At 74.7% G+C, this 49085-nt stretch carries 47 protein-coding genes and 1 pseudogene; 26 read left to right on the top strand and 22 right to left on the bottom strand.

The window, feature by feature from the left end:
• Positions 1-32: 32 nt before the first annotated feature.
• The 3 genes from ACFU74_RS10925 to ACFU74_RS10935 all read right to left on the bottom strand — a co-directional run bounded on the left by ACFU74_RS10925 (position 33) and on the right by ACFU74_RS10935 (position 4434).
• Positions 33-2084, bottom strand: a complete 2052-nt coding sequence (locus tag ACFU74_RS10925; RefSeq protein WP_380755004.1) for a HelD family protein — start codon at positions 2082-2084, stop codon at positions 33-35.
• A gap of 192 nt (positions 2085-2276) precedes the next feature.
• Positions 2277-3914: a DNA repair helicase XPB gene (locus tag ACFU74_RS10930; protein ID WP_380755007.1), complete on the bottom strand. Its 1638-nt coding sequence runs from the start codon at positions 3912-3914 to the stop codon at positions 2277-2279.
• 115 nt (positions 3915-4029) lie between these two features.
• A complete protein-coding gene (locus tag ACFU74_RS10935; RefSeq protein ID WP_380755010.1) occupies positions 4030-4434 on the bottom strand; it encodes a hypothetical protein in 405 nt (134 codons plus the stop codon).
• Between the two features lie 129 nt (positions 4435-4563).
• Here ACFU74_RS10935 and ACFU74_RS10940 point away from each other — a divergent pair, with 129 nt between their 5' ends.
• Entirely contained in the window at positions 4564-4830 is a 267-nt protein-coding gene (locus ACFU74_RS10940) for a hypothetical protein (protein WP_380755013.1), read from the top strand.
• A gap of 6 nt (positions 4831-4836) precedes the next feature.
• Here ACFU74_RS10940 and ACFU74_RS10945 read toward each other — a convergent pair whose 3' ends face one another.
• On the bottom strand, positions 4837-7344 hold the full coding sequence (locus ACFU74_RS10945; protein WP_380755016.1) for a helicase-associated domain-containing protein: 2508 nt from the start codon (positions 7342-7344) through the stop codon (positions 4837-4839).
• A gap of 137 nt (positions 7345-7481) precedes the next feature.
• Between ACFU74_RS10945 and ACFU74_RS10950 the strand changes: the two genes are divergently transcribed.
• From ACFU74_RS10950 to ACFU74_RS10960, 3 genes are all read left to right on the top strand, one after another.
• Positions 7482-8576 carry a hypothetical protein gene (locus ACFU74_RS10950; RefSeq protein WP_380755019.1) on the top strand — a complete coding sequence of 365 codons (1095 nt, stop codon included), beginning with the start codon at positions 7482-7484 and terminating at the stop codon, positions 8574-8576.
• A 120-nt stretch (positions 8577-8696) separates the two neighbouring features.
• A complete protein-coding gene (locus ACFU74_RS10955; protein WP_380755022.1) occupies positions 8697-10343 on the top strand; it encodes an alkaline phosphatase D family protein in 1647 nt (548 codons plus the stop codon).
• 77 nt (positions 10344-10420) lie between these two features.
• Positions 10421-10795, top strand: a complete 375-nt coding sequence (locus tag ACFU74_RS10960) for a VOC family protein (RefSeq protein WP_380755024.1) — start codon at positions 10421-10423, stop codon at positions 10793-10795.
• Between the two features lie 29 nt (positions 10796-10824).
• On the opposite strand, the gene ACFU74_RS10965 is transcribed toward ACFU74_RS10960, so the two are convergent.
• From ACFU74_RS10965 to ACFU74_RS10975, 3 genes are all read right to left on the bottom strand, one after another.
• Complete coding sequence (locus tag ACFU74_RS10965) at positions 10825-11427, bottom strand: potassium channel family protein (protein ID WP_380755027.1); 603 nt, start codon at positions 11425-11427, stop codon at positions 10825-10827.
• A 125-nt stretch (positions 11428-11552) separates the two neighbouring features.
• Positions 11553-11861, bottom strand: coding sequence for a Sec-independent protein translocase subunit TatA (tatA, locus tag ACFU74_RS10970; RefSeq protein WP_380755030.1), 309 nt, complete (start codon positions 11859-11861; stop codon positions 11553-11555).
• A gap of 340 nt (positions 11862-12201) precedes the next feature.
• Positions 12202-12840: a class I SAM-dependent methyltransferase gene (locus tag ACFU74_RS10975; protein WP_380755033.1), complete on the bottom strand. Its 639-nt coding sequence runs from the start codon at positions 12838-12840 to the stop codon at positions 12202-12204.
• 229 nt (positions 12841-13069) lie between these two features.
• Here ACFU74_RS10975 and ACFU74_RS10980 point away from each other — a divergent pair, with 229 nt between their 5' ends.
• Positions 13070-13324 (top strand): type II toxin-antitoxin system Phd/YefM family antitoxin, encoded by a 255-nt coding sequence (locus ACFU74_RS10980; protein ID WP_380755036.1) that lies wholly within the window; start codon positions 13070-13072, stop codon positions 13322-13324.
• A gap of 189 nt (positions 13325-13513) precedes the next feature.
• On the opposite strand, the gene ACFU74_RS10985 is transcribed toward ACFU74_RS10980, so the two are convergent.
• The gene (locus tag ACFU74_RS10985; protein ID WP_380755039.1) at positions 13514-15058 is read right to left on the bottom strand and encodes an MFS transporter; all 1545 of its coding nucleotides are present in this window, start codon (positions 15056-15058) and stop codon (positions 13514-13516) included.
• A gap of 96 nt (positions 15059-15154) precedes the next feature.
• Between ACFU74_RS10985 and ACFU74_RS10990 the strand changes: the two genes are divergently transcribed.
• Positions 15155-15805: a TetR/AcrR family transcriptional regulator gene (locus tag ACFU74_RS10990; protein WP_380755042.1), complete on the top strand. Its 651-nt coding sequence runs from the start codon at positions 15155-15157 to the stop codon at positions 15803-15805.
• A gap of 31 nt (positions 15806-15836) precedes the next feature.
• Here ACFU74_RS10990 and ACFU74_RS10995 read toward each other — a convergent pair whose 3' ends face one another.
• Positions 15837-16154: a cupin gene (locus ACFU74_RS10995; protein WP_380755045.1), complete on the bottom strand. Its 318-nt coding sequence runs from the start codon at positions 16152-16154 to the stop codon at positions 15837-15839.
• A 196-nt stretch (positions 16155-16350) separates the two neighbouring features.
• Here ACFU74_RS10995 and ACFU74_RS11000 point away from each other — a divergent pair, with 196 nt between their 5' ends.
• Positions 16351-16617, top strand: a complete 267-nt coding sequence (locus tag ACFU74_RS11000) for a hypothetical protein (RefSeq protein WP_380755048.1) — start codon at positions 16351-16353, stop codon at positions 16615-16617.
• A gap of 75 nt (positions 16618-16692) precedes the next feature.
• Here the strand turns inward: ACFU74_RS11000 and ACFU74_RS11005 are convergent, their stop codons facing one another.
• Entirely contained in the window at positions 16693-17850 is a 1158-nt protein-coding gene (locus ACFU74_RS11005) for an acyl-CoA dehydrogenase family protein (RefSeq protein WP_380755051.1), read from the bottom strand.
• Positions 17851-18513: 663 nt separating this feature from the next.
• Here ACFU74_RS11005 and ACFU74_RS11010 point away from each other — a divergent pair.
• A pseudogene (locus ACFU74_RS11010) lies at positions 18514-18819 on the top strand (TetR/AcrR family transcriptional regulator); the annotation flags it as partial.
• A gap of 50 nt (positions 18820-18869) precedes the next feature.
• On the opposite strand, the gene ACFU74_RS11015 reads toward ACFU74_RS11010, so the two are convergent.
• Together ACFU74_RS11015 and ACFU74_RS11020 are read right to left on the bottom strand one after the other, a co-directional pair.
• Positions 18870-19061, bottom strand: a complete 192-nt coding sequence (locus ACFU74_RS11015) for a hypothetical protein (protein ID WP_380755054.1) — start codon at positions 19059-19061, stop codon at positions 18870-18872.
• Between the two features lie 218 nt (positions 19062-19279).
• Complete coding sequence (locus ACFU74_RS11020; protein WP_380755056.1) at positions 19280-19594, bottom strand: hypothetical protein; 315 nt, start codon at positions 19592-19594, stop codon at positions 19280-19282.
• A gap of 263 nt (positions 19595-19857) precedes the next feature.
• Here ACFU74_RS11020 and ACFU74_RS11025 point away from each other — a divergent pair, with 263 nt between their 5' ends.
• The 4 genes from ACFU74_RS11025 to ACFU74_RS11040 all read left to right on the top strand — a co-directional run bounded on the left by ACFU74_RS11025 (position 19858) and on the right by ACFU74_RS11040 (position 25442).
• A complete protein-coding gene (locus ACFU74_RS11025; RefSeq protein WP_380755059.1) occupies positions 19858-20568 on the top strand; it encodes a DedA family protein in 711 nt (236 codons plus the stop codon).
• A gap of 67 nt (positions 20569-20635) precedes the next feature.
• Positions 20636-22546, top strand: coding sequence for a threonine/serine exporter ThrE family protein (locus tag ACFU74_RS11030; RefSeq protein WP_380755062.1), 1911 nt, complete (start codon positions 20636-20638; stop codon positions 22544-22546).
• Positions 22547-22615: 69 nt separating this feature from the next.
• Entirely contained in the window at positions 22616-23731 is a 1116-nt protein-coding gene (locus tag ACFU74_RS11035) for a hypothetical protein (RefSeq protein ID WP_380755064.1), read from the top strand.
• A 259-nt stretch (positions 23732-23990) separates the two neighbouring features.
• Complete coding sequence (locus ACFU74_RS11040; protein ID WP_380755067.1) at positions 23991-25442, top strand: C40 family peptidase; 1452 nt, start codon at positions 23991-23993, stop codon at positions 25440-25442.
• A 1247-nt stretch (positions 25443-26689) separates the two neighbouring features.
• Here the strand turns inward: ACFU74_RS11040 and ACFU74_RS11045 are convergent.
• Positions 26690-27415, bottom strand: a complete 726-nt coding sequence (locus tag ACFU74_RS11045) for a dienelactone hydrolase family protein (protein ID WP_380755070.1) — start codon at positions 27413-27415, stop codon at positions 26690-26692.
• A gap of 134 nt (positions 27416-27549) precedes the next feature.
• On the opposite strand from ACFU74_RS11045, the gene ACFU74_RS11050 reads away from it, so the two are divergent.
• Entirely contained in the window at positions 27550-28863 is a 1314-nt protein-coding gene (locus ACFU74_RS11050) for a GNAT family N-acetyltransferase (RefSeq protein WP_380755073.1), read from the top strand.
• Between the two features lie 51 nt (positions 28864-28914).
• Here the strand turns inward: ACFU74_RS11050 and ACFU74_RS11055 are convergent, their stop codons facing one another.
• Positions 28915-29721, bottom strand: a complete 807-nt coding sequence (locus tag ACFU74_RS11055) for a TetR family transcriptional regulator (protein ID WP_380755076.1) — start codon at positions 29719-29721, stop codon at positions 28915-28917.
• A 180-nt stretch (positions 29722-29901) separates the two neighbouring features.
• On the opposite strand from ACFU74_RS11055, the gene ACFU74_RS11060 reads away from it, so the two are divergent.
• Positions 29902-30441 (top strand): GNAT family N-acetyltransferase, encoded by a 540-nt coding sequence (locus tag ACFU74_RS11060; RefSeq protein WP_380755079.1) that lies wholly within the window; start codon positions 29902-29904, stop codon positions 30439-30441.
• Here the strand turns inward: ACFU74_RS11060 and ACFU74_RS11065 are convergent.
• Positions 30429-30914: a macro domain-containing protein gene (locus ACFU74_RS11065; protein ID WP_380755082.1), complete on the bottom strand. Its 486-nt coding sequence runs from the start codon at positions 30912-30914 to the stop codon at positions 30429-30431. The two genes, ACFU74_RS11060 and ACFU74_RS11065, sit on opposite strands and share 13 nt — an antisense overlap.
• A gap of 10 nt (positions 30915-30924) precedes the next feature.
• Positions 30925-32157: an MFS transporter gene (locus tag ACFU74_RS11070; RefSeq protein WP_380755085.1), complete on the bottom strand. Its 1233-nt coding sequence runs from the start codon at positions 32155-32157 to the stop codon at positions 30925-30927.
• A 158-nt stretch (positions 32158-32315) separates the two neighbouring features.
• Here ACFU74_RS11070 and ACFU74_RS11075 point away from each other — a divergent pair, with 158 nt between their 5' ends.
• Positions 32316-33305, top strand: coding sequence for a LysR family transcriptional regulator (locus ACFU74_RS11075; RefSeq protein ID WP_380755088.1), 990 nt, complete (start codon positions 32316-32318; stop codon positions 33303-33305).
• A gap of 198 nt (positions 33306-33503) precedes the next feature.
• On the opposite strand, the gene ACFU74_RS11080 is transcribed toward ACFU74_RS11075, so the two are convergent.
• Positions 33504-34118: a YceI family protein gene (locus tag ACFU74_RS11080; RefSeq protein ID WP_380755091.1), complete on the bottom strand. Its 615-nt coding sequence runs from the start codon at positions 34116-34118 to the stop codon at positions 33504-33506.
• A 172-nt stretch (positions 34119-34290) separates the two neighbouring features.
• Between ACFU74_RS11080 and ACFU74_RS11085 the strand changes: the two genes are divergently transcribed.
• From ACFU74_RS11085 to ACFU74_RS11100, 4 genes are all read left to right on the top strand, one after another.
• Positions 34291-35418 carry a MerR family transcriptional regulator gene (locus tag ACFU74_RS11085; protein ID WP_380755093.1) on the top strand — a complete coding sequence of 376 codons (1128 nt, stop codon included), beginning with the start codon at positions 34291-34293 and terminating at the stop codon, positions 35416-35418.
• Between the two features lie 76 nt (positions 35419-35494).
• Positions 35495-35908: a helix-turn-helix domain-containing protein gene (locus ACFU74_RS11090; protein ID WP_380755096.1), complete on the top strand. Its 414-nt coding sequence runs from the start codon at positions 35495-35497 to the stop codon at positions 35906-35908.
• Positions 35909-35928: 20 nt separating this feature from the next.
• Entirely contained in the window at positions 35929-36447 is a 519-nt protein-coding gene (locus ACFU74_RS11095) for a hypothetical protein (RefSeq protein WP_380755099.1), read from the top strand.
• Between the two features lie 113 nt (positions 36448-36560).
• Positions 36561-36914, top strand: coding sequence for a DUF2516 family protein (locus ACFU74_RS11100; RefSeq protein ID WP_380755128.1), 354 nt, complete (start codon positions 36561-36563; stop codon positions 36912-36914).
• A gap of 75 nt (positions 36915-36989) precedes the next feature.
• Here the strand turns inward: ACFU74_RS11100 and ACFU74_RS11105 are convergent, their stop codons facing one another.
• Positions 36990-38441, bottom strand: a complete 1452-nt coding sequence (locus ACFU74_RS11105; RefSeq protein WP_380755102.1) for a PP2C family protein-serine/threonine phosphatase — start codon at positions 38439-38441, stop codon at positions 36990-36992.
• Positions 38442-38679: 238 nt separating this feature from the next.
• Between ACFU74_RS11105 and ACFU74_RS11110 the strand changes: the two genes are divergently transcribed.
• On the top strand, positions 38680-39231 hold the full coding sequence (locus ACFU74_RS11110; protein WP_380755131.1) for an O-acetyl-ADP-ribose deacetylase: 552 nt from the start codon (positions 38680-38682) through the stop codon (positions 39229-39231).
• 120 nt (positions 39232-39351) lie between these two features.
• Here the strand turns inward: ACFU74_RS11110 and ACFU74_RS11115 are convergent, their stop codons facing one another.
• The gene (locus tag ACFU74_RS11115) at positions 39352-40185 is read right to left on the bottom strand and encodes a class I SAM-dependent methyltransferase (RefSeq protein ID WP_380755105.1); all 834 of its coding nucleotides are present in this window, start codon (positions 40183-40185) and stop codon (positions 39352-39354) included.
• A 269-nt stretch (positions 40186-40454) separates the two neighbouring features.
• Here ACFU74_RS11115 and mshA point away from each other — a divergent pair, with 269 nt between their 5' ends.
• Both mshA and ACFU74_RS11125 read left to right on the top strand, forming a co-directional pair.
• Entirely contained in the window at positions 40455-41837 is a 1383-nt protein-coding gene (gene mshA, locus ACFU74_RS11120) for a D-inositol-3-phosphate glycosyltransferase (RefSeq protein WP_380755134.1), read from the top strand.
• A gap of 66 nt (positions 41838-41903) precedes the next feature.
• Entirely contained in the window at positions 41904-42446 is a 543-nt protein-coding gene (locus ACFU74_RS11125) for a YbjN domain-containing protein (RefSeq protein ID WP_380755107.1), read from the top strand.
• A gap of 12 nt (positions 42447-42458) precedes the next feature.
• Here ACFU74_RS11125 and ACFU74_RS11130 read toward each other — a convergent pair whose 3' ends face one another.
• On the bottom strand, positions 42459-43769 hold the full coding sequence (locus ACFU74_RS11130; RefSeq protein WP_380755110.1) for an MDR family MFS transporter: 1311 nt from the start codon (positions 43767-43769) through the stop codon (positions 42459-42461).
• A 150-nt stretch (positions 43770-43919) separates the two neighbouring features.
• On the opposite strand from ACFU74_RS11130, the gene ACFU74_RS11135 reads away from it, so the two are divergent.
• Both ACFU74_RS11135 and ACFU74_RS11140 read left to right on the top strand, forming a co-directional pair.
• Complete coding sequence (locus ACFU74_RS11135; protein WP_380755113.1) at positions 43920-44678, top strand: phosphoglyceromutase; 759 nt, start codon at positions 43920-43922, stop codon at positions 44676-44678.
• A 233-nt stretch (positions 44679-44911) separates the two neighbouring features.
• Entirely contained in the window at positions 44912-45499 is a 588-nt protein-coding gene (locus tag ACFU74_RS11140; RefSeq protein WP_380755116.1) for a lytic polysaccharide monooxygenase, read from the top strand.
• Between the two features lie 162 nt (positions 45500-45661).
• Here the strand turns inward: ACFU74_RS11140 and ACFU74_RS11145 are convergent, their stop codons facing one another.
• Positions 45662-45838: a hypothetical protein gene (locus ACFU74_RS11145; protein WP_380755119.1), complete on the bottom strand. Its 177-nt coding sequence runs from the start codon at positions 45836-45838 to the stop codon at positions 45662-45664.
• Positions 45839-46029: 191 nt separating this feature from the next.
• Entirely contained in the window at positions 46030-46713 is a 684-nt protein-coding gene (phoU, locus tag ACFU74_RS11150; RefSeq protein WP_380755122.1) for a phosphate signaling complex protein PhoU, read from the bottom strand.
• A 307-nt stretch (positions 46714-47020) separates the two neighbouring features.
• On the opposite strand from phoU, the gene ACFU74_RS11155 reads away from it, so the two are divergent.
• Positions 47021-48304 carry a sensor histidine kinase gene (locus ACFU74_RS11155; protein WP_380755125.1) on the top strand — a complete coding sequence of 428 codons (1284 nt, stop codon included), beginning with the start codon at positions 47021-47023 and terminating at the stop codon, positions 48302-48304.
• 2 nt (positions 48305-48306) lie between these two features.
• Positions 48307-48999: a response regulator transcription factor gene (locus ACFU74_RS11160; protein ID WP_030305055.1), complete on the top strand. Its 693-nt coding sequence runs from the start codon at positions 48307-48309 to the stop codon at positions 48997-48999.
• Positions 49000-49085: the final 86 nt, after the last annotated feature.

The following is a 49085-nucleotide window of genomic DNA, read 5'->3' on the forward strand; positions in this document are numbered from 1 at the left end:
GGCCGGCCCCGTCGTCCTCGGGCCCGGCGGGTTCAGCGCAACTGCTCCGGCAGCGGCTCGGCGTGCAGCACCTCCAGGCCGGAGACCGCACGGGTCAGCGCCACGTACAGCCGCCGCAGGCCGGTCCGTTCGTCCGGCTCGCCGGCGACCACCGCGGCCGGCTCGTCCAGCACCACGTAGTCGTACTCCAGACCCTTGGCCAGCGACGCCGGGACGAGCGTCAGCCGGGCCTCGGCGCTGGTCTCGGTGCCGGGCGCGAGATGCGCGAGACCGGCCTGCGCCAGCGCCTCGGCCAGCAGCGGGACGCGCGCGTCGGCCGCGATCAGACCGGTCGACCCCTCCCGCTCCAGCGCCCGCCGGCAGGCCTCGACCACGGCCTCCGTCCGCTCCTCCCCGTCGACCTGACGGATCGTCAGCGAGCCCGGGGCCGCGCGCACCGAGCTCGCCGGGTTCAGGCCGGGGGCGATCGACGGCAGCAGCCGGGAGGCGTACGCGATGACCTCCTCCGGTACCCGGAAGCCCTTGGTCAGCTCCTCGATGTGGGCGGCCGGCTTGCCCAGGTGGTGCAGGGCCTCCGGCCAACTCGCCGTCGCCCAGGGGGTGGTGCCCTGGGCGAGGTCGCCCAGCACGGTCGCCGAGCCGGTGGTGCAGCGGCGGCCGACCGCGCGGTACTGCATCGGCGAGAGGTCCTGCGCCTCGTCCAGCACCACGTGCCCCAGCGAGGCGGTGCGCCGCACCAGGTCCGTCGCCTCGTCGACGAGGACGGCGTCGGCGGCGGTCCAGCGGGCGGTCTTCACCGAGCGGCCCCGCTTGGGCCAGAGCACCGCCGACTGCTCCTCGGCGCTCAGCACGCCCTCCGCGCAGTCCGCCAGGAACTCCGGCTCGGAGAGCAGCCGCAGCACCAGCTTGGCCGGGTCGACGGCCGGCCAGCACTGCCTGACCACCGCCTTCACCGCGGCGTTGCGGGCCACCGCGTCCTGCACCCGGTCGTCCGGGGCCTCGCCGGCCTGCTCCATCTTCAGCAGCACGGCGTGCGCGATCCGCTGCGGCAGCGCCTCCGCCGCCGCGCCGTAGCGGATCTCGCGGTCCTTCAACTCCTCGATGATCCCGACCAGTTCGTGGACCGGAACGCGCCAGCGGCGGGAGCCGCGGACCACCACGCACGGCTCCGTGGGCAGCGCGATGCCGGAGCGGACCGCCCGGCGCAGCACCTCCGCCATCCGGGCGTCGCCCTTCAGCCGGGCCGCCTCGGGGGAGTCCTCGCCGCGCACCTCGACGTGCCCGACCAGCTGCTGCACGGTGGCCTGCGCGACGTCCAGCTCGCCCAGTGCGGGCAGCACCTGCTCGATGTAGGAGAGGAAGGCGTTGTTCGGGCCGATCACCAGGGTGCCGGTGCGGGCCAGCCGCTCGCGGTGCGCGTACAGCAGGTACGCCACGCGGTGCAGGCCGACGGCGGTCTTCCCGGTGCCGGGGGCGCCCTGCACGCACAGGGTGCCGGAGATGTCGGCGCGGACGATCTCGTCCTGCTCCGGCTGGATGGTCGCCACGATGTCGCGCATCGGGCCGACGCGGGGCTTCTCGATCTCGGCGGCCAGCAGCGCCGAGGAGGTCTCGTCCTCGGCCGGGTCGGAGAGGTGCTCGTCCTCGTACGCGGTGAGCTCGCCGCCGGTGTAGCCGAAGCGGCGGCGGCGCTCGACGTCCAGCGGCTCGGTGCGGCTGGCCCGGTAGAACGGCTGGGAGACCGGCGCGCGCCAGTCGATCACCATCGGGTCGCCGTCCGCGTCGTGGACGTGGCGGCGGCCGATGTAGAAGCTCTCCCCGCCGGAGCCCTCGCTCAGTTCCCCGCTGACCGCGTGCAGGTAGTCGAGCCGGCCGAAGAACAGCGGGGTGTGCGAGAGGTCGGCCAGGGCGGCGATCCTGGCCTCGATCTGGTTCTGCAGCACGAGGGCGGTGACCCAGGTGCCGGTCACGTCGCGGATGTCCAGGGACTCGACGTCCTCGCGCATCGCGCGCAGCGCGGCCCTGGACGCGGCCAGGTGGTCGCGTTCGCGCTGCAGGGGGTCGGTGGTGGGGGTGGCGGGCACAGCGAACCTTTCCGGCTGCCCCGGACGCGGGCGCAGCGGATCGTAGGAGCTCACGGTGGATACCGGCCGGTTGCCGAACGGCCGGCACCTCCCCCGGCTGCCTGCGCGACTTCAGCAGGTACCACGGTTCGGGAGGGGCAGACGGACGATCCTAGCCGCGTCGGCCCCTCCGATCCACCCCCACCTCTCCCGTTACAGCACGTCGTCCGCGTCGATGATGCGGTAGGCGTAGCCCTGCTCGGCGAGGAAGCGCTGGCGGTGGGCGGCGAAGTCCTGGTCGACGGTGTCCCGGGCGACCACCGAGTAGAAGTGGGCGGCGTGGCCGTCCGCCTTGGGACGCAGCACCCGGCCGAGGCGCTGGGCCTCCTCCTGGCGGGAGCCGAAGGTGCCGGAGACCTGGATGGCGACGGTCGCCTCCGGCAGGTCGATGGAGAAGTTGGCGACCTTGGAGACCACCAGGACGCCGATCTCCTTGTTGCGGAATGCGTCGAACAGCTTCTCGCGCTGGGCGTTGCTGGTCTCGCCCTTGATCACCGGGGCGTCCAGGGCCTCGCCGAGCTCGTCCAGCTGGTCGATGTACTGGCCGATGATCAGCGTCTGGTCCTTCTCGTGCTTCCTGACCAGGGCCTCCACCACCCGGCGCTTGGTCGCGGTGGTCGCGCAGAAGCGGTAGCGCTCCTCGGGCTCCGCGGTCGCGTAGGCGAGCCGCTCGGAGTCGGTGAGGGTGACCCGGACCTCGCAGCAGTCGGCGGGCGCGATGTAGCCCTGCGCCTCGATCTCCTTCCACGGCGCGTCGAAGCGCTTGGGGCCGATCAGGCTGAACACGTCGCCCTCGCGGCCGTCCTCGCGCACCAGGGTGGCGGTCAGGCCGAGCCGGCGGCGGGCCTGGAGGTCCGCGGTGAACTTGAAGACCGGGGCGGGCAGCAGGTGGACCTCGTCGTAGACGACCAGGCCCCAGTTGCGGGCGTCGAACAGCTCCAGGTGGGCGTAGACGCCCTTCCGCTTGGTGGTCATCACCTGGTAGGTGGCGATGGTGACCGGGCGGATCTCCTTCCTGGTGCCGCTGTACTCGCCGATCTCGTCCTCGGTGAGCGAGGTCCGCTTGACCAGCTCGTGCTTCCACTGGCGGGCCGAGACGGTGTTGGTGACCAGGATCAGCGTGGTCGACTTGGCGTGCGCCATCGCCGCCGCGCCGACCAGCGTCTTTCCGGCGCCGCAGGGCAGCACCACGACGCCGGAGCCGCCGTGCCAGAAGCCCTCCACCGCCTGCGCCTGGTAGGGGCGCAGGCTCCAGCCGTCCTCCTCCAGGTCGATCGGGTGCGCCTCGCCGTCCACGTAGCCGGCGAAGTCCTCGGCGGGCCAGCCGAGTTTCAGCAGCACCTGCTTGATCTGGCCGCGCTCGGACGGGTGCACCACCACGGTGTCCGGGTCGATCCTGGCGCCGACCAGCGGGACGATCTTCCTGGACCGCAGCACCTCCTCCAGCACCGGCCGGTCGGTGCTGGTGAGCACCAGCCCGTGGGTCGGGTGCTTGAGCAGCTTCAGCCGCCCGTACCGGGCCATCGTGTCGGCCACGTCGACCAGCAGTGCGTGCGGCACCGGGTAGCGCGAGTACGTCACCAGGGCGTCCACGACCTGCTCGGCGTCGTGGCCCGCCGCCCGCGCGTTCCACAGCCCGAGCGGCGTCACCCGGTACGTGTGCACGTGCTCGGGCGCCCGCTCCAGCTCCGCGAACGGCGCGATGGCCCGGCGGCAGTCGGCGGCCTTGGGGTGGTCGATCTCCAGGAGAAGAGTTTTGTCGCTCTGGACGATGAGCGGTCCGTCGTTCACGCGGGGGTGCCCTCCACTGGCTGACAGGTCTGTCGGGTCTGCGGGTCCCTCGGGACGCCGACCCTCCAGTGTCGCGCATCCGGCCGGGTGGGCGGGACCGCCCGGGGCGGGACGGCTACTTCCACTCGTGGAAGGTGCCGGTGGACTTGCCGTCGGGGGTGACCTCGTACTCGAAGAGGCCGACGACGTGGTTGAGGCGGTCGAGCCGGGGTGAGGTGGTGGTGAAGAAGAGCGAGCCGCGCCAGCTGGTGCCGCCGCCCTCGGTGAAGCGGCCGATGCCGATGCCGCGCCAGACGACGCTCTGGCCGTCGGCCGTCATGTCGACGCCCTGGCCCTCGCCGTGCAGGGTGCCGTCGGCGCGCAGTTCGGACTCGTAGGTGCCGAAGCCGGTGACGGCGGTGCCGTAGTAACTGCCGCTGCCCTCGAACGAGACCTCGACGACGACGTGGCCGTCCCCGGCGTCGAGGACGCGGCGGCCGGTGTCCTGGCCCTGGGTCTCGCCGATGAGATCGCCGAGCATGATGACTCCTTTCGTCACCCCCCGCACTCCGGACTACGCCGGTGGGGGCGGTCCGTCAACTGCCGGTACGGGCCGTACGGAAGGGGTGGCGGGGGGTGACCGGCGGCGGGGTGGCTCGTTGGGCAGGGCATGAACAAGTCGAAGCGTGTCCTCACCGCCATCGCCCTCGCCGGGACGGCCTTCGCCGCCACCGCGTCCTCGGCCGGTTCCGCGCACGCCGTCGCGGGCATCGGGGAGGGTCCGGGCGGCCTGCTGGCGGCGCCCGGGTTCCTGGTCATGGACCTGGCCGGGGCGAGTTCGGCGATGCCGGTCGGGCAGGGGGACCTCGCCGCGATGGCGGAGAAGGCGATGAAGGAGAAGCAGGAGCAGCAGGCGGCCCAGCAGCAGGCGCACTGAGGTCCGTCACTCGTCCAGTTCGGCGACGCCGGTGATCCGGTGCAGCGCGAAGGTGCGCAGCTCGCCGTCGTGGTGGTCGAAGGCGGTGACGTAGCCGCCTTCGACCTTGACCGGGTCGATGATCCGCTGGCTGGCGAGGCCCTCCGCGTTGAGGTAGCCGATCCACATCCGCTCGCCGAGCAGGACCGCCGTCTGCAGCGCGGCGAGGGTCTCGGCCGCGGCCGTGCGCGGGAGTTGACGCCCGGTCGCGACGGTGGGCTCGCGGCGGGCGGCGGTGGCGGCCCGGTCGCCGGCCCGGATCGCCTTGACGGCGGCGGCGAGCAGGGTGTCGTCGGGCGTGGGCGGGCCGTCCGGGACGGGCACCGGGGCCGCCCGGGGCGGGGTGCGGTGGCTGTCCGGGCGGGTGATCAGCACGTCGCCCTCGGCGGACTCGGCGGCAGGCGCGTAGCCCATGGCGCGCAGGCTCGCGAGCAGCACGTCGGGCGCGGCCTGGGCGGCCAGCACGGTGGGCGCGAGCAGCCGCAGCCGCAGGTCGGCGGAGCGGCGGTCGGCCAGGATCTCGTTCAGCAGGGACGGATCGTCGCAGCGCAGGTACGAGGAGGCGGCGCCGACCCGCAGCAGGCCGTGCCGGCGGGCGACGTCGTCGATCAGGTAGGCGAGCGGCTGCGGGACGGGCGTGCGGGAGTGCTGCGCCAGGAAGGCCCGCAGGTCGGCGGCGGTGCGTCCGGCGTCCAGGGCGCGGCGCACCGAGCCGGGGGTGAAGCGGTAGACGGTCGCGCCGCCCTTGGACTCGATGTCGGCGCAGAGCGCGATGGCCTGGGCGAGCGGGGTGAGCAGCGGGCCCGGGGCGATCGCCGTGAGGTCCGGCTGCAGGATGACGTGGTCGAGCGGCTGCGGCAGCAGCGGGGCCAGCACGGCGGCCGGGTCGTGCTCGGCGGTCAGCAGGGCGCGGGCCGGGGCGGCGAGCGCGCCGCGGCCGGTGACGCCGAGGAGTTCGGCCTCGGCGAGGGTCCAGCCGACCAGCTGGTCGCGCAGGTCGCCGCCGCCGTCCGGGGCGGCCGGGCCGCCGCGCAGCGGGCGCTGCCAGCGCAGGGTGGGCAGCAGCTCCCCGGCGGTGGCCGGGGTGCCGGGCGGGAGCTCGGCGAGCAGGGCGAGCGCGGCGCGGCGAACGGACGGGGCGAGGGTGCGGTCCAGCTCGGGTCCGAGCGCGGCGCGCGGCTTGCCCTTGCCGTCGGCGGTGCCGGCCAGCGCCGGGACCCGGGTGGCGGCGAGCCAGGCGCCGGCGAGCACGGTCCAGCGCTCGGCGGTGTCCAGCCGCAGCCACTCGTCGTACCCCGGGGTCGGCGCCCAGTGCTCGTCGACCTCCCCGTCCGGGGCCAGCAGGCCCGCGGTGTAGGCGAGTTCGAGCCAGAAGGCGGCGATCGGCTCGGTGCTCTCCAGCGCCTGGGCGGTGCGCTTGAGGTCGCGCACGCCGAGGCCGCCGGCGCGCAGGGTGGGCGGCGGGGTGAGGCCCCAGAGGTCGAGGAGCTCCTCGACGGTCCGCACGGCGGTGTGCGCCTGTCCGGCGGCCGCGCCGTCCACGGCCTCGGGTTCGCGCGGCGCGGCGGCGGGCACCGGCTCGGGCGGGAGCGGCTCGACGGTGCGGTGCGAGCGGCCGCCGCGCAGGTGCAGGGCGAGCTCGCGGGGCAGCACCACGCTGCCCGGGCTGCTGGGCAGCAGCAGGCCGCGGGCCAGCAGCCACTCGACCGGGCTCTGCGCGTCCTCGGCGGTGACCGGGCGGGTGGCGTCCGGGACGGTGCCGGTGGGCGGCCCCCAGACCAGCCGGTCGAGCAGCCGCAGTGCGGGCTCGGGGGCGGTGGCGAGCAGTTCCTCGCAGCGGGCGCGGTCGGCGAGCAGCGCGGTGAACGCGGCGACCGCGGTGACCGGGTCGGGCGTCGCGGGCTGTCCGGCCGAGGCGAGCAGCTGCTGGAGGCGGGCCGGGGACATGCCGGTGCTGGCCTCGGCGAAGGTCGGGCCCAGGCCGGTGCGGCCGGGGTTGCCGGCGGTCGGGGCGAGCGCCTCGCGGGCGGCGATGACCAGCCGCAGGCCGTTGTCCGGGCCCCAGAGCAGCGCGCGGTCGCGCAGGACGGCCAGCGCGCGGGGGAGCGCGTCGGCGACGGCGGACCGGTCGGCGGCGCTCAGCGGGGTGGCGCCCGGGTGCGGCCTGACCTTGGCCGGCCCCGCCAGCAGGGTGCGGACGGCGGCGGGCGGGGTGCCGTCGGGGAGGGCGGCGAGGGCCTCGGCGACCTGCAGGGTGAACCGGTCCAGCCGCTCCAGCGCGCGCAGTGCCGAGGCGCGGGAGGAGAGCCGGGCGGTGAGCTGGGTGAGGTCGCCGGGCACGGGGTTGAGCAGGTCGGGGCGGGACCGGAGCAGGGCGGCGAGGTCGTCGTCGGGCCGGGCGCGGAGCTCCTCGGCGAGGGTGCGGGGGCCGGCGGCGGACTTGGCCTGGCGTTGGGGGCCCTGCTGTGTGGTCATTCGACCTAGGTTAGTCGGGTGGCGGCGGGGCGGGAGGGTGCCGACGTCGGCGGGACGCGGGTGCGGTGCGGCTCGCCCGGGGGGCGCTCGGGCTCGCGTGGTGGGGCGGCGGGTGGGTACCGTCACGATCGGCGGGGATGACGCCGCGTCCGGACGCGTGGCGGGTCCGGTTCGGTACGGGCAAGGCGGGGTGTGCGATGTCGGACGGCGAGTGGTGGCGCAAGCAGGGGCCGTGGAGCGAGCCGCCGGGTGCCGCCCCCGGGGGCGGTGGTGGTGAAGGGGACAGCGTGTATGCGGCGGAGCCGGCGCCCGCCGCGCCGCCGCGCCCCCCGGTGCCGCCGCGTCCTGCGGGTCCGCCGGCCGCGCCCGAGTCGCCCGCCGCGCCCGGCGCGTTCCTGCCGCCGCCCGCCCGGCCGCCGAAGTCCGCGCCGTCCGGGTCGTCCGCGCCGTCCGGGTCGTTCGGGCGGGACGGGGACTCGCCGTGGGTCGCGAAGCCGGTGGCGGACGCCCCCGTCGACCCCGAGGCCCTGCCGCCCGCGTACCGCGCCGTGAACACCGGCGACTGGGACTACGTGAGCATCGACTTCGGGGACGGCCCGGTCGCGTCCAACCGGCCGATCCCCGGGCAGCGGACCGCCCCCGAGGACGGGGACGGACCGGCCGCGGCGGGCGAGGACGCCGCCGCGCAGGGCGAAGCGGCCGCTGCCGAGCCGCCCGCCGCCCCGAAGGAGCAGAGCCGGGCGAAGAAGAAGGCCAAGGGACGCAAGGGCAGGGCCGCCGAGGCCGGGGCCGCCCCCGCCGACGGCGCGCCCGCCGCCCCCGACGCCGCCGGCAAGCCCGAACCCGCCAAGGCCGGGTCCGCCGCCCGCCGCCCCTCGCCGCTGCTGCTGCTCGCCGCCGCCGTGCTGATCGGCGGCGCGGTCACCGGCCAGCTGATCGCCATGCTGATCGGCTGGGCGCTCGGCTACCTCTCCCGCCACCTGTCCGACCTCACCCGCAAGGTGGCCGTGTTCGGCATCCCGCTGATGACGATCAGCGGCAGCTCGCTCTGGGTCTGGGGCCGCGCCCAGGGCCGTTGGGGCACCGCCCTGAACCCGGGTGAGCAGGTCAACCAGGTGGCGTGGGAGTCCGCGCCGGGCGTGCTGCGGGTGGCGGCCGTGCTGTCGGCCGTCTTCCTGCTCCTGATGTCGCTGCGCCGGCGCGGTGGCGCAGCACCTGACGCGGGCCGGTAACTCCCGTTCGGTGAAAGGGAGGAGGGAAAGGCGTCGCCTCCCGTTCATGCTCCGCCACGCGCGGATCTGATGGAATGTCGGTCCTGGTGTCCGACGTTCCGCAGCCGCAGGAGGTCTCCCGTGCCGCAGTCCCCGACGTCCTCGCCGACCGGTCGGCCGAGGCCCCGGTCCGGCGCGCTCAGCCGCCGCGGACTACTGGTCGGCGCGGCCGTCGCGGTGGGCGCCCGGGCGCTCGACATCCGTACGGCGCACGCGGAACCGGTCCGCCGCGACCCGTTCCTCCTCGGCGTGGCCAGCGGCGACCCGCTGCCCGAGGCCGTGGTCCTGTGGACCAGGCTGGTCGCCGACCCCTTCGACGCGGCCTCCATGGGCACCCGCACCGTGCCCGTCTCCTGGGAGGTCGCCGAGGACCCGGGCTTCCGCCGGGTCGTCCGGCGCGGTACCGCCGCCTCCGAGGCCGAGCGCGCGCACAGCGTCCACGTCGACGTGCGCGGGCTCCGGCCCGGCCGCGACTACTGGTACCGCTTCCGGGCCGGCCGCCACCTCAGCACGGCCGCCCGCACCCGCACCGCCCCGGCGGCCGGCGCCCACCCCGGACGCCTCCGCCTCGGCGTGGTCAACTGCCAGGACTGGCAGCACGGTTACTGGCCCGCGTACACCGCCCTGGCGGCCGAGGACCTCGACGCCGTCGTGCACCTCGGCGACTACATCTACGAGACCGACCCCGACAGCGCCCTCCCGGACCGCCTGCACACCACCCCGCGGACCCCGGGCCTCAACCAGCTGGTCACCCTCGCCGACTACCGGGCCCGGCACGCCCAGTACAAGACCGACCCGGCCCTCCAGGCCGCGCACGCCGCCTTCCCCTGGATCGTCACCTGGGACGACCACGAGGTCGAGAACAACCACGCCGGCCTGGTCGACGAGGTCGACGACACCGGCGCCGCCCACCAGGACACCGCCGCCATGGCCCGCGAGCGCGCCGCCGCCTACCAGGCGTACTACGAGCACATGCCGCTGCGGAACCCGTACCGCAACGGCTCGCCGGACTACCGGCTGTACCGCCGCTTCGACTTCGGCGACCTGCTGCGCCTCAACGTGCTCGACACCCGCCAGTACCGAACCGACCAGCCCGGCGGCCACAGCCAGGACTTCGGGCCGGTCGCGGACGGCCTGGGGAACACCGGCGGTACCCTGACCGGCGCCGAGCAGGAGGAGTGGCTGCGCCGCGGCCTGGCCGGCTCCCGGGCCCGCTGGAACGTCGTCGCCCAACAGGTGATGATGAGCCAGATCCGCTTCCCCGACTTCCTGGACCCGGCCCACCCGCTGCCGCCGCTCGCCAACCTCGACCAGTGGGACGGCTACGACCCCGCCCGCGCCCGGCTGCTGCGCTTCCTGCGGGACGCCGCGGTGGCCAACCCGGTGGTGCTCGCCGGGGACATCCACTCCTCCTGGTTCAGCGACCTGCGGATCGACCGCGACGACCTCGCCGCCGCCCCGGTCGCGGTCGAGTTCACGGCCACCAGTGTCAGTTCGGACTTCCCGGCCGCCTTCGACGGGCCGCTCAAGGCGCTCAACCCCGCGCTCAACCCGCATGTGCGCTACTTCGAGGGCCTGCGCCGCGGCTACCTGCGCCTGGACGTGGACCGGGAGCGGTGGCTGACCGACGCCCGGACCGTCGACAGCGTCGCCGTGCGCGAGTCGCCGGTGCGGACCTCCGCGTCCTGGGCCGTGGTGGCCGGTGAGCCGGGCCTGGTCCCCGCCTGACCGTCCGTCCGCCTGACCGGGCACCCGCCTGACCGTTCACCCGTCCGATCGTCCGCCCGTCCGGCAGAATCGGCGGCGTGCTGAGAATCGGTTCGGTGGTGCTCGGGGTGGCGGACGTCCGCCGCGCGGCGGCGTTCTGGGGCGAGGCCCTCGGGTACGTCCCCCGTGACGGCGTGGTCGAGGAGGGCTGGGTGGTGCTCGTCCCCGCGGACGGGGCGCCCGGTGTGCAGGTGGCGCTCGGCCGGAGCGTCACTCCGCCGCAGCGGCACCCGCGCGTCCACCTGGACCTCTACGCGACGGACGCGGCGGACCAGGCGGCCGAGGTGGAGCGGCTGGTCGGCCTCGGCGCACGGCGGACCGACTGGGACCTCTACCCGGAGGACCCGGACTTCGTCGTCGTCGAGGACCCGGACGGCAACCGCTTCTGCGTGATCGACGCCAGCCGGTCCTAGCGGCGTCCTGGCGCCCACCTGGCGCTGTCCTAACGGCCCTTCCGGTGGTGGTGGCGCCGGTGCGAGGTGCCGTCCTGCTCCTTGCGGTCGTCGTGCTGGGCGGCGCGGATCTCCATGCCGGTGCGCAGGGTCCGGCTCAGCGCGCCCGCCGCCGCCGCCAGGAACACGAAGTTGTAGGCGATCTGCAGGAGCACCACCAGCCGCGGGCCCTGGCCGGCCGGGGTGATGTCGCCGTAGCCGATGGTCGCCATGGTGACGACGGTGAAGTAGAGCGCGTCCAGGCGGGTCACCAGCCCCTCGAACTCGCCCGGACGGTCGGCCAGAACGTAGTAGGTGGCGGCGAAGACGGTCAGCGAGAGGCAGATCAGAAAGGCCAGCCAGGCCCCGGGGTGACGGCCCGTGCCCCGGATGCTGTCGACGATCCGGGCCAGCAGCAGTCCGGTCAGCACGGTCAGCACGACGCCGAAGAGCACCCAGCTCAGCACCGGCCGGTCACTGCCGAGGGTGCGCAGCGGCACGGTGAAGTAGCCGGCCATCAGCAGGGTGAACGAGCCGAGCAGCAGGCTCCAGGCCCGAGGGTCGGGGGAGTTCCGGGGCCGGTCCGTCGGCGAGGGCTGCTGGTTCGGGGGCATCCCGGCCAGCGTGCCCCGGTCACGCCGGCACCCGCTTCCCGGGTTGCTCCGTCCGGGCGGCGGCCGGGCACGACGAAGCCCCCGCCACGGGGCGGGGGCTTCGGCAGGGTTCCTGCCGCCGGGTCTCAGGCGGTGGTGGTGGACCGCGGCTGCTCGGTGGCCTTGGTCACATGGGTCGGGGTCACGGCCTGGCGGGGCTGCTCGGCAGCCGGCTGCGCCGGGGCGGCGGTGCTCTGGGCGGTGCCGGCGGCCTGGGCGGCGTCGGCGTTGGCGGGGGTGTCGTCCTCGCGCATCGCCTTCGTCTCGGCCTTCAGGATCCGCATCGACTTGCCGAGGCCGCGGGCCATCTCCGGCAGCTTCTTCGACCCGAACAGCAGGATCACGACAGCCAGCACCACGAGCACGTGCCAGGGCTCAAGACCGTTACGCAGCATCCCTGGCCACCGGTCCCTTCTTGTCTAGAGTCATACGTCACAGTTGGGCAAAGCGCCCGCCTTGGCCAGTATGCCTGCCCGTGGCGGCGAACGTATACACCGGCCGGGAAACGCTGGTCAAAAACCAGATGTTGCGGGAGCAGACGGCCCGCGGTGCCGCCGGGCCCGTCCGGGGTGACCGCATCGGCCGAGGTCAGACGGGGCGCGGACGGTTCCCTCCGGCGGTCCGACCCCGGTGCAGGCCGGGCTGCCCGGGGGACACGCGGCCGGGGACCACGCCTCCCGTGACCGTATTGCGCCCGGGTTTTGGCCGGTTCCGGACGCCGGTCGGCGGGCGCGGTCAGTCCCGGTGGGCGAGCAGGTAGCCGCGGCGGGTCTGCGCCTCCTGCGGGTACGGGCCGCGCTCCAGCCTGGTCGTCACGGTGAACCCGGCCGAGGCCAGCACGCCGGCGACGGCCTCCGCCTCCAGGAAGTGGAAGTCCACGTCCACCCGGTGGCCCCACCACTCGTCCAGCCGCCGCACCTCGGTGCCGAGGTGGAACGCCACCAGCAGCGCCCCGCCCGGCCGCAGCACCCGGCGCATCTCCTCGAAGGCGGGCCGCAGCTCCTCCGGCTCCAGGTGGATCACCGAGTAGAGCGCCACCGCGGCGGCGAACTCGCCGTCCCCGGCCGGCAGCCCCAGCAGGTCCCCGACCCGGAACTCCGCCCCGGGGTGGTCCCGGCGGGCGGCGGCCACCATCGCCGGCGAGAGGTCCACCCCGACCGCCCCGACCCCCTGCCCGACCAGCCACCCCGCCACATGCCCCGGCCCGCACCCCAGATCCGCCACCGTCCCCCCGCCGGCCCCCTCGACCACCACCCCCAACAACGCCCGGTCCATCACCTTGAACGCCAGCTCACCCCCCACCCGCTCCCGGTACTCCTCCGCCACCGCGTCATAACTCCCCCGCACCCGCCCGTGGTGATCCTCGTTTGTCATTCCGGCAGCTTCGCAGCCTGCTTCCCTGCACGAGCGGGGATGGTCCCGAGTAAGAGGGGCATGCACATTGCTCCCTGCGAACGCGGGGATACCGCTGAGCGCCCGAGGCCATGCCCTGGGCGCTCAGCCGCGTTTGGCACCCGACCAGTTGCCTTCCCACCCTCTTACTCGTTGGTTCATCGGCTGCTCCAGTGGGCGGCCGGCGATCGGCGAGTGTTGAGGAGGCGGCATGCCGAAACTGGTCCCGGTATTCGATCTGCAGATGGTCGTCAGGATGGAGGGGCTGATGCCGCACGCCGAGGTGGCCGTCGAGCCGCTGAGCGAGGTGCGCTGCCACCTGGCCAGGGTCATCGACCGTGCTCAATCCGGTACCCCCACGATCATCACCCGCCGTGGGCGACAGGAGGGGGTTCTGATCGCGCTCTCCGAGTACCGGCGGCTGAAGCGCATCGAGGAGGCGCTCGGCGGGCGGACCGATCGGTAGGCAGCCGGGTGGGCGGCATTGGAGGCCTCGGTGCGGTCGAGCGAGTGTGTGGCGAGGCAGGTGTGCATAGCGGGGGCAACTGCCGGGAGCGGCGTCGGCGTTGATCCCGAGCGGAGCGGGAACGCGGCGGCCCCCGCCCGGGTGGGCGGGGGCCGGGATGACGCGCGTGCGGGGATCGGCGGTGGGCGGTCAGGTGGTGACCGGCTCGGGGGTGGGGGCGGGTGCGGCGGGGAGGTGGCGCATGAGGCGGTAGGCGAGGAGGGAGGCGCCGAGCGCGAGGACGAGGCCGACGACGGCGGCGACGTGCAGGCCGTCGGTGAAGGCGGTGCGGGCGGTGGCGAGGAGGTCGGCGCCGAGCCGGCCGGGCACCTGGGCGGCGACGGTGACCGCGCCGCCGAGGGTGTCCTGCGCGGTGCGGGCGGCCTCGCCGTCCAGGCCGGCCGGGAGGGCGCCGTCCAGGCGGGAGCGGTAGACCGCGGCGCCGGCCGCGCCGAGCAGCGCGATGCCGAGGGAGCTGCCGAGTTCGACGGCGGTCTCGGAGGTGGCGGAGGCGACGCCAGCCCGTTCGGCGGGGGCGGCGGAGACGACCATCTCGGCGGTGAGGGTCATGGTGCCGACGGTGCCGGCGGCCAGCACGCCCGCCGCGGTGAGGATCAGCGCCAGCGGCGAGTCCGGGCCGACCCGGGTCATCATCGCGAAGCCGGCCGCGCCGATCAGGAAGCCCCCGGCCATCATCACCGCCGGACGGACCTTCCCGGCGAGCGCCGAGCCCAGACCGACGGCGGCGCCGACGCCCACGCTGGGGACGAGCGACCAGAGCGAGGCCGTGAGCGGGCTCATGCCCTTGACCAGCTGAAGGTACTGCGAGGTGAAGAGGGTGAAGCCCATCATCGCGAACATCGCCACGGTGTTGACGCTGATCGCCCCGCTGAAGGCGCGGATCCGGAACAGGCCGAGGTCGAGCAGCGGGGCGGCGGCGGTGCGCTGGCGCCAGTAGAACGCGCCGCCGAGGAGCAGCCCGGCCGGGACGGCGAGCGCGGCGAGCGGGTCCCAGCCGTCCACCGCGAGCGTCTTGACGCCGTAGACCAGCGGCAGGACGGCGGCCAGTGAGAGGGCGGCGCCGAGCAGGTCGAAGCCGCCCTGCCGGGGGGAGCGGTACTCGGGGAGCAGCACCGGGGCGGTGAGCAGGACCAGGGCCATCACCGGGACGGCGAGCAGGAAGGCCGACCCCCACCAGAAGTGGTCGAGCAGCAGACCGCCGGCGACGGGTCCGAGAGTGGCGCCGGCGGTCAGGATGCCGCCCCAGGCGCCGAGTGCGACCTGGCGCTGCTTGGGGTCGTGGAACATGTTGCGGATCAGCGCGAGGGTCGAGGGCATCACGGTCGCCCCGGCGACGCCCAGCAGGCCGCGGGCGGCGATCAGCTGGCCGGCGCCGTCCGAGTAGGCGGCGAGCACCGAGGCCCCGGCGAACCCGGCGGCGCCGATCATCAGTAGCCGGCGGCGCCCGATCCGGTCGCCCAGCGCGCCCATGGTGATCAGCAGCCCGGCCAGCAGGAACGAGTACATGTCCATGATCCACAGCTGTTCGGTGCCGCTCGGCGCCAGCGTGGTGGAGATGTAGGGGACGGCGAAGAAGAGCACGCCCATGTCCATGGTCAGGACGAGGGTCGGGAGCAGTAGGACGGTGAGGCCGACCCATTCGCGACGGCCTGCGCGGCCGGTGGTTGCGGTCATGGGGAAGACGGTACGGATGTGTCAGACGCTTGTCTAGTACGTTTGTGCAAGACGCCTGTGCGAGACATCCGTCTGGGACGCACGTAGCATGCGGGCATGGGAAATCGCGAGGACCTCATGGCCGGCGCCAAGCAGTGCCTGATCGAGAAGGGCTACGGGCGCACCACCGCCCGGGACATCGCCACCGCCTCCGGCGTCAGCCTGGCGGCGATCGGCTACCACTTCGGTTCCAAGGAGGCGTTGCTCAACGCGGCGCTGATCGAGGCGACGGGGGAGTGGGGCCTGATGCTCGGGGCCGTGGTGGCGCGGGCCAACGAGGCGTCCGAGGACCCGGAGGAGCGGTTCGTCGCGGTCTGGGACGGTGTGCGGGAGAGCATCGCCGAGCACCGCGGCCTGTGGGCCTCGCAGTTCGAGGCGATGGTGCAGGTGGAGCGGACGCCGGAGCTGCGCGAGGCGATGGCCGGGATCCAGAAGGAGGGGCGGCTCGGGCTGGCGGCCCTGTTCCAGGGGCGCCCGGAGGTGCCGGACACCGAGGAGGAGCTGGCCCGTGGCACCTTCTACCAGGCGCTGCTGGTGGGCCTGGCCGGGCAGTGGCTGGCCGCTCCCGGACTGGCGCCCGGCGGGCGGGAGCTGCTGCGCGGGCTGGAGCTGGTCGGCGGCTCGGTGCTGAAGCCGAAGCCCGCGCCCGACCGGCACGGCTTCGGGACCGGTTCCGTCGACCCGGAGTGGCACGGCCCGGCGGCCTGAACCGCGCCCGCGCTTGCCGTGCTCGCCGCGCTCAGACGGTGACGGCCGTCAGCAGCACCACCGAGTCGACGTGCGCCAGCAGGCCGTGCCGCTCCTGCGGGACGGCCTGCAGCTGCCCCGCCGCGAGCTCCTCGTGCCGCCCGGCGATGGTGAGCGACACCCGCCCGCGCAGCACCTGGACGCTGGCGGCGGCCGGGGCGTTGTGCTCGTCGAGCGAGGTGCCGGCGGTCAGCGCGATCACCGTCTGCCGCAGCACCCCGTCGTGCAGCACCAGGTGGGCGCTGCGGCCGTGCGGGCTCTCGGCGGCCAGGGCCGCGTGCTCCGCGACGAGCTGTTCGAGATCGACCATCGCGCGTCCTCCTGCCGTCCGGGTGCCGTCCTGCTGCGCGGGCGCTCCTGCGGCCCAGCGTCCCGGACGCGCCCCGCGCGCGCACGCCGAAGCGTCGCCGGAACGCCCCCGGAACGTCGCCGGGGCGTGCCCGGCCGGGGCCGCGAGCGGGCGCGCTCGGCGTGCGGCGGCGGCCGACTGCCTCCATCGTGGAGGCATGGCGACCAACGAGCGTTTTCTCAGCGGGTTCCAGGTCAACCGCTCGCTGCTGGCCGGCGGCGCGGTGCTCACCGGCATCGGCGCGCTGTTCGGGACGGCGGGCGCGGTGATGGTGTGCGCGGCGCTGGCCACGGCCGGCCGCAACTGGGTGCGGCGGCTGGAGACCCCGCCGACCGCCGTGGCCCAGCGGGCCCTGCACGAGGCCAAGGTGGCGTCCGCGGCCGGCTGGGACGCGTGGCGAGCCGAGCACCACTCGCCCAACTGATCCCGGCGCCCCGCCCGTTCACCCCGCCCGCGCTCACCCGCCCGACTCCGCCGGACGGGTGAACGGCGGCGCGTCCTACAGTCCGAGCGACTTGGCGACGATGCTGCGCATGACCTCGCTGGTGCCGCCGTAGATCCGGAACACCCGGTTGTCGGTGTAGAGCCGGGCGATCGGGTACTCCAGGATGTAGCCGTAACCACCGTGCAGCTGGAGGCACTTGTCGATCACGACGGACGCCGACTCGGTGCAGAACAGCTTCGCCGCCGCCGCGTCGGCCACCGTCAGCGCGCCGTCCTGGTAGAGCTCCAGCGCGCGGTCGACCATCGACTGCTGCGCCATCACCTGGGCCTCGCAGTCGGCCAGCGTGAACTTGGTGTTCTGGAACTCGGCGACCGCCTTGCCGAACACCTTGCGGTCCTTGACGTACTGCACCGCGAACCGCACCGCCGCCGCGGCGGCCGCGTACGCGCCGACCGCGATCGCCAGCCGCTCCTGCACCAGGTTGTGGGTCAGGTAGCCGAAAGCCTTCCCCTCCTCCCCGAGCAGGTTCTCCACCGGAACCTTGACGTCCGAGAACGCCAGCTCGGCGGTGTCCGAGGTGCGCAGCCCGATCTTCTGCAGCTTGCGGCCGACGCCGTAGCCGGGGGAGGCGGTGTCCACGCAGAGGATGGAGAGCCCGGCCCGGCGGTTCTCCGGGTCGTGCGGCGAGGTGCGGCAGACCACCAGGACGAGGTCGGCGAGGACGCCGCCGGTGATGAAGGTCTTGGCGCCGTTGAGGACGTAGTGGGTGCCGTCCTCGGAGAGCCGCGCGGTGGTGGAGATGCCGGCGAGGTCGGAGCCGGCGCCCGGCTCGGTCATCGCGATCGCGGTCATCAGGTCGCCGGAGACGAAGCCGGGCAGCCAGCGCCGCTTCTGCTCCTCGGTCGCGTACTCCAGCAGGTAGGGCAGCACCAGGCCGGTGTGCACCCCGGAGGAGCCGAAGCTGACGCCTGCCCGTGCCGTCTCCTCGGCGACCACCGCCTGGTACTTGAAGCCGCTCTCGCCCGCGCCGCCGTACTCCTCGGGCACCTCGATGCCGAAGACGCCGAGCGCGCCGAGTTGGCGGTAGAAGTCCCGCGGCGGGTGGCCCTCGGCCTCCCAGCTCTCGTAGACGGGGACGACCTCGTTGGCGATGAAGTCCCGGATGGTCTCCCGGAAGGCCTCGTGGTCCTCGGTGAACACGGTGCGGCGCACGCGGCGCCTCCCTTCGACGGTGCCTGACGTTCGGTGGAGCCGGCGCGGCGGTCCCCGGACGGCCCGCCGGTCGCCGGACAAGTTAATCGCGGGTAGCTTCGACTGTCCAGGGTGGGGAGGGCGGTGTCCGGGCTGCTGCGAACGGCCTGGTGGCGGGCTTCGCGGGGCCTCAAGTGAACACCGGCCGGCCTGCCGGGCAGCTGTCGGAGGGGCTGTCGGAACGGCCTTCGGAAGCGCCGTCGGAACGGCCGTCGGAGCGGCTGCCGGGACACGGGGAGGGGCGGACGGCACGGTGGCGCGGCGGCCGACCGCGGGGGCACGGCGGGCGCGGATCCTGGCGGTGGCCGCCGAGCGCTTCCACCCCGACGGCTACCACCGGGTCCCGAAGGCGGAGGTCGCCGCCGGCGTCGGCATCGCCGCCCCGCGCTCCACCGGCGCTTCCGGAGCAGGTCCGGACTGCTCGACCGCACCGTCCGGGCGGGCCTGGACACGTCGGCGGCCGGGCTGCGCGCCGCCGGTTCGACGGCCGAACCCGCCGCAGCGCCGGCCGCCGTTACGGTCGCCCACCGCCCGCTCGGCACCCTGGTGCAGCGCGGCGCCCGGCTGCCGCCGCCCGACCGGCGGGCGGCGCTGTGCCCCCAACTGCGCGCCGACGTCGCCCTGATGACGGTGGTGCTGCGGGGCGAGCGCCCCGGACTCGCGGCCGCGGACGCCGGGCCCCTCTGCTGGTCGGCGCCCTCGGCGGCGGCCGGGCTCTCCTGCTTCGGCCGCCCCGCCGCCGCGCCCAGCGCCACAGCCGCCGCCGGGGACGCTGTGGGGGACGGGTCGGACCGGCCACCGCGCCGGGAGGAACTGCTGACGGCGGCCGTCCGGCTGTTCCACCGGCGCGGCTTCGGCAACGTCAGCACCGACCGCCTCGGCGCCGCCGTGGGGATCTCCGGGGCGAGCGTCTACCGGCACTTCGGAAGCAGGGCGCAAGTGCCGGCGGCGGCCCCGGCGCGCAGCCGGGAGCGGCTCGGCTACGAGGTCGGCGGCGCGATCACCGCCGTCCAGGGCGGGCCGGAGCGGGCGCCGGCGGCGGGCCCGGCCGCGTACGTGGACTTCGCCCGGCGCAACGGCGACCACCTGGGCGCGATGCTGAGCGAGACCGAGCGGCCGGCGCCGCCGGACCGCCGGGCCGCGGTGGAGTTCCGGCGGGACTTCCTGCGCACCTGGGGGTCGTGCTGCTCGGCGGGGTGCGGCCGGAGGCGGACGCGGTGGCCGCCCGGATCCCGGGTGCACGCGCTGTTCTCGCCGGTCGGCGACGGTGCGCGGAAGCCGCCGTCGTGGCCTCCCCGCGCCGCCGGCCCGGCCCGACGCGGCCCGACGCGGCTGGGCGCGGGCTGGTCCCGGCCGGGACCGGTGGGCACGCTCAGCGGTGGAGCACCGCTCAGTCCTCGGCCGGCGGGGCGACCGGGGCGGCGGGGCCGCCGTTGCCCTGCAGCACGCCGACGGAACCCGCGTTGCCCGAGACGGCGAGGGTGTTGGCCTGGTTGCCGGCACCGGAGCCGGTGGCGGTCTGCTGGGTGCCGGTCACATTGCCGACGACGTTGCCGAGGACGTTGTTGGAGCCGGTGTTGCTCACCACGCCGCTGGTGGACTGGTGGTCCGCACCGGCGCCGTTGTCTGCGTGGGCGGTGCCGACGCCCGCGAGCAGGAAGGCCCCGAGGGCGGTGACGGCGGCGGCTGTGCGGATACGGGACACGATGGTCTCCCTGGAAGTGGAGTGCGAATGGTGGCGGCTGCCGGAGTGGCCGCTCCGCAGCGCCGTTGCCTGACGTCGCGCGACCAGGATTCACCGGGGCCGCGGACGAACTCCACCGCCTGGGCGAGGATTCGCCCGATGGTGGGATACGGATGATTGTCCGACCGGCTCCTGAGCAGGAGTGTTCGAAGACCACTTGGTGAATGCTTTACTGTTTCATTGCCAAGAGTCGACCTTCCTACAGGCCCTCAGGAGTCCGCACCGTGACCAGCCTCGCCCTCGGCCCGTCCTGGCTCGATCCGAACCACCTGATCTCCACCTTCGGGCCGATCGGCATCCTGGCCATCGTCTTCGCCGAGTCCGGCCTGCTGATCGGCTTCTTCCTCCCGGGCGACTCGCTGCTCTTCACCACCGGCCTGCTGGTGGCCGACGGCGACTACCTGGACCAGCCGCTCTGGCTGATGTGCCTGCTGATCGTGCTCGCGGCGGTGGCCGGCGACCAGGTCGGCTACCTGTTCGGGCGGAAGGTCGGCCCCAGTCTGTTCCGGCGCCCCGACTCCCGGCTGTTCAAGCAGGAGAACGTGGAGAAGGCGGCGGCCTTCTTCGAGCGCCACGGGCCGAAGGCGATCGTGCTGGCCCGCTTCGTGCCGATCGTCCGCACCTTCACCCCGATCGTCGCCGGGGTGAGCGGGATGAACTACCGGGTCTTCGTCCTCTTCAACGTGATCGGTGGCGTGCTGTGGGGCGCCGGCGTCACGGTGCTCGGCTACTTCCTCGGGCAGATCCCGTTCGTCCGGGACAACATCGAGGCGATCCTGATCGGCATCGTCCTGGTCTCGGTGATCCCGGTGGCCGTCGAACTTCTCCGCGCCCGCCGCTCCGGCCGGGCCGTCCCGGCGGGGGCCGACGCCGCCCGGGCCGACGCCGGTGCGCCCCCGGCCGCTCGCAGCGGCGGCCGCCACCGCGCCGGGTAGGCGTCCGGGGACGGCCGCGCCCGCCGTCGCGTACATGTGCGTCCCGCAGTTCGATCAGGCAAGGTGTATGCGGAGATCGAACGGCGGCCCGGGGGACCGGCACCGCCAGGGGCGGCAAGGAGCGGAAGTGCCGAAGCGGGGCCGACCGGGCGGCGGCAAGAGGGCCAGGGGCGGCCGGGGCGGCCGTCCGCAGCGGCAGGCCCGCCCGGCCGTCGGCGCTCGGCCGGTCCACCCGTCCGAGGCGCCGCCCACCGAGGGACTGCTCGGGCACCCCGCCCCGGTCGTCGAGCCGACCGTGGAGATCCCGCTCGCCCTGCCCGCGCCCGAGACCAAGGGCCTGCTGGCCCCCGAACCCGCACCCGAGCCGGAGCCCGCGCCGCAGCCCGAGCCGTCGGCGCCCGCCGGGCCGTCGGGGGCCGTGGCGGACGCGATCCCCCCGGTGTACCGCCGCCGCTCCGCGGCCGAGGACACCCTCACCCCCGAGGAGTGGCGGGCCGCCGGCTACACCCCGCCGACCGGCATCCCGCTCGGCGCGCTCAGCCCCGGCGCCCCCGGTGAGGCGCCCTGGCCGGACCGGATGCGCACGCTGCTGCGCACCCCGATGTCCGAGCGCCCCGCCTTCGAGCGGACCGCCCGAGAGCTGCACCCCGCCGCGGCCGCGGCCCGCAACGTCCCGCGCATCCTCGACCTGACCCTGCGCATCGGCGAGCTGCTGCTGGCCAGCGGCGAGGCCGCCGAGGACGTCGAGGCGGCCATGCTCGGCATCGCGCACGCCTACCGGCTGGACCGCTGCGAACCGCAGGTGACGTTCACCCTCATCGGCATCTCGCACCAGCCCTCGCTGGTCGAGCCGCCGATCACCGCCGACCGCGTGGTGCGCCGCCGCACCTCCGACTACACCCGGCTGAACGCGGTGTACGAGCTGGTCGCGGACATCACCGCCGAGCAGGTGAGCGTCAACGACGCCTACCGCCGGCTCGCGGTGATCCGCCGCAACCGGCACCCGTACGCGGCCTGGCTGCTCGCGCTGAACACCGGCCTGCTGGCCGGCGCGGCGACCTTCCTGGTCGGCGGGCGGATCGACGACAAGGCCTGGCTGGTCTTCCTCAGCGCCTTCGTCGCCGCCGTGCTCGGCGACCGGCTGGCCTCGCTGATCGCCCGTCGCGGGCTGCCGGAGTTCTACCAGTTCGTGCTGGCCGCGATGCCGGCCGCGGCCTCCGGCATCGTGCTCTCCTTCAACGACCTGGGCCTGCGCGGCTCCGTGGTGATCACCGGCGGGCTGTTCGCGCTGCTGCCCGGACGCGCCCTGGTCGCCGCCGTGCAGGACGGTCTGACCGGCTTCTACATCACCGCCGCGGCCCGGCTGCTGGAGGTCATCTACCTGGTGGCGGGCATCGTCATCGGCGTGATGCTGATCCTCTACCTGGGCGTCGGCTTCAACGCGAAGCTCAAACCGGACGAGTCGCTGACCGGGATCAGCTACCCGCCGGTCCAGATGGTCGCCGCGATGCTGCTGACCCTCGCCTTCGCGATGCTGCTGCAGACCGACCGCCGCTCGCTCGCCCTGGTCACCCTGAACAGCGGCATCGGCTGGGCCAGCTACGGCGTGCTGGCCTACAACGCCGGGGTCTCGCCGATCGTCGCGACCGGGGTGGCGGCCGGCCTGGTCGGCCTCTTCGGCCAGCTGATGGCGCGCTACCGCAACGGGTCCGCGCTGCCGTACGTCACCGCCGCGATCGGGCCGCTGATGCCGGGTTCGGCGCTCTACCTCGGCATGCTCTCGTTCGCCCAGGGCCACCCCAGCGGGGGCCTGGTCCAGATCACCCGGGCCGCCGCGATCGCGATGGCGCTGGCCATCGGCGTCAACCTGGGCGGCGAGGTCGCCCGGCTCTTCATGAAGCTCCCGGTCGGGGTCGAGCGGCCCTCGCTCGCCCCGGTGATCCCCCGCCGGGCCGCCAAGCGCACCCGCGGCTTCTGACGCCCGCCGTTGGCCCCCGGGCCATGTCGCGGCAGGCCGCACGCAGCACCAGGAACGAAGGTAAGACCCATGACCACACTGCTGGACGGCTACCGCGAGCACATCGTCGCCACGCACAAGCAACCGCTGTTCCTGCTGCTGGTCGGGTTCATCACCTCGTTCGTGTTCATCCGGTTCAGCGTGCGGATGATCCGGGCCCAGGTGCGCTGGTGGCCCGGCAACGTGACGCCGGGCGGGCTGCACATCCACCACATGGTCTTCGGCCTGGGCTTCCTGCTGGCCGGCGGCATCGGGGTGTTCGCGACGTACGGCGGGCACCCGTGGATCGACGTCTTCGGTCTGCTCTTCGGCATCGGCTGCGGTCTGGTGCTGGACGAGTTCGCGCTGATCCTGCACCTGGACGACGTCTACTGGAGCGAGCAGGGCCGCAAGTCGGTGGACGCGGTGATCTTCGGCATCCTCTTCACCGGCCTGCTGCTCGTCGGCTACGTCCCGCTCGGCGCCGAGCCCACCGGGGAGACCAGGTGGGGGCTGGTCACGGTCATCTCGGTGAACGCGCTGGCGATGATCGTCACCCTGCTCAAGGGCAAGGTGTGGACCGGGCTGCTCGGCATCATGGTGCCCGGCCTCTCCTGGATCGGCGCGATCCGGCTGGCCCGCCCCAGCAGCCCCTGGGCGCGCTGGCGGTACGCCGCGAGCCCGCGCCTGCGGTCCCGGGCGCTCCGGCGCGAGCGCCTGCTGCACCGGCGTGCGGACCGGGCCCGCACCTGGCTCTTCGACCTGATCGCCGGGGCGCCCGACAAGGTGCCGGCCAACCATCCGGCCGCCCACCGGGTGGCCGAGCAGATGGCCGCCCGGGCCACCGCCCACCTCGACGCGCACGCCGCCCGGGCACTGGCCCGGCGCTCCGCCCGGCTGGCCGACCGCCGCTCGGCGGCGGGCGGCGCGGAGCACCCGTCCGGGAGCCGCCGGAGCACCGGTGCCGTCGGCGCCGCGGCGTACGGCGGGCCGGACGGCTACGGCGGGGCGGCCGACCGGGCGGGGCGGCACGACCGATCCCAGCAGCGCCGGCGGGTGGTCCGGGCGGGCCGCAGCCGGACGTACGCGGTCGAGCCGGCCGGCCAGGAGCCCAGGCCGGACCGGCGGCGCCGGCTGCGGACGCGGACCCGCAGGATGAGCCGGTAGTTCGTACCCCCGGTGTCCGGCCGGAGCCGAGGCGCGGTCGGATCATCCGATGGTCACCCGGTCGGCGGCGCGAGCTTCAGGTGTGAAAGCGGCCCGGCTTGAGAACATGTCGGGCAGTGACCGTCTTGTCACGGAATGGGATGCTTCGCCGGGCCTCCGGCGGTGACGGGCCCCGGCCGGGCCCGTCGTCACCCCGGTCCCGCGGTGGCGCGCGCGTGCGGCCGCTCCACTCCCTCGTGACCGTTCGAAGGGGTGCATCATGGCGCGCAGGCTCCTGCCGACCCTCCTGTTGTCCCTCACCTCCGTGCTCGCGCTGCTGCCGGCCGCGTCGGCCGCGCCGGTGGAGCCGGGCCCGGCCGCGCCCGCCGCGCCCGCCGCGCCGGTCGTCCCCGTCGGGCCGTCCGCCGCCGATCCGTCCGGGACCGCCGCGTCGGGGGAGCAGGCCTTCCCCTCCGCCGAGGAGATCGAGCGCTCCCGGGCCGAGGCCGACCGGCAGGCCGGCGCGGTCGCCGCCATCGAGGCAGGCCTGACCGCCGCCAAGGCCGAGGTCGACCAGGCCGCCCGGACGGCCGAACAGGCCGTCGAGGCCTACAACGGCGCCCAACTGGCCCTCACCCGGGCCCGCGTCGAGCAGTCCGCCGCCGCCGGCCGGTCCGCCGCCGCCGAGGCCGAGCGGTCCGTGGCCGCCGAGGAGGCCGCCGCCCTGGCCGCCGAAACGTACCGGCAGGGCACCAGCGCCGAACTCTCCGCGATCAACGCCCTGCTCGGCGCGCGAGGCCCGCGCGAGGCCGGGGACCGGGCCGCGGTGGTCGGGGTCGCCAGCGACCGCACCCGGCAGATCCTCGACGCGGCGGTCTCCACGGCCGCCGGAGCGGCGAAGGCGGCCGCCGCCGCGCGCGCCGCGACCGAGGCCGCCGAACGCGCCGCCGCCGCCGTCGGGGCCGCCCGGTCACGCGCCGAGGCCCGGCTGGCGGACCAGCAGAACCAGGTCACGGCCGCCGCACTGCGGCGCGAGCAACTGCTCGCCGAACTGGCCGCCGCCCGCCACACCACCGTGGAGCTGGAACGGCAGCGGCGCGAGGCACTGGAGGCGATCGCCGCCCGGGAGGCCGAGGCCGCCGCCCGCGCGGCAGCCGAGAAGGCGGCGGCCGAGCGCGAGGCGGCGGAGCGGGCCGCCGCCGAACAGGCCGCGGCGGAGCGGGCCGCCCGGGAGGCCGAGGCCAGGGCGGCCGCGGAAGCCGCCGCAGCAGCCGCAGCCGCCGAACGCGCGGCTGCCGAACGGACCGCTGCCGACGCCGCGAAGGCAGCCTCCACCCCGGCGCCCCCGCCGCCGCGTCCCTGGTCGGCCGAGGGCGCGGCGGACGCCATCGCCTTCGCCCGCTCCAAGATCGGCCTGCCCTACGTCTGGGGCGGCGAGGGCCCCGGCGGCTACGACTGCTCGGGGTTGACCATGATGGCCTGGCGCCAGGGCGGCAAGCGCCTCAACCACTTCGCCGCCGACCAGTACGCCCAGTCCACCCCGGTCACCTACCGCCAGCTCCGCCCGGGCGACCTGGTCTTCTGGAGCACCACCGGCCGCGCCGCCGACATCCACCACGTCGGCCTCTACATCGGCGACGACCAGATGATCGAGGCCCCCCGCGCCGGCGTGCCGATCAAGCAGGCTAGCCTCTGGATCATGGGCACCCCGGACTTCTACGCCCGCCCCTGACGAGGCGGCGCCGTGCTGAGGGCCTGGGCTGGACGCCCGGCCTCGCGGCCGGCGCGGAATGGGCGGCGAGTCGGAAGGTCAGGGTGGTCTCTGCTTGCCCCGTTGAGGGCCGGGGCTGGACGCCTGGCCTTGTGGCTGGCGGGGAGTAGCCGATGGGTGGAAGGCCCGGGTGGTCTGCTCGCCCCGTTGAGGGCTGGGGCCGAGCGCCTGGCCTTGTGGCTGGCGGGGAGTAGCCGATGGGTCGGAAGGTCGGGGTGGTCTGCTCGCCGTGTTGGGGGCCGGGGCTGGGTGCCTGGCCATGGGGCTGGTGCGGAGTGTGTGGCGGGCCGGGGCGGTTCGGCGGTTGCCGGGGTGGTTTGGCCGGGCGGTCCGGTCGCCCTGTCACGGGCAGGTGCTTGGCCGACAGGCGCCCCGGACTTCTTTGCCCGCCTCTGACGAGGCGGCGCCGTGCTGAGGGCCGGGGCCGGACATCCGGCCCTCCGGTCGGTGACGAGCGGCGGCTTGGAGAGCCGGGGTGGTCTGCTCGCCGTGTTGGGGGTCGGGGCTGGGTGCCTGGCCATGGGGCTGGTGCGGAGTGTGTGGCGGGCCGGGATGGTTCGGCGGTTGCCGGGGTGGTTTGGCCGGGCGGTCCGGTCGCCCTGTCACGGGCAGGTGCTTGGCCGGCAGGCGCCCCGGACTTCTTTGCCCGTCCCTGACGAGGCGGCGCCGTGCTGAGGGTCGGGGTCGGGGTCGGGGCTGGGCGCCTGGCCCTTCGGTCGGCGCGGAGTGGCCGACGGGTCGGAAGCCGGGGCGGTCCGGCCGGGCGGTTCGCTCGCCGCGTCGTGGGCGGGGGCCGGACGCCCGGTTTCCGGTTGGTGTGGAGTGGCGGCGGGTTGGACGGCCGGGTTGGTCCGGCCCGGGTGGGCTGCTCGCCCTGTTGCGGGTGGGGGCGAATGCCTGGCCCTGCGGTTGGTGCGGAGTGTGTGGCGGGTCGGGACGGTGCGGTCGTCACCGGGTGGTCCGGCTGGGTAGTCCGGTCGCCTGGCACACGCAGGTGCTTCGGACTTCTGCGACCGCCCGTGACGGCGTGGCACCGTACGGCGCCGCCGCCACGGCCGGTGCGGAGTGTGCGGCGGGTCAGCGGGCCGGGTGGTCGGGTCGTCCTGTCGGAGGCGGCATTCGGCGAGCAGATGCCCCCGGTCTTCCGGGCCCGCGCCCGGCCGGGGCCGGAGGCCCGGCCGTCCGGCCGGTGCGGAGCGCGTGCCCGCTCACGGTGTCACCGGCAGGCACTCGGCGAGCAGGCCGAGGATGTCGCGCCAGGCGCGTTCCGCGTGCAGCGGGTGGTGGGCGACGCCCGGGACCACGGGGCGGTCGACCGGTGGGTGGTGGAAGGCGTGCTGGGCGCCGCCGTAGACCACCAGGCGCCAGTCGACGCCGGCGGCCTGCATCTCGGCGGCGAACGCGTCCCGTTGCGCGGGCGGCATGATCGGATCCTCCGACCCCACCCCGGCCCACACCGGGCAGCGGATGTGCGCCGCCTCGCCCGGTCGGCCCGTCGTCAGGGCGTTGACCGTGCCGATCGCCCGCAGGTCCACGCCGGCGCGCCCGAGTTCCAGCGCGATCGCGCCCCCGGTGCCGTAGCCGATGGCGGCGATCCGGTCGGGGTCGGTCCGCGGTTCGTCGAGCAGCACGTCGAGTGCCCCGTGGCCGATGTCCCGCAGCCGTTCGGGGTCGGCGAGCAGGGGCATCGCGCGCGCCAGCATCTCCTCGCGGTCGGTGAACCAGCGCCCGCCGTGGAGGTCGAAGGCCAGGGCCACGTAGCCCAACTCGGCGAGGGCGTCGGCCCGGTGGCGGTGGACGTCGTTCAGGCCCGGCCCCTCGGGCCCGAGCAGGACCGCCGGTCCGCGGCCGGTGCCGACCGGGAGCGCGAGGTGTCCGACCATCGTCAGTCCGTCGGCGGGGTAGCGGACCGTGCGTGTGGTGACCGTCGTCATGGGACCGGACCCTAGTGCGGTTCCGGCCCGTTCGGACCGGACTTCACCGTGGGCGGACAACACGGCCCGGGCCCCGCCTCCGCGGCCGGAATAAATCGGGTGCCGTCGCCGAAATCCCGCCGTACGGTGAGCGAATGGGCAACGAAACGAACGGTGGGTCCCGTGATCCGGGCAGCAGCCGCTTGAAGGAGCAGGGCGACGTCGTCGACGGGATCGAGATCCGGGCGGTCGGCGAGGACGAGGTCGAGGAGTGGGACCGGGCGCTCGCCGTCGGCTTCCTGCGTTCGCACGTCGGCCGGGCGACGGAGTTCCGCCGCCGCCAGTGGGAGCAGGGCCGGATGCTCGGGGCGTTCGACGACGGCCGGATCGTCGCCACCTTCCGCAGCTTCGACGCCGAACTGACCGTCCCCGGTGGCGCGGTGGTGAAGGCCGACGCGATCACCGCCGTCACCGTGACCGCCACCCACCGGCGGCGCGGAATGCTCCGCCGGATGATGACCGGCGACCTCGCGGCCGCCCGGGAGCGCGGCGCCGCCGTCGCCATCCTGGTCGCCGCCGAGTACAACATCTACGGCCGCTACGGCTTCGGCCCCGCCACCCGCGGCCACGGCTGGAACATCGACCTGCTGCGCGCCGGCGGCCTGCGGGCCGATCTGCCCGCCGTGCCCGGCGGGCGGATCGACCTGGTGAGCATGGAGGAGCTGCGCAAGATCGGCCCCGAGCTGTTCGACCGCTGGCGGGTCACCCAGCCCGGCGCGATCGACCGCGACGAGCTGACCTGGCAGCGCCACACCGGCGAGATCGAGGTCCCCGGCTTCGACTGGAAGGAGCCCTTCGCCGCCGTCCACCGGGACGCCGAGGGAACCCCCACCGGTCTGGCCGTCTACAAGATCGACGACACCTGGGACGGCTCCTACCCGAACTGCACGCTCACCGTCCACGACCTCTTCGCGCTCGACCGGCCCACGGCCACCGCGCTGTGGCGCTACCTGTTCTCGGTCGACTGGGTGCGCAAGGTCACGGTCGAGAACGTCGGCCCGGACGACCCGCTGCCGATGCTGCTCAACGAGCCGCGCGCCGCCACCCCGCACGCCGAGAACGCCGACTTCATGTGGCTGCGGGTGCTGGACGTCGAGGCCGCCTTCAACGCCCGGACGTACGGAGCGCCCGGCCGCGTGGTGCTGGACGTCGAGGACCGGGACGGCTACGCCGCGGGCCGCTGGGCGATCGAGGTCGCCGCGGACGGCACCGGCCGCTGCGTGCGGACCACCGACGAGGCCGACCTGGCGCTGGACGCCTCGGCGCTCGGCGCGCTCTACCTGGCCGGCGAGACGCTGCCCAGGCTCGCGGTGGCCAACCGGGTCACCGAGCTTCGTCCGGGCGCGGCGGCCGCCGCGGACCTGCTGCTGCGCACACCGCTGCTGGCCTGGAACATCGACGGATTCTGACCGGCCCTCACCCCCGGCCCGCGCGGTCGGGGGTGTCCGCTGCCGGTGCCGCTACTTCACGGCGGTCTTGCCGATGGTGGGCAGGATGAAGTCCTGGATGAGGCCCTTGGCGTCGCGCACGATCGGCCGGAACACCCGGTAGCGCGACAGGTTGATCACCCGGGCCGCCATGGGGGTCGAGCGCCGCACGAACTCCCGGGTCCGCTCGGTGTCCTCGGTCCGGTCGAAGACCCAGTAGAGCACCACGACCATGAGGTGCAGCCACAGCACGTCAGGCAGCAGTTCGACCAGTTCGGCGTCCAGTTTCGGCGCCAGCTCGGAACCCTGCAGCACCTCGCGGAACAGCTCGACCGCCGTCGCCCGGGCCGGGTGGGACTCGTTGGAGAACGGGCTCAGCGAACTGCTCGGGTCGGCGGCGGTGCGGAAGAACTGCGCCGCGAACTCGTGGTACGGGGCGGCCGTGTCGAGCCAGGAGGTCAGCGCGATCTCCAGCCGTTCGGCGAAGTCCCGGGTGTGCGCCATGCGGTTCCTGGCGTCCGCCGCGTGGTCGTACGTCATGCGGTCGTAGAACCCCTGGATCAGGAATTCCTTGGCCGAGAAGTAGTAGTAGGCGTTTCCGACCGAGACGCCCGCCTCGGTGGCGATGGCGCGCATGGTGGTCTTCTCGTAGCCGCGCTCCTGGAAGAGCCGCATCGCGGTCTCCAGGATCAGGGCCCGGGTCTGCTCGCTCTTGTCGGTCTTCGGCTGCGCGCGGCTGCCGCGCGTCTCGGCGGGGCTCGCGGCGCCCCCGTCGGTGCCGGTGCCGCCGGTGCTGTCGTTCGCCGCGCTCGTGCCGTTCGTCGCTGCCAGGTCGTCCACGGCCCCGAGCCTAGCCCGATCGGGTCAGTCCCAGCCGGTGTCGGCGCGTGCGGCACCGGATGCCCCCTCCGCATCCGGTGCCGACGCCGTCCCCGGGCTGATTTCGAACGCGTTCAAAGTCATGGCCTGACTCTAAGTCATGACTTGAACGCGTTCAAGCGCGGATGGGATGCTGGACCCATGAGCACCGTGATAAGGCAGGGCACCGCCCGGGACGCCGAGGCCGTCGCCGAACTGCACTCCGCCAGCTGGCGCACCGCGTACGCCGGCCTCGTCCCCGACGAGGCCCTCGGCGACGGGCTGGCCGCCGAACGGCGCGAGATCTGGGAGCTGCGGCTCGCCGCCGACTACGGCGGTCCGGAGACGACCCCGGAGCTGCTGATCGCCGAGCGGGACGGGGACGTCGTCGGGTTCGCCTACGTCGTCCCGCAGTGGGACGGCCGGATCCTGCTCGACAACCTGCACGTCCGCCCCGGACTGACCGGCGGCGGCATCGGCCGCAAGCTCGTGGACGCGGCCCGGAGGCACACGGCCCGCCGCCACCCCGGGACCGACCTCTACCTGGAGGTCCTGCAGGCCAACACCCGGGCGGTCGCCTTCTACGAGCGCGAGGGGGCCTGTCGCACGGACGCGCGTGCGGGCGTCTTCCCGGGCGGCCACACGCTGCCCGAGTACGAGTACACCTGGCCGGCCTCCGAGCTCGCCCGTCACTGGTCGTAGACGGTCACCGGCACCCCCCGTCCGGTCAGCCGGGTCGTCACCAGCGGCTCCACCGAGCTCCAGCGCCCGCCCGCCAGCCCGCACCCGATCCGCGGCATGTGCACGGAGGCGCCCAGGTCGAGCGCGTGCCCGCCCAGGGTCGCCAGCGCGGCGTCGATCGCCTCGTAGCGCACCGGCGGCCCGGAGGAGCGGCCGGTGCGGATGCCCCGCTGGCCGACCATGTTGGCCACCCAGAGGTACTCCTCGACCCGCACCAGTTGCACGGCGCCCAGCCCGAAGTCGTTCGACGCCCGCTCCCGGTGCCACCGCCGGTACGCCGCCTCCGGTTCGCTCCAGCGCTGCGAGAGCGCGACCACGAACCCCTTCCCCCACCCGCCGAGGTCGTTGCAGACGTGCGCGATCACCTTCGCCCCCCTCCCCTGGGGTGCCGTGGCATCGCCCCGGACGTACGTGATGGTGCTCGTCTCCGCCATGGCCCGAACGCTAGCGCGCACCACTGACAGTGCGTTCGGGGCCGTCCGCCCGGACGCCCAGGTGGCGGCGGCCCGCGAGGGCGATCAGCAGGGCGAGCGCCGCCGCCACCGCCGGGATCCAGTAGCCCGCGCCGGGGCCCGCGTGCTCGGCCAGGGTGCCGGCCAGCGCCGAGCCGCCCGAGATGCCGACCAGGATGCCGGACACCGCGATCGCCATGCCCTCGTTCAACTGCCGCCGGGGCAGCAGCTCCTGGAGCAGCGTCATGCCGGTGACCATGGTCGGCGCGGTGCCCGTCCCGGCCGCGAACAGCGCCGCGCCGAGCAGTGCGAGCCCCGCGCCGCCCAGCCCGGCGGCCAGCGGCAGGAGCAGCAGCCCCGCCATCGCCGCGACGCCCCGCAGGAAGCGGGCGCCCGCCGGCCCGCCCGGCCGGAGCGTCCCGAACACCAGCCCGGCCACGCAGGACCCGGCCGCCACCAGGGCCAGCAGCACGCCCGCGACAGGTCGGCGCCCCAGCGCGTCCGCGTAGGCGACGGTGGTCAGGTCGAGCGCGCCGAAGATCATGCCGGTGCTGAGGAAGGTCAGCGTCAGCACCCGCAGTCCCGGTACCCGGAGCGGTGAGCCGTGCCGCCCGCCGGCCGGGCGGGCGGCGGGCGGCGGCTCGGTGCGGCGCTGGGCCGCGAAGAGCAGCGCGCCGACCGCGCCGAGCCCGCCGGCGGTGAGCAGTCCGGCCTCCGGCGCGATCGTCGTGCACAGCACCATGCCGAGCACCGGCCCGGCCATGAAGCAGAGTTCGTCCAGCGCCTGCTCGAAGGAGTTGGCGAGGTGCAGGTCGTCGGGTTCGTCCCGGAGCAGGTGCGCCCAGCGGGCCCGGGCCATGCCGCCGAGGTTCGGCGCCGCCGCGCCGGCCGCCCAGCACGGGTACAGCGTCCAGTCCGGCGCTCCGGCGCGGACGCAGAGCAGTAGCGCCGAGAGCGGCACCACGTTGTAGAGCACCGCCGGGACGGTGACCCGTGCCTGTCCGAACCGGTCGACCAGCCGGCCGATCAGCGGCATGCCGACCGCCCCGGTGACCAGGCCGGCCGCCCCGACCGCACCCGCCAGCGCGTACGAGCCGCGCCGTTCGGCGAGCAGCACCACCAGCGAGACGCCGGTCATCGACATCGAGAGCCGGCCGAGCAGCCCGGCCAGGGTGAAGGCGGCGGTGCCGGGCCGGGCGAACAGGCGTCGGTACGGGGTGAGCACGGGACTCCGCGGGGAGAGGGGGAGGGGAGGGGAGGGGAAGGCCCCCAGCCTCGGGCCGCCGGCCGGGCGCGGTCCAACACCTGTTCCGCCGCATTGACAACAGCGTGTTGTCAATCACCTCGGATCCTCCGGCCCGGGCTCGTTGCTAGCCTGCCGCCATGCCCCGTGACCTGCATCCCCGCCTGCTCCGCGGTTTCGTCGCGACCGCCGAGACGCTGCACTTCGGGCGGGCCGCCGAGCGCCTGCACGTGGCCCAGCAGGCGCTCAGCCGGGACGTCCGGACGCTGGAACGGCTGCTCGGCGACGCGCTGTTCACCCGCACCACCCGCTGCGTCGAACTCACCGCCGCCGGCCACGGGTTGCTGCCCAGGGCGCGCCGGCTGCTGGCGCTGCACGACGAGATCCTGGCCGGCGCCGGGCACCGCCCGCTGCTGCTCGACCTCAACAGCGACGTCACCGGCCCGGACCTCACCAGCGACCGGCTGCTCCAACGGGCCCGCGCCGCCTGGCCGGAGGGGGAGATCCTGGCCCGCTTCCACGGCGGTCTGGCGGCGGCCGCCGGTGAGCTGCTCGCCCACCGCCTGGACGTCTCGTTCGGCCGCTTCGCCGGGCTGGCCGCCGGAGCGCGCTCCCAACTCGCCCAGCGGCCGGTCCGGTTGGAGCGGGTGTCGGTGATGATGGCGGCCGGCCACCCGCTCGCCGGGCGGCCGGTCCTGCGGGTGGCAGAGCTGGCCGGCCACCCGGTGGACGTCTGTGCGGGCAATCCGGCCACCACCGAGTGGGCCGACCTCGGTCTGCGGCTGCTGCACGAGCACGGTCTGACGCCGGCCCCGCCGCGCGTCCCGCCGGTGGGGGTGGACGAGACGGCCCGCTACCTGGCCCGGCACGGCGATCCGATGCTGACCACGGCCGGCGGCCCGGTGCTGCCGGGCTCGGTGAACGTGCCGCTGGTGGAGCCGGTGCCGCTCAGCCTGGTGAGCCTGGTGCACCGCCCGGATCTGCGGCATCCCGGGCTGACCGCGCTGCTGGCCGCGGCCGCCGAACTGGGTGCGCGCGAGGAGTGGCTGCGCCGCCCGGCGGGCGGCTGGCTCCCGGCGCCGGACGCGGCGCTGCTGGCGTCCTGGACAACCCGCCGGGCGGCCGAGTGAAGATGGTGCACGAACCTGTCCCGGATCAGGAATCACCGGGTAGCGGACGGTTGTTCGGGCCGTATGCGACCCCGCCCCTGCCGCTCGGGGGTCGGCAGGGGCGGGGTGGGTGCGGGCGCGCGGCCGGTGGGGGAAACCGGCGGTCGCGCGCCCGCGGTCGGCGAGGGCCCGTGGGGCCCGTTGTCGCGGTCGGCCGGGTCAGGCCGCCTTCACGGCGGAGATGTCGAAGGTGAGCTTCACCTTCTCGCCGATCAGCACGCCGCCGGTCTCCAGCGCCGCGTTGTAGGTCAGGCCCCACTCGGTGCGGTCCAGGACGGCCTTGCCCTCGAAGCCGACCCGGTCCACGCCGTACGCGTCCACCGCGGCACCCGTGTAGTCGAGGTCCAGGACGATCGGGCGGGTGACGTCCTTGATGGTGAGGTCGCCGGTCATCCGGTAGGAGTCGTCGCGCACGCGCTCGGCGGAGACGCTGCGGAAGCTCATCTCGGGGAAGGTCTCGGCGGCGAAGAAGTCACCGGTGCGCAGGTGCTCGTCGCGCTGGGCCTGGTTGGTGTCGATGCTGCCGACCTTGATCACCAGCTCGGCGCTGGAGTTGGCCGGCGTGGCGCCGTCCAGGTGCAGCTTGCCGTCGTACTCGGTGAAGCGGCCCTTGACGTTGGTGACCATCGCGTGGCGGACGGAGAAGCCGATCTCGCTGTGGGTGGCGTCGATGGTCCAGTCGCCGGAGAGGTGGCCGAGGTCCGGGCCCTCGGTGGCGGTGACGGCGGTGGTGGTCGCGGTGGCGGCGTTCTTGTTGCGGTTGAAAAGGCCCATGGCTCCTCCTCGGGTTCGAAGCCATTTGTTTAGGCTTCAACTTGTTGGCTCCACTGTAGCTCGAGTTCGTTCAAAGTTCAACCACTGTGGTGGGGGGCCCGTCGATATGGTCGGATCCGGTTCGGCCGCCCGGCTTGACCCTCGACCCGGTCGAGGCCCGAGAGTCCCTGGCATGGAGAGCGACCTGCGCAGCATCGGAGAGCTGGCCCGCGACAGCGGTCTGAGCGTGAGCGCCCTGCGCTTCTACGACGGGGCCGACGTGCTCGCCCCCGCCCGGGTCGACCCGCGCACCGGCTACCGCTGGTACGCGCCCGAGCAGCTCGCCGAGGCCCGGCTGCTCGCCCGGCTGCGCCGGGTGGGCCTGCCGCTGGCCGGCATCCGGGCCGTACTCGGCGCGGACCCCGGCAGCGGCGCCGCGCACCGGGTGCTCGACGCGCACCTGCGCCGACTGGAGGACGGCCTCGCCGACGCGCGCCGGGAGCTCTCCCTGATCCGCCGACTGATCGACCAGAGGGAGAACCCGATGAACACCGCCCCCGCCGAGCACCGCTTCACCGTCCCCGCCCCTGCGCTGGCCGAGGCCCTGGACGCGGTCCGCTTCGCCGTCGGCAGCGACCCCGAACTGCCGGTCCTGTCCGGCGTGCTGTTCGACCTGGACGGCGGCCTGCTGCGGCTGGTCGCCACCGACCGCTACCGGATGGCCCTCGCCGAGGTCCCCGTCGACGCCCCCGGCGGCGCCGCCTCCGCCGCCGCGATCGTGCCGGCCGCGCTGGCCGGCGCCCTCCGTGCGCTGCTCGGCCCCGCCGCCGGACCGGTGGAGCTGGTGTTCGACGGCGGGGTGGTGCGCATCGCGGTGGACGGCCACCGGATCGAGGGTGCCGCGCTCGACCACGACTACCCCGACTACCGCGCACTGGTCCGGCTGGACCCCGTCCACCGGGTCGGACTGCCCGCCGCCGACCTGCGCGAGGCGCTCGCCTCCGCCCCGACCCGGAGCCTCCCCTCCGGCCCGGACGGCGCCGACTGCGAGGTCGCCGTGCTGGCCGTCGACGACGCCGGCCGCCTCACCCTCGTCGCCCCGGACGCCGACGCGGACATCGGCGCCGGTGCCGGCGCGCCGGCCCCGGGCGCCCTCCGGGTGGCGGTCAACCGCGACTTCCTCCTGGAGGCCCTCCCGGCCGGCGCCCCGGGCCAGCTGGTCCTCGAACTCGGCGGCCCGGTCGCCCCGCTCGCCATCCGCACCCCCGGTCGGCCCGGCACCTTCTCCGTCCTGATGCCGGTCCGCCTCCCGGCCGCCTGATCCGCCCCTCCCCGGGCTGGTTGCTGGTGCTAGCAATGCGCTTGCAAATGCAAGCAGCCTGGGGCAGGGTGGTCCCATGGCCTCCCTGAACGTCGGCTCGCTGGGCGAGTACATCCGCGAACAGCGGCGCAGTGCGCAGTACTCGCTGCGGCAGCTGGCGGAGGCCGCCGGCGTGTCCAACCCCTACCTCAGCCAGATCGAGCGAGGGTTGCGCAAGCCGAGCGCGGAGATCCTGCAGCAGATCGCCAAGGCGCTGCGGATCTCGGCGGAGACGCTCTACGTCCAGGCCGGGATCCTGGAGGAACGGCGCGGTGAGGGCCTGGAACTGCGGGCCTCGATCCTGGCCGACCCACTGATCAACGAGCAGCAGAAGCAGGCGCTGCTCGCGGTCTACGACGCCTTCCTCAAGGAGAACGCCGCCGGGGGACCGCCCGGCGCGGACGAGGGTGCGGACGGGAGCGCGGACGAGCCCGAGGGCAAGGCACCCTAGACACCACGGGAGGACCGGCCGTGCCGATCACGGACGAGATCAAGAAGACCCTGACGGACCCCACCCCGCTGTACGCCCTCGCCGGCGCCGGGGAGCTCGCCTACGAGAAGCTGCGGGAGGTGCCGGGCAGGGTCGAGGCGCTCGCGGCGGACCGCAGGGGCGCCCAGGAGAAGGCCACCGCCCGGCTGGCCGAGGCCCAGGCCCGGCTGGTCGAGGCGCAGTCCAAGGTCACCGACACGGTCACCGCGCTGCCGGCCGACCTCAAGGTGCTCCAGGAGAAGGCGCAGACCTTCGCGCTCCAGCAGGTCGGCCGCGCCGTCGAGCTGGCGGTGAAGGCCAAGGAGACCTACGACGGGCTGGCCGAGCGCGGCAAGGTCGCGGTCGACCGCGGGCGCGGCGCCGAGGCCGGTGCGGACGCCGCGGTCGCCGAGCGGGTCGACCCGGAGGCCGCCGAGGGCGAGCCGGTCGAGGGCGAGCTGGTCGAGGACGAGGCGCCCGCCGCCCCGAAGCGTGGCCGGTCCCGCAGGAGCGCGGAGTAGGACCCGCGCAGCCCGGGGCGCATCGGGCGCCGCCGGGTCGTTGACGCCGTGGCGGACGCCCCGCCGTGCCAGGATGGACGGACGGGGTGCCGCAGCGAGACGAGGAGGCCGTGATGGGCGGAGTGGCCCAGATCCTGTTCCTGGACTACCTGAATCCGTTCTGGTGGCTGGCCGTCGCCATCCTGGGCTACAAACTGTTCGCGCTGATCGACGCCGCCACCCGGCCGGAGGACGCCTACCGGGCGGCCGACAAGAAGACCAAGGGCTTCTGGCTGGCGGTCCTCGGCATCGCGTTCGGGCTGGACCTGCTGTTCGGCGCGAACTTCCTGACCAGCTTCCTCACCCTGGCGGGCCTGGTCGCCGCGATCGTCTACGTGGTCGACGTCCGCCCGGCGATCCGGGCGCTGACCAACCGGGGCGGCGGCCGGGGAGACCAGCGCAACGCGGGGCCGTACGGGCCCTGGTGACGGCGGAGCGCGGAGCCCCGGCGTCCGGCGGGTCCACCCGCGCGGACGCCGGGGTCCGTCGTTCCCGGCGCCGGGTCAGCCCAGGAGCAGCCGGGCCGGATTGCGCTCCAGCAGCAGCACCGCGACGTCGTCCGTCAGCGCGCCGCCGTTCAGCTCCTCGACCTCGGCGATCGCGCTGTCGACCAGCCGGCCCCGGGTGAGCCCGGCGGACTGGTGGTCACCGATGAGGTCGGCGAGGCCGTCCTGGCCGAGGCGGCGGGAGCCGGCGCCGATCCGGCCCTCGATCAGGCCGTCGGTGTACAGCAGCAGCCGCCAGCCGGGGCGCAACTCGAAGCGGTGGGCGGGCCAGACGGCCTGGCCGTCGTCGCAGGGGAGCAGGCCGAGCGCGGGGCCGGCGTGGTCGGCGGGCAGGCCGATCGGGGTGTGGTCCTCGCCGAGCAGCAGCGGCGGCGGGTGGCCGGCCAGGTGGATCCGGGCCTGTTCGGGGGCCTCCGGGGCGGCGGTGCCGCCGGGCTCGATGCTCAGCATGCAGAGCGTCGCGAAGATCTCGTCGCTGCGCCGTTCGTGTTCCAGCACGTGCTGGAGGGTGGTCAGCAGGGTCTCGCCGGTGAGGCCGGCGAAGACCAGGGTCCGCCACGCTATCCGCAGCGCCACGCCGAGGGCGGCCTCGTCGGGGCCGTGGCCGCAGACGTCGCCGATCACCACGTGGACGGTGCCGTCCTCGGTGCGGACCGCGTCGTAGAAGTCGCCGCCGAGCAGGGCGCGGCGGCGGCCCGGGCGGTAGCGGCGGGTGAAGGAGAGGTTCGCGCCGTCGAGCAGCGGGGTGGGCAGCAGGTGGCGCTGCAACCGGGCGTTCTCCTGGCCGCGCAGTTCGGCCTCGACGAGTCGGCGCTGCGACTCGTCGGCGCGCTTGCGCTCGACGGCGTAGCGCAGGGCGCGGGCCAGCAGCGGGCCGTCCGTCTCGTTCTTGACCAGGAAGTCCTGGGCGCCGGCGGCCACGGCGGCCGCGCCGAGTTCGGCGCCGGCGGCGTCGGTGAGGACCACGACGGCGGTGTGCGGGGCCCGGCGGAGCAGTTCGTGCAGCCCCTCCAGGCCGTCCGAGGGGTCGGAGGGGTGCGGCAGGTCGGCGGGGGCGGCGAGGTCGAGCAGGACGCAGCTGAAGTCGCCGCGGGCGAGGTCGGGGTGGCGCCGGCCGCGCCGGGAGCCGGACGAGGCGGGGGCGAGCAGGGCGAAGGCCTGGTCGAGGCCGCGGGTCCAGTGGATCTCGATCGGGGCGCCGCTGTCGGCCACCGCGGCCCTGAGCAGCTGGGCGTCGGTGGCGTCGTCCTCGATCACCAGCAGCCGGAGCGGCGCGGTGGTGGCGGACACGGGCACGGGGGCGGCCGGGCCGTTGGACGCGGCGTCCGACCGGGGGTGGGGTATCGGCGCGGCCGTGGCGGCCGGGCCGGACGGCTGCCGGCGGGCACCGTGCCGGGCGTCCGGCGGGTCCGCGGCACCAGGCGCCCGCCCGTCTCCCGTTGCGGGCATCGGCTGATCCTCCCTTTCCCCGCATGCGTAACGGCCGGCGTCCGTCCGCAGTGCCCGCTTGGCACCCTGCGTCGGGGAACTTCTCGCGACCATAACGTGATCTCCGGGGATTTCTCTGACCGACCGGCACCGTTGTGGCTATCGCCACGCCGGTGGCGGTGTGTTGGATGGGCGGGGACGCGGGCGGAGGCCCGCCCCGGCGGGTGCCGGGGCGGACGTGGAGAGGGGTATCGGCATGGTGACGCGCATCACCCTGGTCGAGGGTGACATCACGGCGCAGCAGGTGGACGTCGTCGTGAACGCGGCGAACTCCTCCCTGCTGGGCGGCGGCGGTGTGGACGGTGCGATCCACCGGCGGGGCGGGCCGCGGATCCTGGCGGAGTGCCGCGCGCTGCGGGCTTCGAGGTACGGGCGGGGGCTGCCCACCGGGCAGGCGGTGGCGACCACGGCCGGCGACCTGCCGGCCCGTTGGGTGGTGCACACCGTGGGGCCGGTCTACCTGGAGGACGAGTACGAGGAGCGGGCGGGGCTGCTGGCCTCCTGCTACCGCGAGTCGCTCCGGGTGGCGGCGGAGCTGGGCGCGCGCACGGTGGCCTTCCCGGCCGTGTCGGCCGGGATCTTCGGGTGGCCGCCGGCGGATGCGGCCAGGATCGCGCTCGGCACCGTCGCGGCGGTGACGGCGGAGCCGGGGAGCGGACCGGGGGAGGTGCGGTTCGTGCTGTTCGGGCCGGAGATGTACGGGGTGTTCGAGGGTGTCGGGCGGGAGCTGGGGCTGACGGGCCGGGGGTGAGCCGCCGGTCGGGTCCCATGGTGGCGTGACGAGGCGTCAACACGCCAGAGATATTCGATAACTCGTTCGAGTGAAACCGCGGACTCGATCGCCGCCGCCCGGCCGGACGCAGCAGCCCGGCTACGGGGCGAGCGCGGCCCAGGGCAGGGTGACCTCGCCCTGCCGCCACCGCCCGCGCGCGTCCACCAGCGGCCACGCCCCGGCCAGCGAGGTGCAGGCCGCCACCCAGCGCTGCCGGGCGCCGAACGCCCCGTACGGCGCGGCCGCCGCCCAGGCGCGGTCGAAGTCGCGCAGGAAGGCGTGCACCGGCCGCCCCGGCACGTTGTGGTGGATCAGCGCCTTCGGCAGCCGTTCGGCCAGGTCGGACGGCCGGTCGAGGCCGCCCAGCCGGGCCGCGAAGGTCACCGTGCGCGGCCCCTCCGGGCCGAGCGCCACCCAGACGTGCCGACGGCCGATCTCGTCGCAGGTGCCCTCGACCAGCAGCCCGTCGGGGGCCAGCCGGCCGCACAGCCGCTCCCAGACCCCGGCCACCGCCGACTCGTCGTACTGCCGCAGCACATTGGCGGCCCGGATCAGCAGGGCGGGCGCGCCGCCGTCCAGCGGCACCTCGAAGCCGCCGCGCCGGAAGGTCAGCAGCGGCGGCACCGCGTGGGGCAGCGCCGCGGCCACCCGGGCCGGTTCGATCTCGATCCCGACCACCCGGACGTCCGGCCGCACCGACCGCAGCCGTGCGGACAGCTCGACGGCCGTCCACGGCGCGGCGCCGTACCCGAGGTCGACGGCGACCGGCGGGCGGCCGGCGGAACGCAGCGCGGGTCCGAGCGCGTGGGCGATCCAGCGGTCCATCCGGCGCAGCCGGTTGGTGTTGGTGGTCCCCCGGGTGACGGTGCCCACCGGCCGCCCGGCCCGTCCGCGGGCGGGCGCGGTCACGGTGTCGGGGGAGGAGGCGGCCATGCCCCACAGGGTACGGGGCCCGCCGCGGCCGCCGGCGGCGTGGCCCATCTCATGCCGGGGCCCGGGAATGCCGGCCGACGATCGCGTGGTTGGCAGACTGATGGTGATGTGTGCCCGGACGGGGCGCGGCAGGCCGGCGCGCCGCAGCGGGCGCCGCGGGCGTGCGGCGCGCGGGCGGTGGCGCACGCACCGGAAGCAGGCAGAACAGCAGGCAGCAGGCAAGCAGGGCTGCTGAGGCGGGAAGTACACGAGGAGGCTTCAGCCAGGTGATCCAGCACCCCGTCCGTTCGGTACGCCGTGCCCAGCCGGCCGCGCCCGCGCGCGGCCGGCTCCAGTCGCTCGTCCAGGGCGGCCGGCGCCGCCCGCGCCGGATAGCCATGCTCAGCGTCCACACCTCCCCGCTGCACCAGCCGGGGACGGGCGACGCCGGCGGCATGAACGTCTACATCGTGGAGCTGGCCAAGCGGCTGGCCGAGCTCAACATCGAGGTCGAGGTGTTCACCCGGGCGATCTGCTCGGACGACGCGCCCACCGTGGAGCTGGCCCCGGGCGTGCTGGTCCGGCACGTCACGGCGGGCCCGTACGAGGGGCTGCTGAAGGAGGACCTGCCGGCCCAGCTGTGCGCCTTCACCCACGGCGTGCTCCGCACCGAGGCCGGCCACCGGCCCGGCCACTACGACCTGGTCCACTCGCACTACTGGCTCTCCGGCCAGGTCGGCTGGCTGGCCGCCCAGCGCTGGGGCGTGCCGCTGGTGCACACCATGCACACCATGGCGAAGGTGAAGAACGCGGCGCTGGCCGACGGCGACACCCCCGAGCCGCCGGTCCGGGTGATCGGCGAGACCCAGGTGGTGGAGGCGGCCGACCGGCTGATCGCCAACACCACCGAGGAGGCCGCCGAGCTGGCCCGGTTCTACGCGGCGCGCCCGGACCAGCTGGCCGTCGTCCACCCGGGCGTCAACCTGGACGTGTTCCGCCCGGCGGCACCGGGTGCCGCGGAGGCCCGCCGGGCCGCCCGTGCCCGGCTCGGGCTGCCCGCCGACGCCGCGGTACTGCTGTTCGCCGGCCGCATCCAGCCGCTGAAGGCGCCGGACGTGCTGCTGCGCGCGGTCGCGGTGCTGCTGGAGCGGCGCCCGGAACTGCGCGAGCGGCTGGTGGTGCCGGTGGTCGGCGGCCCCTCCGGCACCGGGCTGGCCAGGCCGGAGAGCCTGCACAAGCTGGCCGCCCAGCTGGGCATCGGCGACGTGGTGCGGTTCCACCCGCCGGTGGGCCAGGAGCTGCTCGCCGAGTGGTACCGGGCCGCGACGGCGCTGGTGATGCCCTCGTACAGCGAGTCGTTCGGGCTGGTCGCGCTGGAGGCACAGGCCTGCGGCACGCCGGTGGTGGCGGCCGCGGTCGGCGGCCTGCCGGTCGCCGTCCGGGACGGCGGGACGGGCACCCTGGTCGACGGCCACGACCCGGTGGACTGGTCGTACGCGCTGGAGCCGTACGTCACCGACCCGGCGCTGGTGGCCCGGCGCGGCGCCGCGGCGGCCCGGCACGCGGCCGGGTTCGGCTGGGACACCGCCGCCGCGACCACCGCCGAGGTGTACGCCGGCAGCCTGGTCCGGTCGCTCGGCCGACTGGCCGGGGCGCGCCAGCGGCGCGGCTGACCGTGCGCGGCGGTCGCGGCCGGCGCACTGCTGCGCACGGGCGTACCGCCGAGTAACGTCACCCCCATGGCAATCCGCACCAAGGACGAGGCCCTGACCCTCCTGCGCACCGCCCTGGACGGGGCCGGGGTGGCCTGGGAGCCGGCCCCCACCGACCCGTACACCCTGGTGGCGGCCCTCCCGGGCACCCGGAAGCTGAGCACCACCTGCGCGCTGCGGGTCGGTGACCACACCCTGTCGGTGAACGCCTTCGTGGTCCGCCGCCCGGACGAGAACCACGAGGCGGTCTACCGCTGGCTGCTGGAGCGCAACACCCGGCTCTACGGCGTGGCGTACGCGGTGGACCGGTTGGGGGACGTCTACCTGGCGGGCCGGCTGCCGCTGGAGGCGCTGACCCCGGACGCCGTGGACCGGCTGCTGGGCACGGTGCTGGAGAACGCCGACGAGCCGTTCAACACGCTGCTGGAGCTGGGTTTCGCCACCGCGATCCGGCGGGAGTGGGAGTGGCGGACCAAGCGGGGGGAGTCGACCCGCAACCTGGCCGCCTTCGCCCACCTCGCCGGCCCGGCCGCCGAGCCGCCTGCCTCCGGGCCGCCTGCCGCCGGGTAGCCGGAGGGGGCGTCAGCCGCCCGTCGTGGCGGCCCGCTCCGGTTCGGCGGCCGGCGCCGTGCCCGGGGCCGCCGCCACGGTCGCCGACTTCGCCAGCGCCGCCCCCGGCCGCCGGCCGAGCAGGACGTACCCGCCGGCGGCCACCGTGCCGAGCACCGCGCACGCCCCCCACATCACCCCGCTGCCGGCCCGCTCCAGCAGCACCCCGCCCGCCGCCGGGCCGAGGAACGAGGCGAGCGACCAGGAGAGCGAGTAGACGCCCTGGTAGCGGCCGCGCGCCCGGGCCGGCGACAGCTCGGCGACCAGGCCCATCATGGTCGGAGCGTTCAGGATCTCGCCGAGCGTCCAGACCGCCACGGTGAACGCGTAGAACCAGGCCGAGGAGCCGGCCAGCGCGGTCAGCCCGAAGCCCCAGCCGATGAACAGCGCGCTGGCGACCAGCAGGGCCGTCCGGTCCCGGCCCTCCATCCACCGGGTGACCGGGATCTGCAGCACCACGATGAGCAGGCCGTTGAGCCCGATCACCAGGCCGTACTGGGCGGAGCTGATGCCGGACCGGCCCATGTCGACGGCCAGCGTGGTGGAGCCCTGCTGGGCGACCAGGGCGAGCAGCAGGTTGAGCACCACCACCGCCATGAAACGGGCGTCCCGGAACACCGCGAGGAGGCCGATCGCCGGCGGGGCCGCCGGTCCGCCCGGAACCGCTTCCGGCGCGTCCGGCCTGGTCTCGGGTATCCGCACGAAGATGACCACCGCGCAGACCACCGTGGAGAGCGCGTCCAGCAGGAAGAGCGTCAGGTAGCCGTGGGTGGCGATCAGTCCGGCGGCCGCCGCGGAGAGGCCGAAGCCGATGTTGATCGCCCAGTAGTTCAGCGCGAAGGCGCGCACCCGGTCCTCGGCGGGCACGATGTCCGCGATGATCGCCGAGGTGGCCGGCCGGGTCGCGTTGTTGCAGAAGCCGACCAGGAAGGCGACCGCCGCGATGGTCGCCTGACCGTCGCTGAAGCCGAGCAGCGCGGTGAACAGGGCGGTGCCGAGCTGGGCGGCGACCAGGGTCGGCCGCCGTCCGATCCGGTCGGCCAGCACCCCGGCGACGACGGAGGCGATCGCCGAGCCCAGGCCGAACAGTGAGGCCACCAGACCCGCGTACGAGGCCGAGTAGCCCCGCTCGGTGGTGAGGTAGAGCGCCAGGAAGGTGACCACGAACGCGCCCAGCTTGTTGATGAGCGTGCTGGTCCAGAGCCACCAGAACTGGCGGGGGAGCCCGCTCACCGCCTCGGCGACGGCTCCGGAGGCGCGGGTGGACAGGGACCGGTCGGGCATGTGGGGGCTCCCGGGGCAGGCGGACGTCCGCTGAGCCGCACGGGCAGGACCGCTCAGCGTGAGGGTAAGAGTCTCTAACGCGGAGCACACCTTACATGCCGGGCGAGGTCCCCACCAGGGGGTTTTCCGGGCTCCACTAAGCTGGGGGCCATGGCTGACACGACGTACCGACTCATCCTGCTCCGCCACGGCGAGAGCCAGTGGAACCAGAAGAACCTGTTCACCGGTTGGGTCGACGTCGACCTCAACGAGAAGGGCGAGAAGGAGGCCGCGCGCGGTGGCGAGCTGCTCGCCGCCGAGGGCTTCCTCCCGGACGTGCTGCACACCTCGCTGCTGCGCCGCGCGATCCGCACCTCGCAGATCGCCCTGGACAAGGCCGACCGCCACTGGATCCCGGTCAGCCGCAGCTGGCGCCTGAACGAGCGGCACTACGGCGCGCTCCAGGGCAAGGACAAGGCCCAGACCCTGGCCGAGTTCGGCGAGGAGCAGTTCCAGCTCTGGCGCCGCTCGTACGACACCCCGCCGCCGGTGCTGGCCGACGACGCCGAGTACTCGCAGGCCGGCGACGCCCGCTACGCCGAGATCCCGAGCGAGCTGCGTCCGCGCACCGAGTGCCTGAAGGACGTCGTCGACCGGATGCTGCCGTACTGGTACGACGCCATCGTCCCGGACCTCGCCGCCGGCCGGACCGTCCTGGTCACCGCCCACGGCAACAGCCTGCGCGCGCTGGTCAAGCACCTCGACGGCATCTCCGACGCCGACATCGCCGGCCTCAACATCCCGACCGGCATCCCGCTGGTCTACGAGCTGGACGCCGACTTCAAGCCGGTCGTCAAGGGCGGCCGCTACCTCGACGCCGACGCCGCCGCCGCCGCGATCGAGGCGGTCAAGAACCAGGGCAAGAAGTAAGCCGCACCGCCCGTCGAGGGCCCCGTTCCCCGTTCCGGGGGAACGGGGCCTTTCGCTTCCAACTCACCTGCGGCCGAAGCGAGTTCGGTGTGCCGCAAAAATGGTTCAGACCATTGACGGCTCCGGTGGCGGCTCCTACCGTGTGAGCACCGACCCGGCGCAGGCATGCCCAGCCCCCACGCGCGCGTGTCCGCGCCCGGCGCACTCTCCATCCACCCCCACGGAGGAGCACCATGCGCACACGTCATGTCGTCGGAGCCGTGATCGCCGCCCTCGCGGTGCCGGTCGCGGTCGCCTTTCCGGCGCAGTCGCACGGCTACATCACCACCCCGCCCAGCCGGGCCGCGCTCTGCGGCGCGGGCACGGTGACCAACTGCGGCGCGATCCGCTGGGAGCCGCAGAGCGTCGAGGGGCCCAAGGGCTTCCCGACCAGAGGCCCGGCCGACGGCGCCATCTGCGCCGGCGGCAACAGCCGGTTCGCCGAGCTGGACGACCCGCGCGGCGGCGCCTGGCCGGCCACGGCCGTCTCGGCGGGCCAGCGGCTGACCTTCACCTGGCGGTTCACCGCCCGGCACGCCACGTCGGGCTTCCGGTACTACCTGACCAAGCCCGGCTACGACGCCACGCAGAAGGTCACCCGGGCCAACCTGGAGCTGACCCCGTTCCTGAACGTCCCCTACAACGGCACCCAGGTTCCCAGCACGCTCAGCCACACCGCGACCCTGCCGTCCGGGCGGACCGGCCACCACGTGGTCGTCGCGGTCTGGGACGTCGCGGACACCGCCAACGCCTTCTACTCCTGCTCGGACGTCACGTTCTGACGCCCGGCCCGTCCGGCGGCACCACCGCCGGGCGGGCGCACACCCAACGGACCCCGTCGGCGCTCCGGCGGTGAGGAGGCCGGGGTGCGCGGCCGTCTCCCACGGCAGCCGTGCACCCCGGAGCTCCGCGGTGGCACCGGGGGCAGGTCGGGCGGACGGTTCTCAGCGGCCGCAGCAGCCGCCGTCGACGCCGCCGCACTGGCAGGGCGCGCCGGACTGGCAGCCGCAGCCGCAGCCCGGTCCGCAACCGCAGCCGGCCGCGAGGACGGGCAGCAGCCGCGGGGCGGGTGGTGCGATGGTCTCGGGAGCCGATGCCGGGCCGGTCGGGTTTGCCTTCATCGCGCGGACCCCTCCTTCTGACGGGCACGCCTCGGTGCCCACGGCTTCGAGTGAAACCGCCGACCGGAGGGAGCGTCAACGGGCGCGCAGTGGTGGGGAGTCCGGTCACCCGTGCTCCCCCACCACCCCCGGCCAGGGGTTTACTCACCCCTGGGAAGGAACGCCGTCCGACGACGAGAGGCGGCCGGATGTCACTCCGCCTCGGCGGCGGCCTCGGTCGCCGCGACGAACTCCTCCACGTGCTCGCCGGTCACCAGGTACACCACGCGCTTGGCCACCGAGACCGCGTGGTCGGCGAACCGCTCGTAGTAGCGGCCGACCAGGGTGACGTCCACCGCTGTCTCGATGCCGTGGTGCCAGCGCTCGTCGATGAGGTGCGCGAACAGCTCGCGGTGCAGCGCGTCGATCGCGTCGTCGTCCTGCTCCAGTTCCAGCGCCTTGTCGACGTCCTTGGTGGCGATCACCAGGCCGGCCTTGGCGACCAGGCGCTGGGCGAGCTGCCCCAGCTCCAGGACCGTCGAGTGCAGGTCGCTGGGGACGGCCGACTCGGGGTAGCGCAGCCGCGCGACCTTGGCGACGTGCTGGGCGAGGTCGCCGCAGCGCTCCAGGTCGGCGCTCATCCGCAGCGAGGTGACGACGATGCGCAGGTCGGTGGCGACCGGCTGCTGACGGGCGAGCAGGTCGATCGCCCGGTTCTCCAGCTCGTGGTGCAGGTCGTTGATCTTCTCGTCGGCGGCGATCACGCTCTCCGCCAGCGCCAGGTCCGCGTCGAGGAGCGCGGTGGTGGCCCGGCCGAGTGCCGAACCGACCAGCCGGGCCATCTCGACCAGGCTGTCGCCGATCGAGTCGAGTTCCTCGTGGTACGCGTCGCGCATTTTCTCTCCTCAGTAGCTGTGTCGGTGGCGGTGCCGACCGGCCGTCCGGTACGACGGTCCGACCGGCGTACGGACGGCCGCTGCTGGTGGCGCGCATCGTACGCGCACACCCGGGGCGGCGGGCGGCCATTCGGCCGGGCCGCTCCTCCCACACGGGCTCCGGCGCCCACTCTGGGCCGTCCGGGCGACCACGCACGACCCGTTCAGTGAATCGGCGGCTACCTGAAGGTGAATTCTCGGCAACGCGTGGCCGATCCCTTGATCGAGCCCTTGGGGAGCGCCCGCACCGTGCGCTTAGGCTGGCCGTATGGACGTGAACGTGGCCGCCGCCGCTGCCTGCGCCATAGCCGGGCTCGGCGTCGGCCTCACGGCCTCGATCGCCTTCCGTTGGAGCGAGCGCGAGCAGGCCAGGGGCAGGTACGGCGGAACCAATCGGAACCAGGGCCGTACCCAGGGCCTGGGCCCCGCGCAGGAACCCCCGCTGCCGCCGGGGGTCGACACGGTCCTCTCCGTGCTGCGGTCCTGCGCGATCGTGCTCGGCGAGGCCGACGACGTGGTCAAGGCGAGCTCGGCCGCGTACGCGATGGGCCTGGTGCGCGGCGGCGCGGTCGCCGTCGACCAGCTGCTCGCGCTGGCCCGCTCCACCCGCCGGGACGGCGAGATCCGCCAGCTGGAGCTGGAGCTGCCCCGCCCGGGCGCGGCGCGCGCCGCCGAACCGCTCGCGGTCTCGGCCCGGGTCGCCCCGCTGGGCTCCCGGCTGGTCCTGGTGCTGGTCGAGGACCAGACCGAGCGCCGCCGGGTGGAGGCCGTGCGCCGCGACTTCGTCGCCAACGTCAGCCATGAGCTCAAGACCCCGGTCGGTGCGCTCTCGCTGCTCTCCGAGGCGGTCGCGGACGCGGCCGACGACCCGGAGGCGGTGCAGCGCTTCGCCGGCCGGATGCAGATCGAGGCGACCAGGCTGGCCAGCCTGGTCCAGGAGATCATCGACCTCTCCCGGGTCCAGGACGACCGGCTGATGGTCGACCCGGAGCCGGTCGCGGTGGACGAGCTGATCGCCGAGGCGATCGACCGCTGCCGCCAGCAGGCCGCCGCCAAGCAGATCCTCATCGCGGCCGGCGGCATCGCCGGCCTCTACCTGCACGGCAACCGCGGCCAGCTCGCCGCCGCGCTCGGCAACCTCGTCGAGAACGCCGTCAACTACAGCCCGCCCCGCACCAGGGTCGCGATCGCCACCCGCCGGATATCCAGCGCCGCCGCGCTGGGCGAGGCCGACGGCGAGCTGATCGAGATCTCGGTGACCGACCAGGGCATCGGCATCTCCGAGAAGGACCGCGAGCGGGTCTTCGAACGCTTCTACCGGGTCGACCCCGCACGCTCCCGGCAGACCGGCGGCACCGGCCTCGGCCTCTCCATCGTCAAGCACGTGGCCGCCTCGCACGGCGGCACCGTGTCGGTGTGGAGCGTCGAGGGCCAGGGCTCCACCTTCACCGTCCGCCTGCCCGCCGGGCAGGCCCCCGTGGACCGGCCCCGTGCGGGGGAGTCCGCGGAACCCCTGTCAGAAACAACCCCACAGCTTGCCCCGGAGGCCTGATCGTGACCCGAGTACTGGTGGTCGAGGACGAGGAGTCGTTCAGCGACGCCCTGTCGTACATGCTCCGCAAGGAGGGCTTCGAGGTGGCCATCGCCGCCACCGGCCCCGACGCGCTGGAGCAGTTCGAACGCAACGGTGCCGACCTCGTCCTGCTCGACCTGATGCTGCCGGGGCTGCCCGGCACCGAGGTCTGCCGCCAGCTGCGGGTCCGCTCCAACGTGCCGGTGATCATGGTCACCGCCAAGGACAGCGAGATCGACAAGGTGGTCGGTCTGGAGATAGGCGCGGACGACTACGTCACCAAGCCGTACTCCACCCGTGAGCTGGTCGCCCGGATCCGTGCGGTGCTGCGCCGCCGCGGCGAGAACGAGGGCCCCGGCGACGGCGGCGGCCCGGGCGCCCTGGAGGCGGGCCCGGTCCGGATGGACGTCGACCGGCACGTGGTGACCGTGGACGGCGCCAAGGTCGACCTGCCGCTCAAGGAGTTCGACCTGCTGGAGATGCTGCTGCGCAACGCCGGCCGGGTGCTCACCCGGATGCAGCTGATCGACCGGGTCTGGGGCGCGGACTACGTCGGCGACACCAAGACGCTGGACGTCCACGTCAAGCGGCTGCGGGCGAAGATCGAGCCGGACCCGGGCGCGCCGCGCTACCTGGTCACGGTTCGCGGCCTCGGCTACAAGTTCGAGCCGTAAACCGCCGTGCCGCCGCCCTGACCCCTGGCCCAAGGGGGAGGGCAGACGAAAGGGCCCCGTCCGCTCCTGCGGACGGGGCCCTTCGC

This window comes from Kitasatospora sp. NPDC057500 (assembly GCF_042802195.1).
Classification (GTDB): Bacteria; Actinomycetota; Actinomycetes; order Streptomycetales; family Streptomycetaceae; genus Kitasatospora.

Excerpts from the sequence above, each read along its gene's own strand:
- ACFU74_RS10935 (WP_380755010.1), bottom strand. The coding sequence starts at position 4,434 with ATGCTCGGCGATCTCATCGGCGAGACCCAGGGCCAGGACACCGGCCGC.
- ACFU74_RS10940 (WP_380755013.1), top strand. The coding sequence starts at position 4,564 with ATGAACAAGTCGAAGCGTGTCCTCACCGCCATCGCCCTCGCCGGGACG.
- ACFU74_RS10945 (WP_380755016.1), bottom strand. The coding sequence starts at position 7,344 with ATGACCACACAGCAGGGCCCCCAACGCCAGGCCAAGTCCGCCGCCGGC.
- ACFU74_RS10950 (WP_380755019.1), top strand. The coding sequence starts at position 7,482 with ATGACGCCGCGTCCGGACGCGTGGCGGGTCCGGTTCGGTACGGGCAAG.
- ACFU74_RS10965 (WP_380755027.1), bottom strand. The coding sequence starts at position 11,427 with ATGCCCCCGAACCAGCAGCCCTCGCCGACGGACCGGCCCCGGAACTCC.
- tatA (WP_380755030.1), bottom strand. The coding sequence starts at position 11,861 with ATGCTGCGTAACGGTCTTGAGCCCTGGCACGTGCTCGTGGTGCTGGCT.
- ACFU74_RS10975 (WP_380755033.1), bottom strand. The coding sequence starts at position 12,840 with ATGACAAACGAGGATCACCACGGGCGGGTGCGGGGGAGTTATGACGCG.
- ACFU74_RS10980 (WP_380755036.1), top strand. The coding sequence starts at position 13,070 with ATGCCGAAACTGGTCCCGGTATTCGATCTGCAGATGGTCGTCAGGATG.
- ACFU74_RS10985 (WP_380755039.1), bottom strand. The coding sequence starts at position 15,058 with ATGACCGCAACCACCGGCCGCGCAGGCCGTCGCGAATGGGTCGGCCTC.
- ACFU74_RS10990 (WP_380755042.1), top strand. The coding sequence starts at position 15,155 with ATGGGAAATCGCGAGGACCTCATGGCCGGCGCCAAGCAGTGCCTGATC.
- ACFU74_RS10995 (WP_380755045.1), bottom strand. The coding sequence starts at position 16,154 with ATGGTCGATCTCGAACAGCTCGTCGCGGAGCACGCGGCCCTGGCCGCC.
- ACFU74_RS11000 (WP_380755048.1), top strand. The coding sequence starts at position 16,351 with ATGGCGACCAACGAGCGTTTTCTCAGCGGGTTCCAGGTCAACCGCTCG.
- ACFU74_RS11030 (WP_380755062.1), top strand. The coding sequence starts at position 20,636 with ATGCGGAGATCGAACGGCGGCCCGGGGGACCGGCACCGCCAGGGGCGG.
- ACFU74_RS11035 (WP_380755064.1), top strand. The coding sequence starts at position 22,616 with ATGACCACACTGCTGGACGGCTACCGCGAGCACATCGTCGCCACGCAC.
- ACFU74_RS11040 (WP_380755067.1), top strand. The coding sequence starts at position 23,991 with ATGGCGCGCAGGCTCCTGCCGACCCTCCTGTTGTCCCTCACCTCCGTG.
- ACFU74_RS11045 (WP_380755070.1), bottom strand. The coding sequence starts at position 27,415 with ATGACGACGGTCACCACACGCACGGTCCGCTACCCCGCCGACGGACTG.
- ACFU74_RS11050 (WP_380755073.1), top strand. The coding sequence starts at position 27,550 with ATGGGCAACGAAACGAACGGTGGGTCCCGTGATCCGGGCAGCAGCCGC.
- ACFU74_RS11060 (WP_380755079.1), top strand. The coding sequence starts at position 29,902 with ATGAGCACCGTGATAAGGCAGGGCACCGCCCGGGACGCCGAGGCCGTC.
- ACFU74_RS11065 (WP_380755082.1), bottom strand. The coding sequence starts at position 30,914 with ATGGCGGAGACGAGCACCATCACGTACGTCCGGGGCGATGCCACGGCA.
- ACFU74_RS11075 (WP_380755088.1), top strand. The coding sequence starts at position 32,316 with ATGCCCCGTGACCTGCATCCCCGCCTGCTCCGCGGTTTCGTCGCGACC.
- ACFU74_RS11080 (WP_380755091.1), bottom strand. The coding sequence starts at position 34,118 with ATGGGCCTTTTCAACCGCAACAAGAACGCCGCCACCGCGACCACCACC.
- ACFU74_RS11085 (WP_380755093.1), top strand. The coding sequence starts at position 34,291 with ATGGAGAGCGACCTGCGCAGCATCGGAGAGCTGGCCCGCGACAGCGGT.
- ACFU74_RS11090 (WP_380755096.1), top strand. The coding sequence starts at position 35,495 with ATGGCCTCCCTGAACGTCGGCTCGCTGGGCGAGTACATCCGCGAACAG.
- ACFU74_RS11100 (WP_380755128.1), top strand. The coding sequence starts at position 36,561 with ATGGGCGGAGTGGCCCAGATCCTGTTCCTGGACTACCTGAATCCGTTC.
- ACFU74_RS11105 (WP_380755102.1), bottom strand. The coding sequence starts at position 38,441 with ATGCCCGCAACGGGAGACGGGCGGGCGCCTGGTGCCGCGGACCCGCCG.
- ACFU74_RS11115 (WP_380755105.1), bottom strand. The coding sequence starts at position 40,185 with ATGGCCGCCTCCTCCCCCGACACCGTGACCGCGCCCGCCCGCGGACGG.
- ACFU74_RS11125 (WP_380755107.1), top strand. The coding sequence starts at position 41,904 with ATGGCAATCCGCACCAAGGACGAGGCCCTGACCCTCCTGCGCACCGCC.
- ACFU74_RS11130 (WP_380755110.1), bottom strand. The coding sequence starts at position 43,769 with ATGCCCGACCGGTCCCTGTCCACCCGCGCCTCCGGAGCCGTCGCCGAG.
- ACFU74_RS11135 (WP_380755113.1), top strand. The coding sequence starts at position 43,920 with ATGGCTGACACGACGTACCGACTCATCCTGCTCCGCCACGGCGAGAGC.
- ACFU74_RS11140 (WP_380755116.1), top strand. The coding sequence starts at position 44,912 with ATGCGCACACGTCATGTCGTCGGAGCCGTGATCGCCGCCCTCGCGGTG.
- ACFU74_RS11145 (WP_380755119.1), bottom strand. The coding sequence starts at position 45,838 with ATGAAGGCAAACCCGACCGGCCCGGCATCGGCTCCCGAGACCATCGCA.
- phoU (WP_380755122.1), bottom strand. The coding sequence starts at position 46,713 with ATGCGCGACGCGTACCACGAGGAACTCGACTCGATCGGCGACAGCCTG.
- ACFU74_RS11155 (WP_380755125.1), top strand. The coding sequence starts at position 47,021 with ATGGACGTGAACGTGGCCGCCGCCGCTGCCTGCGCCATAGCCGGGCTC.